Here is a 56,512-nt window from a genome sequence, read left to right on the forward strand (position 1 = left end):
TCAGGTCCGACGCAGGAGGGCGGGTCGGTTCTGGGGGCTTTGCCTGTGAAGGACCTACGCCTCCTCAGGGTTTACTCAGTCTACGCAGACGGTCAATCACTTGAGTGCCTGATCAACGTGGCTTGCGACACACAGCCGAGCGACACGTTCTTACGATCGGGTGCCTACCGCACCACGACACCCTTCCCTTTCGGGATCGGGCGCGACCTCGTCGGCACGGTGGCGTTCGCTCAGTACGCGGTGGTACCGGTTGACCGCCTCTACCACCTGCCCGCCGGAGTCGATCCGGCCCAGGCCGTCGGTCACCGAATCGCGCGGCACCGTCGTCCGACCCCGGAGATCGGGGTCCTGTCCGTGGGGGTCGCTAGGGTGGTGCCATGACCGAGGTGACTGTCACCCGCAATGATGCCGAGGGACGCTACGAGGCCCACGTCGGCGGGGAACTCGCCGCCTACTCGGAGTTCCAACTCGCCACGAACCTGATCGTGTTCTCCCATTCCGAGACACTGCCCGCGTTCGAGGGCAAGGGCGTCGCTTCGGCGCTGGCACGCGCGGCGCTCGACGAGGTGCGGGCCGAGGGTGATCGCGAGGTCCTGGCCATCTGCCCGTTCATCAACGGCTGGATGCACCGCCATCCCGACTACCTCGATCTGCTGTACAAGGGACATCCGCGCCAGGACCAGGAGCAGGTCGAGCAGGACTGATCGCGACGGGGAGGAACGTCATGAACCGCGCGGAACTGCTGGCCCAGCGCCTGGCCACCCAGCGGCTCACCGCGGATCCGGCCGATCCGGTCGAGGTCGTCCGTGAGTCCCTGGCCGTTCAGTCCCAGGACGCTCCGATGGCCCGCTGGTCCATCGGGATGCGCTCGGCGACGGACGGGAGCGCGCTGTCCGGTGCCGTCGACCGGGGCTCCATCGTCCGCACCCACCTGCTGCGCCCGACCTGGCACTACGTCGTGCCGGAGGACCTTCGGTGGCTGCTCGCGCTGAGCGCCGAGCGGATCGAGCGGTCGATGGGAGCTCGGCACCGGCAGCTGTGTATCACCGACGTGATCGTGGACTCGGCCTTCGACGTCCTGCGACAGGCGATCAACGACAGTGGTCCCCTGACCCGTCGCCAGCTCCACCCGCTGCTACCGCCCACCGGCTTCCCGGAGCAGGGTCAGGTGGTGGCGCACCTTCTCATGCTCGCCGAGATCCGGGGGCTGATCATCTCGGGACCGACGGCGAACGGTCAGCACACGTACGTCCTGATGGACGGCCTGGTCCCGCCGGTGCCGCACCGCCCGCGCGAGGACCTGGTCCGTGATCTCGTCGCCCGGTTCTTCGCCGGCCACGGACCGGCGTCACTGCGCGACCTCACCCGGTGGGCCACCGTCACGCTCACCGAGGCCCGCGCCGCGGTCGCCGACCTGGACCTGTCCTCGGCCAAGGTCGACGGCGTGGAGCTGTGGTGGGACCCAGCGGCGGTGCTGCCTGAGACGAGGCCACGGCGCGCCCATCTCCTGCCGACCTTCGACGAGGCGACGCTGTCGTACCTGGCCCCGACCTGGGAACGCAGCCCCGGTCACCCGAAGGGTGACCAGCCGCCCTCGTACGCCCGGGTGGGCGGAGGAGTGGTGATCTGCGACCTGGCCGAGGTCGGGCTGTGGCAGCGCCGTGCCGGCGGGGCGACGACCCGGGTGACGCTGGACCTCAGCCCGCGGGTGTCGTCGGCCCAGCGGGCGGCGATCCTGGCGGAGGCGGAACGGCTGGCCGCGTTCGAGGGACGGCCCTTGGAGCTGGTCGACTGAGGGTCAGGTCAGCGCGGTTCGTCCGGGGTGAGGCCGGGGACCGGGCCCTCACCGAGGGATCGCACCAGCCACGCCACGTCGCGCCAGGCGCCGTGTTTGAACCCGATGGAGGGCAGCAGCCCGACCTGGGTGAACCCGAACGACCGATGCATCGCCATGCTCGTCTCGTTCGGCTGGGTGATCACCGCGACCGCCCTCCGGTAGCCGCGCTCGGTCAGCCGATCGAGGAGGGCGGTGTAGAGGACGCGTCCCAAGCCCTTGCCCCGCGCGTCGGGGGCGAGGTAGATGCTGGTCTCGCTCGACCAGCGGAAGGCGACGCGTTCCTTGAATCGCCCGGCGTACGCGTAACCGAGGACCTCTCCGTCGACCTCGGCGACCAGCCAGGCCCACTGCCGCGCTGCCCGGGCCATCCGCCCTGCCATCTCCTCGACGGACGGCGGCGTCTCCTCGAACGTGATGGTGGTGTCGCGGACGTAGGGGGCGTAGATCGCCGCACAGGCTGCCGCGTCGGCCGGGACGGCGTCGCGCACGATCACCGGGGCGTGCTCCAGCGAGGTGGGAGCGGGGACGGGGGTAGGAACGCCATCACGGACCACGGGAACCATGGGCCCGATGGTAGGCGATGGTCCCACGTGGTCCGTGGTGGGTGTCAGAGGTTGTGGTGTCCGAGGTGCGGTCTCAGATGGTGAAGTCACCGGGCTTCGGCTGATCGGACGGCTCGGTGCCGGCGGGAGGGGTGTCCCCTGGCCCGGCCTCGCCCTCCTGCTTCTGCTCCAGCTTCTCGCTCAGGGTCTCCCGGCCCTTCTCGATCACGTCGTCGATCTGGTCGACGGTCTCCTTGACGACCTGTGCCACCTTGTCCAGGGTCTCGTCCAGACTCTTCTTGGCTTCGTCGAAGTTGAATCCCATGTCAGTGCTCCCGTGCTGGTGCGCCGCCGGGGACCGGCTGCTGTTGCTTCCAGGCTAGCCAGCACCGTGGCGCAGCGGCAGCGTACGTGACGCGGATCCGGGAGATCTGGGTGCTCGGCTTCGGCCGGTTCCGGGTCGGGTGGGTGATCGTCCCCCGGGCACACAGGAACCACACGAGAATCTCTCATCAGTGTCATGTCCAGCGCGGTCACGATGGAGGCGTTCCGTCCACCCCACCCAGTGCGGGAGCGTCCCATGGTCACACTCGTCGTCGCGGTCGTCCTCGGTCTGGCCAGCGTCGCCGTCAGCCGGGACCTCCCCGGCACGCGCCGGCTGCACCACCTGTGGCTACGCCGCGGGCCCGACCTCGTCCAGTACGTCCGGACCGCCCCGGCGACGTTCGTCACCCTGGCCGTCCTCGGCGTCACGACGTGGATCCTGGCCGGCACCGGTGACCGGTTGACCACCGCCCTGCTGCGCGAGATGAGTACGAACCTGCACCAACTCCAGCGCGAGCCGATGACCGTCCTCGTACGCAGCGCCTTCTGGGCCACCCCCACCGAGATGGTGGCCTGGCTCGTCCTGTTCGCCGTCGTCGCCGCCCCCATCGAGCACTGGATCGGCACCCGGTCCTGGCTGGTGGTGTTCTGGACCGGCCACATCGGAGCCACGTTGCTGGTGGCGGTGCTGCTCACTCTCGGGATGAACGCCGGCGTGGTGCCCGCGACGGTCGCGAACTCCATCGACGTAGGCGCCAGTTACGCGTTCTTCTGCCTGGTCGCGGTGGCGACGTACGCGCTGCCGGGACGCTGGCGGTATGGATGGGCCGCGCTGGTGGTCGGCTACGTCGCCCAGGGGATGGTCCTCACCACCGGGTTCACCGCGCTGGGACACCTGCTGTCGGTCGCCATCGGCCTGGCGATCGGACCGATCTTCCTGCGCCGGTCCGCGGCCACCGGATGGCCGGTGGTCCAGCTGGAGCGCGCCGGGCACCGACTCGGCGCTGTTGCGGCAACCCTCCGGACGCGCCGGTCAGGCCGCCCCGTCCCGGTGCCCGCCTTACTGGTGGACGCCTCGCATCAGGACGTCCGCGACGCGAGGACCGAGGAAGCGGCCCCGCGGATCCAGCCGCTCCCGCAGCTCGCGGAACTCCTCGAAGCGGGGGAGCGCCGTGAAGTCGAACAGGTCCGCATCGAAGTACTTGCCCCAGTGCGGTAGTCCGCCGAGCGCGGCCAAGGCCTGCTGGATGTCGCGGAGAAGGGCGAGTGAGCCGTCCGGGACCGAGCCGTCGGGTCGCTGGTAGACGACGAACCCGAACCAGACCACCTCCCGTGCGTACGCCGACGACAACCACGCCTGCGAGCGGCCGGTGGGCCGGAGGATGACCGGATAGTGCAGCCGGAATCGTGAGGCGTCGATCACCTGCGCCAGCGCAGCCATCGCCTCGTCGAACCGGGTCAGCGGCACCCCGACTTCCATGTTGATCTGCGGGGCGGGGATGCCGTTGCGGAAGATCTCGACCAGATCCCCGGTGGTGTCGGTGTAGTCGAAGAACCGCCCGACCGTACGCTGCGGGGCCGCATCGTTGTCGTGATCGCCGGTGTCGTCGCCGAGCCGGGCCTGGGTCGCCTCCAGGATCGGATTGAGATCCGTGTGCGGCGAGGAAGAATGCGCTGAGGCCAGCGGTGTGGAGGCCAGTGCCGGGGAAGTCTGCGGCCGGACCTCCCAGACGTGCGCCCGATCCTCCTCCACCCACCACCAGGCTTTGACGTGGTCGGAGCGTCGGTTCCAGGCGCTGAAGCCGTCGCGGAGCTCGCTGCCCGACGTCGTGTACTTGGCGCACCGGTAACGAGTGTTCGGCTGCACGGCGAGGGTCACCCGGGTCAGGACACCCAGGCAGCCCAGGTGCAGGAGGAACGCCCCGAACCCCTCGTCGTCCGCCGTCACCTCGTGCTCGGCGCCGTCGGCCCCCACGTACGTGACGGCGCGGACGGCGTCCGCCAGCAGGCCCTCGCCGAGCCCTTGGGCGTGGGTGCCGGTGCCGAGTGCCCCGGCGACGGTCTGTTCGGTGATCACCGGGGGACAGACCGGCAGCGTGAGGCCCCAGTCGCGGACGTGTTCCCAGACCTCGGTGAGGGGGCAGTCCGCGGTCACCGTGACCGTCTGCTCGTCGAGGTGCAGGATGCGCGGGCCCCTGCTGCGCAGGTGGAGCGCGATGCCGTCCGTGCCGTCGATCAGGGTGGGGTAGCTGAAGCGGGAGCCGAGGAGCTGCACCCGGCTGTCCGCGTGGGCGGCCAGCAGCCCCGCGACCTGGCCTGCGTCTCCAGCGGCGTACGACCTCTCCGGCAGGGCCAGGGTCGTCGTTTCACACCAGTTGCGGGTCGGCAGAGGGGAGGAGGTCGTCACCGCAGCATCATCCCATCGGGGGAGGCGACGGTCGGGGGTGCTCACGGATGCTCAGCGCGATGGTCAGCGGCCGAACATGCCGCCGCCCTGGCCGACCGGGAGCAGACCGAAGCCACCGGTGCCCTCGCCGATGAGGAGCAATCCGAAGAGCACGAAGAGAGCGGCGGCACCGATCTTGATCACCTTCTCGGGAAGCTTCCGCTTGAGGACGAAGCCGACGAGGATCGCCAGGGCATCGGCCGCGACCATGCCGACGGTCGACCCGATCCAGGTCCAGAACCAGTTCTCCTGGGTGGCGAGCGTGATGGTGGCGAGCATGGTCTTGTCGCCCAGCTCGGCGAGGAAGAAGGCGGTGCCGACGGCGACAAGGGAGAAGCCCTTGGCGTGGCGAGCCTTGTCGGCCTCCGCCTCGGTCAGTTCGTCGCCGCGCAGTGTCCACACGGCAAAGATGAGGAAGGCGATGCCCGCGACGATGGCGATGCCACCCTGCCACTGGCCGAACACGTCACCGATGAAGAAGCCGATGGCCACCGAAGCCAGGTGCACGATGGCGGTGGCGATGCTGATGCCGATCAGGACGTCGCGAGGGCGGTAGCGAGCGGCGAAGGTCATCGCCATCAGCTGGCTCTTGTCGCCGAGTTCGGCGACGAAGATGACAGCGATGCTGAGCAGCAGGGCGTTCACGGGGGGTCCTCTCCGGGCGGCCGTGACAGCCCGGAAGGGATGACTCCGACCGTCCCCGATGGTGGGGCGACATGGTCGAAAGTCTCGTCCGCCACTGAGGATGGCCGGTCGCGCCGGGCCGGAGCCAGTGTGTCGACGCGACTGTTGGGGACTACTCCCTTTCAGGTGGCCATCTTATCCGAGGGCGGTTGGGGCGCGAATCGAGCCCGTCCCCCGTGCCGGACGTCGGCGTCGACGTGTCTGCCGGACGTCGCTGCCGGGCGTAACACCGAGCGTCGGTGCCACGGCACCCGGTGCCCGCCGCACCTCACTCCCGCGGCCGGACCGGATGCTCGCTGAGAATGGAGATGCGGTTGTAGACGTTCATCCTGATCGCGGCCCACTGCAGGGCGGAATACTGTCCATCGGTCAGCGCCTCGCGGGCTGACGCCAGTTCAGCCTTCCGGACCTCGGGGTCGGGCAGCTCGGTCGCCGCCTCGCCGATGGTCAGCGCGGCACGCTCGACCTCGGAGAACAGCTCGTCGGCCTCCCGCCAGCTCGCCAGCACCGCGAGTTGCTGGGGAGTGAGGCCCAGCTGCAGTGCCTTGCGGCCGTGGACATCCAGGCAGTAGGCGCAGCCGTTCATCTGGGAGATACGCAGGCTCATCAACTCGATCACGGCGGGGTGCAGGCCGGCGGCCTTCGTCGACTCGGCGATCCGGGCCGACCAGGCATTGGTGGCCGCCCAGTTCTGCGGGTCGGCCTTGTCCAGGTAGAACCTTCCAGCCATGATCCATCCTCCGTCGGTAGTGGGCTCAGATTATCCGGCCCGTCGGACAGCGGGGACGTCCGCCGAGCCGCCGAGTCCCGATGTGACGGAGCCGATGTCGCGGCACAACGTCCACACAGACTGGCGCAACCCCTGCCCTAACCGGCGTTCCTAACGTCGAGGCACTACTACAGGCTGCGTGAGGAGGACCATGTTCGGTTTGACGGTCCGGCGGGAATTGTTCCGCCGGCGAAAGGAAACGATCATCATCGCCTTGGGGATGGCAGTGGCCACAGCGCTACTGATCGTCCTCAGTGGTGTCTCGGCGGGCATCCGCAACGGCCAGTCGCAGGTGCTGCAGTCGTTGTACGGGGTGGGCACCGACATCACGGTGAGCCAGGTCGCCGCACCGGGCAGTGCGGCGACGCCGGGGCAGCGGTTCGACTTCAACCGTGACCAGGGCTCCACCCAGAACGGCACCACCACCCTCCAGTCCAGCCGGCTGGAGACCTCCCGGGGGAGCGCGACGCTCGATGCGGCCACCGTCGACACCGTCCGCGGCGTCAGCGGCGTGTCCGCCGCGACCGGAGTGCTCACGCTCAATCTGATGAACTTCTCCGGGCAGCTGCCCAGCGGCGCCGCCTCGGCGACTGCCCAGCGTCCGGCGGCGACGCAGCAGGAGGGGGCTGCCGGTGGCTTCGGCGGCGGCAGCTTCGGCTTCCAGCAGACCTCCGTGTCGGGCATCGACCCGGCATCGGCCCAACTCGGCCCGCTGGCCTCGGCCACCATCACCGATGGGCGCGCCCTGGCGGCCTCCGATGGGACCGACCCGGTCGCGGTGATCAGTTCGACGTACGCCAGCACCCAGAGCCTCGGTGTCGGCAGCACCATCACCATCGGCACCACGGCGGTCAAGGTGGTCGGGATCGCCACCTCCGGCTCCACCACCCTGTCGGACATCTACCTTCCGCTGGGCTATGCACAGACCGCGTCCGGCGAGGTCGGCAAGGTCAACGAGGTCTACGTACGCGTTACCTCGGCAGACCAGGTCGACAGCACCGCCACCGCCCTGCGCGCGGCGTTGCCCTCGGCGACCGTCTCCACCCAGGCGGACCTCGCCTCGTCGGTGTCCGGCTCGCTGGCCTCCGCCGCCAAGCTGACCGAGGGACTCGGGCAGTGGGTGTCGGTGGCGACCCTGGTCCTGGCCTTCCTTCTCGCGATGCTCTTCACACTTTCCGGGGTGAACCGGCGTACGCGTGAACTGGGCACGCTCAAGGCGATCGGCTGGTCGAACAAGCGGGTGGTCGGCCAGATCACCGGGGAGGCCGCCGTCAGGGCGGCGATCGGCGGGCTGGTCGGTATCCCGTTGGGGGTCGGCGTCGTCGAGGTCCTCAACGCGGTCGGGATCACGCTGTCGGGCTCCGCCGGCCTCGGGCTGGGGCGCCCTGGCGGCGAGGGCGGCATGGGCGGCGTGCCCAGCGTGGCGGCCGGGGTCGCCGGTGCTGCTGCCTCCGCCGCGGGCCGGATCGGCGGGGCAGTCGGCGACAGCGCTGCCGGTGTCCAGGTGGTGCTGCACAGCCCGTTGCAGGTGAGCGTCCTGGGCCTGGGGTTGGCGGCCGCCGTGGTCGGCGGGCTGTTGGCCGGACTGGTGGGCGGATCCCGCGCGGCTCGGCTCAGCCCCGCAGTGGCCCTTCGAAGCATGGATTGAGGAGCGGACGATGTATCAGTTGTCAGGGGTCAGCAAGACCTACCGGGGCAAGCGGAGCGTGATCGCGCTCAAAGACGTGGACCTGGCCATCCCCGACGGTCAGCTGGTGGCCGTGCAGGGACCCACGGGGGGTGGCAAGTCCACCCTGCTGCAGATGCTCGGCGGCCTGGATCGGCCGAGTGGCGGCCAGGTCGTGATGGCTGGCCGTGACCTGGCCGCCATGCGCGAGGGCACGCTGACCAAGGTCAGGGCCGACGAGATCGGATTCGTCTTCCAGGCGTTCAACCTCATCCCGACGCTGTCGGCACGGGAGAACGTCGAGTCGGCCCTCGTGCCGGGACGCTTGTCGGCCGGCGAGCGGCGGGAACGCGCCCAGGAAGCACTGGAGGCGGTGGGGCTCGGCAGCCGGGCGGACCACCTGCCGGGTGAGCTGTCCGGGGGCCAGCAGCAGCGGGTCGCCATCGCCCGGGCTCTGGTCAAGAAGCCGAAGGTCCTGCTCGCTGACGAGCCGACGGGCAATCTGGACGAGGCGATGCGCGACGAAATCATGGAGCTGCTGGAGTCCTACTGGCGCGACGAGAAGCTGACCATGGTGATCGTCACGCACGACTCCACCGTCGCGGCCCGGGCCCAGCGGCGCCTGCGGATCGTGGCGGGAGAGGTCTCGGACTGTTGATGGAGCTCCTGTTGATAGACGGAGCCTATGATTCGATCCACAACATCGATCGAAACCGGCTATCGAAACCCTGCCAACCGATATACAGTCTGTATTGCATTCGCACGCCACCTACATCGAAGGGGTTCACCCGATGTCGCTCATGAACACGAAGATCCTGCCGTTCACGACGCAGGCCTACCACCAGGGCAAGTTCGTCGAGGTCTCCGAGAAGGACGTCCTCGGCAAGTGGTCGGTCTTCTTCTTCTACCCGGCCGACTTCACCTTCGTCTGCCCGACCGAGCTCGGCGACATGGCCGACCACTACGACGAGCTGCAGAAGCTGGGCGTCGAGGTTTTCTCCGTGTCCACCGACTCGCACTTCGTGCACAAGGCCTGGCACGACTCGTCGGAAGAGGTCGGCAAGATCCAGTACTTCATGCTGGGTGACTCCAACGGCACCATCACCAACAACTTCGACAACATGCGTCCGGGTGCCGGCCAGGCCGACCGCGCGACCTTCCTGGTCGACCCCGAGGGCACCATCCAGTACATCGAGACGACCGCCGAGGGCATCGGCCGTGAGGCCGGCCAGCTGATCCGCAAGATCAAGGCCGCTCAGTACGTCGCCGCCCACCCGGGTGAGGTCTGCCCGGCCAAGTGGGAAGAGGGCGAAGCCACCCTCACCCCCGGCATCGACCTCGTCGGCAAGATCTGATCGGCGCACCAGCCGAGTGAGCGGTGGGTGCCCGGTCCGTCCGGGCGCCCACCGCGTTTGCCTCAGCCCACCCCGCATCCTGGAGGACACCATGCTCGACGCCACCCTCAAGACCCAGCTCAAAGAGCAGTACTTCACCAAGCTCACCGAGCCCGTCGAACTCGTCAGCTCCCTGGACGACCGTCCGAAGTCGCGGGAGATGGCCGAGCTGCTCGACGAGCTCGCCGGCCTCTCGGCCCTGGTCACCCACCGCCGGGCCGACGACGACGAGCGCCGGCCCTCCTTCGCCATCACCCGCCCGGGTAGCGACATCTCCATCCGCTTCGCCGGCATTCCGATGGGGCATGAGTTCAGCTCCCTCGTCCTGGCCCTCCTGCAGGTCGGCGGCGTCCCCGTCAAGGAGGATGCGGAGACCCTCGAAGCGGTCGCCAACCTCGAGGGTGACTTCGAGTTCGTCACCTACATGTCGCTGAGCTGTCAGAACTGCCCGACCGTCGTCCAGGCCCTGAACTCGATGGCCGTCCTCAACCCGCAGATCAAGCACACCGCCGTCGAGGGGTCACTCTTCCAGGACGAGATCGAGGAGCGCCGCATCCTCGCGGTCCCGACGATCTACCTCAACGGCGAGGAGTGGGGCTCCGGGCGTACGGACATGAAGCAGTTCGTCGAACGCCTCGACCACCACGCCGCGTCGCGGACCGCCGAGAAGCTCAACGCCCGCGAACCGTACGACGTCCTCGTCGTCGGTGGCGGCCCGGCCGGCGCCTCCGCCGCGATCTACGCCGCTCGCAAGGGCATCCGCACCGGCATGGTCTGTGATCGGATCGGCGGCCAGGTGCTCGACACCCTGGCCATCGAGAACCATGTCTCGCAGGTCTACACCGAGGGCCCCAAGCTCGGCGCGGCCTACGCCGAACACATGAACGCGTACGACATCGACCAGATCGCCGGAGTGCAGGCCACCCGCCTCATCCCGGGCGAGGACGGCGAGCTGCACACGGTCGAGTTCGAGGGTGGTGGCCGGCTCCAGGCGCAGAGCGTCATCCTGGCCACCGGCGCCCGCTGGCGTACGCTCGGCGTCCCTGGTGAGGCGGACTACCGCAACAAGGGCGTCTCGTTCTGCCCGCACTGTGACGGGCCCCTGTTCAAGGGCAAGCCGATCGCCGTCGTCGGCGGTGGCAACTCCGGTGTCGAGGCGGCGATCGACCTGGCCGGCGTCACCGAGCACGTCACCGTCATCGAGTTCCTCGACCAGCTCAAGGCCGATGAGGTGCTGCTCCGCAAGTTGCACAGCCTGCCCAACACCGAGGTCGTCACGTCAGCGCGCACCACGCAGGTGGACGGCGACGGGCGCGCCATGACCTCCCTGCAGTACGAGGATCGCGAGACCGGCGAGCTGAGGACCCTCGACGTCGCCGGCGTCTTCGTCCAGATCGGTCTGCTGCCCAACACCGAGTGGCTGAAGGGATCGATCCCGCTCAGCCCGCGCGGTGAGGTCATCATCACCGAGAAGGGCGAGACGGCCATCCCGGGCATCTACGCCGCCGGTGACTGCACCACTGTCCCGTTCAAGCAGATCGTGATCGCCGAGGGCTCCGGTGCCACCGCGGCGCTCGCCGCCTTCGAGCACATGATCCGCACCACGGCGCCGGTCCCGGCCGCCGCGCTCTGACACCGGGCCCGCCGGGGCCGCCTGACGTGGCGGCCCCGGCGGTCCGCCGGCCGGCGAGTGGCCGTCGACCCGAGACCCCGCGGGAGGAGAACCGGTGAACCTGCGTGACCTGGAATATCTGGTGGCCCTGCACGAGCACCGCCACTTCGGCCGGGCCGCCGCGGCCTGTTTCGTCAGTCAGCCGACCCTGTCGACCCAGCTGCGCAAGCTGGAATCCGAACTCGGGGTCGAGCTGATCGAGCGCAGCTCCCGCAGCGTCATCTTCACCGCCGTGGGGGAGGCGGTGGTCGTCCGCGCCCGGCGGATGCTCGCGGACGCCGAGGACATCCGAGCCCTCGCCCGGCAGGCCGGCACACCCCACGCCGGCACCGTCCGGCTCGGGCTCTTCCCCACCCTCGGCCCCTACCTGCTCCCGCACGTCGTGCCCGAGTTGCACAACCGCTTCCCGGGCCTGGAGATCCTCCTGATCGAGGAGAAGACCGCCGTCCTGCTGGACGCGCTGCGCAGCGGCGCGCTGGACGCCGCCGCGGTGGCGATGCCGATCGTCGACGAGACGCTGCACATCGAACCGCTCTTCCGTGAGGACTTCGTCTTCGCGGCACCCGTCGGCGACACGATCGCCGAGGGTGACGGCCCGCTGAGCCCCGATGCTCTGGCGGGTGAGGACCTGTTGCTGCTGACCGAGGGGCACTGTCTGCGGGACCAGGCCCTTGAGATCTGCTCCGAGACCGGCGCGGTCGAGCACGTGGGCTTCCGGGCCACCAGTCTGGAGACCCTCCGGCACATGGTCGCCGCAGGGGTCGGCGCGACGCTGCTGCCCGAACTGGCGGTGGCGCCCCCGGTCACGCCCAATCCTGGGATCCTGCTGCGACGCTTCCGCGAGCCGGCTCCCCACCGCGACATCGTGCTGTTGTGGCGGCGCACCAGTGTCTTCCGCGATCTGTTGCCGGAGATCGCAGAGGTGCTGCGCAACGTCCCCGGTGGGCTGGTGCATCCGCTGGCGGCCTGAGCCGACGACAGCCGCGGATCTCGAGGCCTCGGAGCTGGCTGCTCCAGGGTTCGAGATCCGCGGCTGTGTTCGTGCTGGTGTTTCGTGCTGGTGGTCGTCCTGGTGATCCCGGGACGGCCTTCGGAAGTTCGACTACTCCCGTCGTGCCGGGGCTGCGGGTCAGGCGGCGGCCGACTTGCGCAGCGGGCCCCAGCCGAGCACGCCGAGGATGACGGCGACGACGATCAGGGCGATGCCGGCGTACAGAGCGATCGAGCCGATGAGCCACCAGGCGTACGCGGTCAGCAGGGCGGTGCGCAGCATGTCACCCATGAAGAGCGACTGGCGCAGGTCACCGAGCTTCTGGACCTGGGCCTTGTCGGCGTTCGTGTCCTTGGACAGCGTCATGAACTGACCGGAGATCTCGTTGTAGGTCTTGCCACCGCTCGAGGCGTTCATGTGCTCGAGGATGTAGTGGTTGGCGTACGCCTGGGCCTTGGGGCCGTTGTCGAGCGGGGTGCCCGCGTACTTGGTGAGGGCGGCCTTCATGGCGTCGTTGGTGAGGGCTGGCCCGGCAGGCATGGTGATGCGTTCCTGGGACAGCTGATCCTTGACGTAACCATGGGCCCAGCTGCCGCCGATGATGGCCACGGCTCCCACGAGTACAAGGACGATGGCTGCGACGCGGCTGAGGACACCGTATGTGGTGCGTTCCATGATCTGTTCCCTCTTCCTCTCCATTGGTTTGGGGGATACGAGTGAAAAGTACACCACCGGGGGTCGTAGTACGACGTTGCGTAGGAGAGGATCCGGCTGTGTATTGGAAGGTAAGGCTTTCCTGTGAGGCCTACAGGGCGGAACCGCGTCGTTCTGCGGTGTGAGGGCTACCCCTGGAGGGTATTCACAGCTCATACTGAGTGATTCACGTCACGCTCTCAGATTGGAGCGCGCGTGGGATGGGTCACAGGGCGCTGGTATTCCACCGTAAACCGGATCCTGTGGATGCCCGGCCAGCTCGTCGCGGACCGAGGCCACCACGACGCAATGGGGTGCCCAGGGGCTGCTGCGGATGGTGCGCATGGGGGCGGCGTGAGCCCTCGCGGACGGTATGGGGGCGGCGTGAGCCCTCGCGGACGGTATGGGGGCGGCGTGAGCCCTCGCGGACACTCCAGTTTCTCGCTGCCGTTGTGAGGTCCGCGAGTTCCTTGAGTATCCGCGAGGTGGCGGCTGGAGGCTGGATCATCCGCGGGCCTGGGGGTGGGGGCATCGGATCATCCGCGGGGCCGCGGGAGCCCCCGCTCAGCCCCGCAGCCGCGGCCGGGCCGCGTACGACGGCTCGGCGAACTTCTCGACCGGGTCCCCCTGGGTCGCCACCGACATGTACTGCAGCCAGGTCTTGGCCGGATAGCCGGCGCCGAAGAACGTACGATCCCCCGGCATGGCGTAGGGATCCAGGTCGGACTGCCCGTCGCCGCCCGCCACGTACATCACGGCCGTGGAGACCCGCGGTGTCGCCCCGACGAACCAGGCGGCGTAGATCTTGTCCTCCACGCCGGCGGTGCCGGTCTTGCCGGCGACCGGCCGGTTCAGGGCGGACACCGAGGTGCCGGTGCCCTGTGTGGTGACCTGCTGCAGGGCGTACGTCGTGTCACGGGCGATGTCGGGCTCGATCGCCTGCTCACCCTTGGCGTCAGTCTTGTACAACACCTTGCCGCTCATGTCGCGCACCTCGCGCACCACGTGGGAGGAATACCGCATGCCGCCGTTGGTGATGGTGGCGTACGCGCTGGCCATGTTGAGCGGGCTCACCTCGGGCTCGCCCAGCACCATCCGGTCGTAGTTGCCCCAGCCGGTGCCGCTCGGCGCGCCGGCATCGTTGGCGGCCTTCATCACCTTCTTGGGGCCGCCCTGCATCTGGTGCACCAGGTCGACGAACGCGGTGTTGATCGACTCCTGGGTGGCGTACTGCAGCGACACCGCGGGGCCGTAATTGGTGTTGAACTCGTTGCGCACCGGCATCGGCTGGCGGTCGAGCTGGAACGTGTTGCCGTTGAAGGTCGACCGCAGCGTGAATCCGTCGCGCAGCCCCGCGACCAGGCCGAAGGCCTTGAAGGTCGACCCGGTCATCCGGGCCGTGGTCGCCCAGTTGCGGGAGTTCTTGACGAAGTCGTCACCGCCGTAGAGGGCGAGCACCTCACCCGTCCGGCTGTCCACCGAGGCGATCGCGGCGTGCAGGTCACCGGCCGGGGCACCGGGAACGTTGCCGGCGGCCTTGGCCTGGTACTTCTGGGCGGCGTCCTGGGCGGCCTGCTGCGCCTTGGGGTCGAAGGTGGTGGTCACCCGCAGTCCGCCGCCGTTGATCTGGGCCTCGGTGAAGCCGAGCCGCTTCAGCTCCTGCTCGACCATGTTGACCAGGAAGCCCTGCGGCCCCTGGTAGCGCTTCTCCGGGGTCTGCACCGGGGTCGGCGGGAGGTGGTTGTGGAACTGGTCGTACTGGGCCCGGGTGATGCTGCCCATCTCGAGCATCCCCGAGAGCACGTACTCGTAGCGGGCCTGGAGCCGCGGCAGGTTCTCCGGGTCGATCGAGGGGTCGAGGATCGAGGAGTTCTGGATCACCGCGGCGAGCACCGCGCTCTGCCCGATAGTGAGGTCCTTGGCGTCCTTGCCGAACCACGCCTTCGCCGCCGCCTGGACGCCGTACGCGTCGCGGCCGAAGAAGACGGTGTTGAGGTAGTCACCGAGGACCTGGTCCTTCGACCGGGTGTTGGCGACCTTGAGGGCGTACGCGATCTCCTTGACCTTGCGGGTGAGCGTACGGTCCTGCGACAGGTAGACGAGCTTGACGTACTGCTGGGTGATGGTCGAGCCGCCCTGCACCTGCTTGCCGCTGACCATCGCCAGGGTGGCGCGGGCCATGCCCTGCACGGACACGCCGGGGTCGGTCCAGTAGGAGCGGTTCTCCGCCGCCACCGCGGCGTCACGCATCGACGCCGGGATCTGGGCGTACGGGATGGTGGTGCGGTTCTGGACGACGAGGGTGCTCAGCGCGGTCTTCCCGTCGCCGAAGTAGAGCGAGGTGGTGTTGCTGGTGAAGGCCTTGTTGGTGTCGGTGAGGTCGGCCCGCGCGTAGAGCATGCCGGAGCCGGCGGCGGTGCCGAGGACGACCAGGGCGAGCATGCCGACGATGAGGCCGGCCAGTCGGCGCCCCCGCGGGAGGCGATCCCGCAGCCGCGGCTGAGCCGTCCCGTCCTCGGCGCCAGGGTGACCCCACCGGGAGCGGACCGAGGCGACGTCGCCGAGACTCTCGGGGTCCTCGCCGGCCCGTTCGTACGACGGTGAATCCTGGGGGCCGTCGGGTCCGTACCGGTGGCGGGCGACGGGGTCCCCATCGGGGAAGGGAAACCCGGGGGACAGGATCCCGGACGGTGCCTCGGGGGCCGCGCCGGTGGCGGTGCCCTCGGCGCCTCCGCCGAACGATGCGGACGAGGGGGCAGGCAGGCCCGTGTCGAGGCTGGAGCGGATCGGGTCCGGTGCGGGCGTCGGGATGGGGCGCCACCACGCCTCGAGGGGGTCCTCGGTGTCCGCGGCCACGGTGGCGATGGTCCGCCCGTCGCTCACGGCATCCGCAGCGGCATCCTGCGTGGTCGTGCTTGGCGCACCCGCAGCGCTCGCCGCGAGGGCTGCCCGGTGGGCGTGGAGACGAGCACGATAGGTCCCTGGCGCTGCGACCGGCTGTGCCGACCCCGGGAGGGTCGGCTGCGGGACGTCGGGGGACGGATGGTGTTCGTCGGTCATGACCACCTCGAGGACCGGGGGAGGGAACGTACGGTGTGGGGCGGCTCCGGCTCACGGCCCCGGCCCACGGTAACTGACGGCCGACCCCGTCCGGCGACGTCGGCCCACGCGACGACGCCCCCGGCCAGGCCGAGGGCGTCGTCGAACGTCACCGTGGGGGGTGTGACGATCAGGACACGGAGTAGTAACCGCTGACCGGCATCCAGCTCACCGGGTGCAGCTGGGTGCCCTCGCGGGGGTTGAGCGCGGAGATCATCATGCCGTTGCCGACGTAGATGCCGACGTGGCCGCCACCGTTCTGGAGGACCAGGTCGCCGGGCTGCGGGGTGCTGGTGCGCTGCAGGGCGCCGGGCTGCGAGTACGACGTGCGCGGCAGGCTGATGCCGGCCTGGGCGTACGCCCACATGGTGAAGCCGGAGCAGTCCCAGGCGCCGAACGCGGTGCCGCCGTAGACGTAGGACGAACCGATGCCGCGGTAGGCGGCCTTGACGATCGCGGCCCGCTTGGCGGACAGCGAGGAGGTGTCGACCGACGCCGAGGCCTTGGTCGAGGTGGCCGCGCTCGTCCCGCTCGGGGAGCTGCCGGCGTGCGGGACGCCGTCGCTCAGATAGCGGGTGGCCACCCAGCGCTTGGCGCCCTGGTAGTCGATCTGGGTCCAGTCGGTGACCGTGACGCCGGTCGTGGTGACCTTGGTGCCGGACGCGAGCGTGGTCACCCGGGAGAACTGGGTGCCGGCGCCGGTGCGCACGTTGAGGGCGACGGTGGTGGTGCGGGTGCCCGCGGTCGAGCTGGGGCGGGGGGCGGTGTTGACCGGGGCCGAGATGGGCGCCATGGTCGTGGTCGTCGTGGCACCCGCCGGAGCGGAGCCCTCGGCGTGGGCGGCCGGGGTGGCGACACCCAGGGTGACCAGACCGGCGACGGCGGCGACGCCGGCGCGTGCGGCGATCGAGGTGTCGGCGAAGCCGGCGCTGTGAGCGGCGACGGCATTGGCGCGCCAGGTGCGCGATCCGGCGAGGCCGGCGCTACGACGGGGAGTGGTGGTGGACAGGAACTGCGACATGAGGCCTCCGTTACGCCTGCGAAGTGAGCTGTCGGGTTCGGGTGGGAGGCACCCGGCGTCGGGGGATGTGATGGTCCCCGTCGGCTTCACCCCAAGGCCGGCCTGGTTGGTCGGTCACAAGTGGTTCCCCCGCTTCTGCCTGAGCGTGATGACAAAGAACGCGGGTGGCGGCAGAACTCGGCGGACCGCCCGCGGCGCGGTTCCTGGTGTCCCCACGCGGTCGTCACGCTAACCCGAATCCAGGCAAGATCACAAACCGATAACGGCGCCTCCGGGTGTCGAAGGGGTGTCCCAGGGTTCCCACCCAGCAGGTGGTCGGGCCCTCAGGGGTGTGGGCAGGGTTCCGTCCTTGCCACTGAATCGCCTTGTCAGGGCGCCAATTCGCGGCTGGCGTCGAGCTCCGTCGCCGCCGATCAGTCCCTCGGGAAGAGCCTGAAAACTTTGTGAGGCAGTTCACATGAGAGCGTCGAGTCAGGGTTCAAGGTCACGCTGCGATCTCGGTGCGATCACCGTACGATCACGGGTCTCGCGCCTCGGGCAACCCGTCTCAAAGGCGGCGAACGGGCGGTCGCGCGGTGCGAGGACGGTGTCGGGCGGGCAACGACCGGGTGAATTCTTCCGGCGTGCCGCTCAGTGGAACTCTTCGGACTCCTCGGCCGTGTAGAAGAGGCCGAGGTCGTCGTCCCGGAGTGCCTCGACGGGGACGGTGAGCAGTCGTTCCCGGTGGATCCGCCTGGTCACCTCGGCCTCCGCGGCGAAGGCCGCCAGTTGGTCCACCACCCCGGCCTGCGCGAGCACCTCCTTGGCCTGTCCGAAGAGGGCCTCGTCGCCGCAGAGGAAGGCGCTCTCGTTCCACACCTTGCAGGCGACCATGGCGTGGAAGTCGGCCAGGGCTGTTTGGGTGCGCAGCGTCGCCAGGGACTTGACGACGTAGTCGATCTCCTCGCGGAAGCCAGGGCTGCGTAGGTAGAAGTACTTCTTGGCGTAGATCGCCTCGTCGAGCGCCTCGAGGAGCCCCGCCGGGGCGTCGTCACCGATCAGGACGACGATGTCGAGGTCGGAGCCCTGGACGAGGATCCCGGTGGAGCGCTCGGGGCGGAGTACGTCGTGGGCCATCCCGTAGACGATGTCGCCGGCGATGGCAACGCAGAAATGGGGCGCCAGCTCCGGATCGGCCAGGAAGGTCCGGGTGAGGTCGTCCATGATCCGCCGAGCGGTGTAGAGCTTGCGACGGCTCACCTGGGCGATGTGGTCGGCCAACTGCGCCGCCGCCTCGTCCAGCGCTGCCGGCTCGTCCGCCGGCCCGACGACCGTGTAGGTGAGGAACTCGCGCAGGATCGAGGGGGAGAGCCGTACGTACCCCTCGAGCTTGAGGTCGAGACGTACGTAATGCCGGCCGACCACCCGATGGGCGAGCCGCGGGTCGCCCATGCACGCCTTCCACAGCGGGATGCCTCCGGTCCCCAGCACCTCCTGCAGCTGGGAACCGGTCTGCGGCCCGCGCGAGGCGACCGTACGCAGCGCCCGCTCCGCCAGCTCGGTGAGCGCGCGGTCGGGGGACGACATCGGTCAGCCGATGGTGGCGCGAACGACGGCGGCGATCGACTCGGCGTAGCGGTTGGTGACATCGACGGTCGGTCCCTCCACCATGACGCGGCAGAGGTTCTGGGTGCCGGAGTAGCGCACCAGCACCCGGCCCCGGCCGCCCAGCTCGGACTCGGCCGTGGCGATGGCGGTGACGAGCTGGGGGATGGTGTCGATCTCCGGCTTGCTGGTGACGTCGATGTTGAGCAGCACCTGCGGGAAGACGTCCATCGCCGCGGCCAGCTCGGACAGCGGCTTGCCGGTCCGCAGCATCGTGGCCACCAGTTGGAGGGCGGTGAGCTCGCCGTCACCGGTGGTGTGGTGGTCGAGGAAGATGACGTGTCCGGAGTCCTCGCCGCCGAGGTTCGCCCCCAGTCGGCGCATGTCCTCGAGGACGTAGCGGTCGCCGACCTTGGCTGCGTGGTGCTTGTAGCCGTACTTCTCGCAGGCCAGCACCATGCCCAGATTGCTCATTACGGTCGACACCAGGAGGTCGTTCTTCAGCCTGCCCTCGGCGTGCAGCTGGTTGGCGCAGACGATGAGGATCTGGTCGCCGGTGATCTCGTTGCCGAGCTCGTCGACGGCGATCAGCCGGTCGCCGTCGCCGTCGAAGGCCAGACCGACATTGGCGCCGGTGCGCAGCACCTCTGCCCGCAGGTCCTGGGTGTGCTGGGAGCCGCAGTTGTCGTTGATGTTGTAGCCGTTGGGCTCATCGTGGATGACGGTGACGTCGGCGCCCAGCTCACGGAAGATCGCCGGACCCACCTGGTAGGTCGCGCCGTTGCCGGTGTCGAGGACGACCTTGAAGCCCTCCATGGACAGGTCGCGGGGGAAGGTGTTCTTGAGGAAGACGGTGTAGCGACCGACGGCATCGTCGAGGCGGTGGCCGCTGCCCAGGTCGTGCGGGGCGGCGACCAGAGCGTCGAGCCCGTCGCCGAGGATCAGCTCCTCGATTTCCCGCTCGTCCTCGTCGGAGAGCTTGAAGCCGGTCCCCGCGAACACCTTGATGCCGTTGTCCTCGTACGGGTTGTGCGAGGCGGAGACGACGAAGCCGGCATCGGCGCGCATCGACTCGGTCATGTACGCGATGCCCGGGGTGGGCAGCACGCCGACCATCTCGACATTGCCACCCATCGAGGTCACGCCGGCCTCGAGGGCGCCCTCCAGCATGTCGCCGGAGATCCGGGTGTCCTTGCCGATGACGATCCGCACCCGGTGTCCTGCGGGCTTGTCCCGGCTCACCACATGCGTGACGGCCTGCCCCAGCCGGAACGCGGTGATCGCGTCCATCGGATACTTGTTGGCCTCGCCACGGATGCCGTCGGTGCCGAACAACTTGCCCATCTGCTGTGTCTCCTTCTGGTGCCGGGTCATTCACCCGACGGTGTTCCTGCTGGCACCCACCCGACCTGCCTCGCGGGTGCTCATCGGTCGCCTGCCCTGGTCGTGTGCGCGGCCATGTCCTGTCGGGGCCGGGTTGGGGTCCGGGGCCCGACCTGCCGCGGTGATTGTGTCAGTCGGCCTCGAAGAGGCCCATGTCCGGGACGAGTGCGGCCGCCCGGCGGCACGTGTCGTCGATCATCGCCTGGAGCCAGGCCGTGCCCGCCTCCTTCGCCGGGGACTCGAGTGCCTGGACGGCCGCGATGTAGCCGGTGCCGGCCTGCGCCGCGGCGGTGAGCGGGCCGACGAGAGCGGCCGGCGCCTGGCGAAGGTGGCCGGGCACCTGGTCCGGCGCACAGGACGCCAGGAGGTCGGCGTGCCGGTCGACGAGTTGGCGGCGGCCGTCGGTGTCCGGCTCGATCGTCGCGATCAGGGCGGCCAGCCGCTTCGTACGCTCCGCACGGGCTCCGGCCAGCACCTCCAGCGCACCCTCCAGCATGAGGGGGCCGAACTCCTGCTGGGCGAAGAACGGAGTCCGGACCGTGCGGTACCACGCCTCGAGGGCGACCAGGCCGGCGAGGTAGCCGAGGTTCTTCTCCAGCAGTGGCGCGAGGCGCTTGTAGCGCCGGGGGGTGTTGGGCCGGCTCACCCCGTCGGGGGCCGGGGTGAGGACCAGCAGACCGTCCTCGCGGACGTCGTCGCGCAGGATCGATCCGGCGCCGACGACCGTGCCGAAGCCGACCTGGACCGGGCCGACGGTGCCGCCCTGGCCGCCCAGGAAGATCGCGGGCTGGTCGAGCATCACGCCGCGCGCCACGTCGCCGAAGGTCGAGGCGGTCGTCTTGTTGCCGTCCGGGGTGAAGTTGAAGTGGATGTAGGCGGAGCCGACCTCCGAGTGGTCCTTGCGACTGGTGCCGCCGGCCATCAGGACGTCGCAGAAATTGATCAGGCTGCCCAGCGTGACGAACGGGAAGAGGATCGTCTGCTTCAGGCCCACCGTGTGGGCGCCGCTGGCCTGCTCCTCCAGCAGCGTGCCCTCCCGGACGTGGGCACCGAGCCCCATCGAGGAGCCCTCGAGGAACACCGCGTGGTCGAAGTAACCGGCCTTGAGTCGTACGCCCGGGCCGAGCCGGCAGTCCCGCACGGTGGCAGGGCCCTCCTCGCCCAGGTGGACGCCCGCGGAGATGACGGTCGCGGCACCGTGGAGGCGGCAGCCGGGGTGGATCGTCACGCCGTCGGAGGAGATCCGGTCGAGATCGACGTCGTCGCCGATGTCGAGGCTCCAGGGATTGGGGATGTCGACACCACGCTCGATGAGCTGCATGGCCTTGTCGAAGCCGCGGGGCTTCCCCTGCATGGACGATCCTCCCACCGCCGGCGGGCGCCGGCCGGGTCGAGTCTAACTGCGCGGCACCTGCTGCGCCGCATCGTCGCGGTAAGGGCACAGCCGGGCCGCAGCCGGGCCATCGCCACGCAGCGCCTGCGGCCAGGGGGTGGCACGGTGGGAGAAAAGTGTCATAGGGCAGCCCTATGGAACGTTTCTGGCACTGTGCCCCCTGTCGAACGGTGCGAGTGCGGCAGGGCATGCGGTAGGGCATGCGGCAGGGCATGCGGCAGGGCGGTGTGCCGGCGTCAGCGCACCAGCCCGGTCTGGTAGGCGATCACCACCAACTGGGGCCGGTCCCGGGCCCCGAGTTTGGCCATGATGTGGCTGACATGGGTCCGGGCGGTGGCGGTGCTCACCACCAGCCGGTCGCCGATCTCCGCGTTGTTGAGCCCCTCACCGACAAGGGCGAGCACCTCCTGTTCCCGCTCGGTCAGCACGGCGAGGCGCCCGTCGGAGCGTACGGTCGGGGTGGCGCCGGTGAACGAGGCGATGACCGTACGGGTGACGCTGGGGGACAGCAGGGACGAGCCGCCCGCCGCGAGGCGGATGCCGCGCAGGATGTCGTCCGGCTCGGAGTCCTTGACCAGGAAGCCGGCGGCGCCGGCCTGGAGTGCGGCGAAGACGTACTCGTCGAGCTCGAAGGTGGTCAGCACCACCACCCGGGTCGAGGTGCAGGTGGGATCCGCCCCGATCCGGCGCAGGGCGGCGATGCCGTCCAGTTCGGGCATCCGGATGTCCATCAGCACGACGTCGGGATGCAACTCCTGGACCCGTGCCACCGCCTCCACCCCGGTGCCCGCCTCCGCGACCACCGACATGTCGTGTTCGGCGTCGACCAGGGCCCGCAGGCCCATCCGAACCAACGGCTGGTCGTCGGCGATGAGGACCGTGATGGGACTGCTGGGCTGCTCGTCGGTCATGATCTCTCTATACCTGCCAGGGTGCCGCGGAGGTCGGTGTCACGGATCCCGGCGTGGCGGTGCGCCCGAGCGGCAGGTCCGCCCGGATGGCGACGCCACCGGGCCCGGCGTCGTCGATGGTCAGCACGCCGCCGAGCGTGGCGACCCGCTCGCGCATGCCGCGCAGGCCGTTGCCCTCGACGATCCGATGGGCCGGCGCCGGTCCACCGTTGCGCACCTCGATCCGCAGCCGGTCACCGCTGCGGCCGATCGTGATGTCCACCGGTGTGCCCGGGGCGTGGCGGACGGCGTTCGTCAGGCCCTCCTGGATGATGCGGTAGGCGACCTGCTGGACCGGGGTGGGAACGCCGGCCACCAGTCCGGGAGTGCGGTGCAGGGTGATCGCCGCCCCACCGGCGATGAGCGGCGCGACCAGGTCGTCGAGCCGATCCAGCGTCGGGCCGGGTGCGAGCGGTGCCGCCTCCTCGGGATCCCGGAGGATGCCGAGGGTCCGGCGGACATCGGTGAGGGAGTCCTTGGCGCTGGTCCGGATCGCCTCCAGGGAAGCGCGCGCCTGTGCGGGGTCGTCGTCGAGGAATCGCAACGCCACCCCGGCCTGCAGGGAGATCGTCGACAGGCTGTGCCCGACCACGTCGTGCAGGTCCTGGGCGAGCCGGAGCCGCTCCTGGTAGGCGACGCGCTGCATCTCCTCCTCGTGCGCCTGCCGACGGACACTGACCTGGCTGCGCCGCATCTCGCTGATCAGGGTCGGCACGAGGATCGCCGCGAAGCCGAAGATGATCGCCGGGTAGAGCCAGGCACTGGTCAGGCCGAGGTAGGGCTGGCGCCAACCGACGGCCCACAGCATCGGCACCAGCGCCAGCACCCACGCGGTCCACGAGCGGCCGGGACGGCTGCCGGAGAGGGCCACCAGCGCGATCGCGGGGGCCGGTAGGGCGAACGGCAGCGATCCACCGGCCAGCAGATAGGCCGTCACGCCGGCCAGGACCAGCACGTAGGCCAGCCGGGGCCGGACGTAGCGCAGCAGGAGGCCGACGCCCACCGCGACGCAGGCGCCGACGAGCAGCGGCAGCCAGGGGGACTCGACCAGTGCCTGCGCCCAGGGGCCGGTCGGGTCGGGATAGCGGGGGTCGTACGGGTCGTACCGCCCGGGCATCATCGACTGGCCGCGCATGTGGGAGCGCATGCTGCGCTGCGCCGTCGAGGGCAGGGCGGCGACGAGCATCAACCAGGCCACGACGACGGCGCTGACCACGGCGGTGATCGCCCGGTGCCGGGCATGGAAGCGTCCATCGGGGGAGTCCGGCCCCGAGGCGGGCAGGCCGGGGCGCAGTTCCATGCTTCCGATCGTACGGAGGGAACCGAGGGGGCACCATCGCCGCGGCGACGTAGGTTTCGGCGGCGGCGTACGTCACCGCGATGGGTCGGCGTACGTCGAGGGGCGTACGTGAAGTGCCGCCCGCGGGCCGATGTGCGACGTGGAGGTCCGACGCAGACTGGAGTCATGTTCAACTCGCTGCTGCCCTTGGTGATGCCGGGCTACTACGGCGGGCCCGGCGGCCCCATGATGGGTCATGGAGCTTACGGCCACCACATCTTCGGAGGGATTCTGATGTTCATCGGCCCGCTCATTCTCGTCCTGGCGCTGATCTACCTGTACAAGCGGGCGGAGCGTCGTGGGACGCCGCTCTTCGGCTGGAGTGAGGGTCGCCCCGAGGGTGCCCCCGGTCATCCGCACCCGCACCACCATGGGCCGTTCGCCCCGCCGGCCCCCGAGGACGAAGCGCTGCGTACGCTCGCCAATCGCCTCGCCGCCGGCGACATCAGTCCGGAGGACTACCAGGCGCGGGTCAACATCCTGCGCGCCACCAAGGCCCAGGGCGACGACCCCACCGCGGGCATGCCGTACATGGGCCCCGAGGACAAGACCACCCCGGGAGAGGGCGGCCAGTCATAACCCCCTGGGGTCTCCCAGGAGCAGGTCCTGTCATGTGGGAAGGGCGGGACGCCAGAACGATCGGGCTCTCCGGCACGTGCCGGAGAGCCCGATCGTGTGTCGGGGCGGTCGTGGTGGGTCACCCTGAGCCGGACCCGCTGCCGGTCTCTGTCCCGCACTTGCAGGAGCAGCCCGGATTGTTGCTGCGCAGGGTATTGGCGGCTGGGAGTTCCGGCTCCTCGAACCGCTTCGCTGGTGGTTGGTCATTCTTGGCCATGTCAGCCTCTCCTTGGAACGAAATGATGGAGGTCAGTAGCCCCCGATGCCGGTACCGAGGCCTGCGCTGGGGGAGGTGCAGGTGCACCAGCAGTCCTCTCGAGAGCGCAGGTCCGATTCGGGGAGGATCGGCGGCTCGAACTGCCGCGCGACCTTCACGTCGAGCGTGACGGGCTCGCCGTTGACGGTGACCTGTACGCGGATCGGGTCTGTGGGCCGATCGCTCGGGGAGTCACCGGGTGTCGATGTCGTCATGGGTCGTCACCCCCTCAGACCTGTGAGCTTGACACTCGGCGCCTCCAGCTTGTGCCAGAGATCGGTGTCCGTCGGGTCGCGGTCCGGGCGCAACCGGGTGTAGAGGGCGGACAGTTCCACGGTGCTGGTGGAGTCCAGCGTGATGGCTCCGGTCGGACAGACCACCATGCACTGGCTTTCGCCGTGGAAGCCGAAGCATTCCGTGCAGGTGGCACTGTCGACCACCGGTCGCTCGGGGCCGGGGCGGATCGCCTGGGTGGGACATTCCCATTCGCAGGCCCCGCAGCGAATACAGGTCGTGCCGATGCTGGCGGCCATGATTACTCCTTCTTCGTCAATCCGAGCGCGTCATCAACCCCGCCGCGACCAGCTTGGCCACGAACAGATCGCGATGATGGGCGAGATTGCTCGGCGGTTCGTCCGGATAGCTGCGGGACAGTTCCGCCAGGACTTCATCGTCGGACTTGTCGGCATACAGTTGATAGATTTCGGCACCGCTGCCGGCCAAGGTGTAAATGTCCCCCGACACCGGTTCGCAGACCACCAGGGAATCGTCGAGCCATTCATGGAACACCCCCGGGGAATGTTGATACCTCATGGGTTGCTCCGCAGTGTCGGCATTCCGAGCATGACCGCCGGCGTGCTCGAGCCGTCGATGGAGGGATCGGCCCATTCGTTCCGCCGGGCCGCGGGCACCTCCCCGGTCGAACGCCAGGCCTTGACTTCGAACGTGCGGCGAAGGTAGCTGCAGAAGATGGGTGCCGCCTCGTCGTAGTGGCCGGTGAACGAGTAATGAATGCCCCGGCATCCGCCGCCGCAGCCACGTTGGATGATGCAGGTCCGGCAGGTCGGCAGGACGTCGGACGTCGAGGCCTGGGCCTTCTGCAGGATCGGGTCCGTGGCGTACAGGGTCGCGATGGAGGTGTCACGGATGTTGCCCGCCCGGAGTTCCGGGTACTGCAGGAGCTTGCAGGGATAGACCCAGCCCTCCGGATCGACCGACACCTCGCTCAGCCCGGCCCCGCAATGGTCCCGTACGTCTCCCTTGCCGGACGGCGTGGACTCCTCTTCGGTGGCTCCTGGCGTGCCGGGCCGGCTGGCGCCGGAGACCTGCGCCATCTGGTCACTCAGGCCCAGGAGCTGGTTGGCGCTCAGCTCGTCACCGCGGCTGGTGCCGCCACGGCCCATCGGGAACTGCGGCACGATCTTGTGCATCCCGATCCGCTTGGCCCGCCGCAACCCGACCAGTGCGGCCAGGTCCTCGATCCCGTGCCGGGAGAGCACGCTGTTGATGTCGACCGAGACGCCGGCCTCGAGCAGCAGGTCGATCGCCCGGATCGCCTTCTCCCAGGATCGATGGCCGCGAATGCGGTCGTGGTGCTCCGGAATGAGGTGGTCGAGACTCACGGTGACCAGATCGAAGATCGATGCCACCCGGTCGATGTTGTGGACGTTGATGAACGCGCCGTTGGTGATGACATTGGTCCGCAGCCCTTTGGATTTGCTGTAGGCCGCGAGTTCCAGCAGGTCCCGACGGGAGAAGGGCTCACCACCGGTGAACACGAACGTCTGCGCGCCCGCCGCGTGGGCCTGGTCGATGACCGCCTTCCCCTCGTCGGTCGACAGTTCCTCGGCACGTGGTCGGGCAGCGTCCTGATAGCAGTAGGTGCAGCGCAGATTGCACTTCTGGGTGGTGATCCAGTAGACCGTCCCGAGCGGTGCGTCAGGGTGGACCACGGGCTGCAGTGCCGGCTCGTGGTCGAGATACAGCAGGCGGCGCAGCACGAGTTTCTCCGCCGTCCTGATCAGGGGTTCGCCGGTTTCACCCAGAGGGGTGTGGCGCGCCACGTAGTCGCGTAGGCCCTGCCGGTCACGGCCGGCGCGGAGCCATCGCAACATCGCCGCTGCCGCGGGATCGATCCGGTGCCATACGTTGAAAGCTGGGTTGTACCCCAGGACGTTGTCCCCTCGGCAGATCAGTGACAGTCGGGCGGGGACGAGCAGCCGCTCCAGAAACTGCTCGTCCCCGACCTCGGCCGTAGCCACTGCGGGGGGCAGGTCAACCCTTGCCGCCGCCACTTCCGGTTTCCTCTCCACACTTGCACGAGCAGCCCGGATCACTCCGAAGCGCGTTGGGATCCGGCAGTTCCGGTTCCTCGAACTGCTTCGAAGGTGGAGTGTTCTTCTCGGCCACTGTTCCTCCTTTTCGTACGTGACCGGCGGGATTCTCCGGTCGCTGTGACTCAGTTCGCCGAGGTGTCTTTCTCGGCGACACCGGGAACTAGCCGCCGGAGCCGCCGCCGGCCTTGCTTCCGCAATCGCACAGGCAAATGTCGGATCGCATGAGATTCGGCTCGTTCAGAGTCGGTGGCTCGAACTGCTGGCGGGTCACTTTGACGTCGACGCGGATCGGGTCATTCTGCGGATCCGTCGGCGTCTTGCTGGGTTCCGTCACGAGGTATTCACTTCCTCTCCTTGTGAGGTCGATCACATGCCCACGATTAAAGGGGGCCGGATGGGCGGCTGTCAACCAGTTCCGGCTGCCATTGATAAGGGGGATCAAAAGTCGATGAATTCCTGTGGATCAAAAGTCGATACTTTCCTGTGGGCCTTCCGCCGACCGTCTGCCCGTGCTCACCCCTCGAGGCGAGGGCGGCCGCACGACGTCAAGCACCTCGCATCCCGTGCGGCTGGCACTGTCGCTGTCTGCGACGCTCAGGTCGGGACGGTGCGTGAGATCGTCACAGGAACAGGTCCTGCGTCCGAGCGGTGCGCTGAGGCAGCAGGAGCGATGGTCGCGATATCGGCGCGGGTTCTGGATAGCCTGTGGCCATGAGCGATGCCAACGAGGTCATCCGTGCGGGCTACACCTTCGCCAGCGACGCCATCGAACTGGGCGTCCTCGTCGACGAGGGGACCCCATTGCCCGACATCACCATCCGGCTCGCGCTGAGCATGCTGAACCGGCACGGGCTGGTCGCCGGTGCGACGGGCACCGGCAAGACGAAGACGCTGCAGCTCATGGCGGAGCAGATCTCCGCCGCCGGCGTCCCCGTGTTCGCCGCGGATCTCAAGGGCGACCTGTCCGGCGTGGCGGCCCCCGGCGTGGCGAATGAGAAGCTGCTCGCCCGGACGGCGGCGATTGGGCAGAAGTTCGTCCCTGCCGCGTGCCCGGTGGAGTTCTACGCCCTGGGCGGTCAGGGCAAGGGCGTGCCGCTGCGCGCCACCGTCACGTCGTTCGGGCCGCTGCTGTTGTCGAAGGTGCTCGGGCTCAACGCCACCCAGGAGTCGTCCCTCACCCTCGTCTTCCATTACGCCGACACCAAGGGCCTGCTGCTGCTCGACCTCAAGGACCTCAACGAACTGCTGAAGTTCCTCGTCTCCGATGAGGGCAAGCCGGAGCTCGCCGACCTCGGTGGCCTCTCGAAGGCGACCGTCGGCGTCATCCAGCGCCAGCTCTCGGCGCTGTCCGCGCAGGGCGGCGAGGAGTTCTTCGGTGAGCCGGAGTTCGAGACCGAGGACCTGCTGCGCCTCGCGCCGGACGGGCGCGGCCTCATCTCGCTGCTCGAACTGCCGGACCTGGCGCAACGGCCCGCCCTGTTTTCCACCTTCCTGATGTGGTTGCTCGCGGACCTCTACCAGCACCTGCCGGAGGCCGGCGACCTGGACAAGCCCAAGCTCGTGTTCTTCTTCGACGAGGCGCACCTGCTGTTCGAGGGCGCCTCGAAGGCGTTCCAGGACGCCATCGAGCAGACCGTACGACTCATCCGGTCCAAGGGCGTGGGCGTCTTCTTCGTCACCCAGTCGCCGAAGGACGTGCCCGAGGACGTCCTGGCCCAGCTCGGGTCGCGCGTCCAGCACCAGTTGCGCGCCCACACCCCGAACGACGCGAAGGCGCTGAAGGCGGCGGTGGCGACGTACCCGAAGACCGACTACGACCTGGCCGAACGGCTCCAGCAGCTCGGCATCGGTGAGGCGATCGTCACCGTCCTCAACCCCGACGGCGCCCCCACGCCGGTGGCCTGGACCCGGATGCGGGCGCCGCAGGCGTCGATGCAGCCGCTCGACGCTCCGGCGATGGATACTGCGGTGGCCAACTCCCCCAGCAGGCGCGCTACGGCAGCGCCATCGACCGCGAATCGGCGTACGAGGTGCTCCGCGCCAAGCTCGAAGCAGGAGCGGCGGCCGCCGCCGCGGAACAGTCCGCTGCGGAGCAGGCGAAGGCGGATGCCGAACGGGCCAAGGCTGAGGCGGCGCAGGAGAAGGCGGACGCCGCCGCCCAGCGGGAGGCCGAGCGAGGCTCCCGCGCGGAGCCGGAACGTACGCCACCGGCCCGCTCGACCCGGCGGGAGAAGTCCCTGATCGAGGAGATCAGCCAGAACACGCTGGTGCGTCAGGTCGCCCGGTCGGCGGCTCGGGAGATCGCCCGGTCACTGTTCGGGACGGGCCGGCGACGCTGAGGGCTCGGCGAAAGTCCGTCGGGCCCTCTCTCGCCCGATAGGATTCTTTTGTGCTGACAAACGAACAACCGGTCGCCTCGTCGTCACGCGGTGCGCGGATCTGGGGTCTGGTCCCGGTCGTTGCCCTGCTGCTGATGGCGCTGGTGCTGCGGGCACCCGTCGCGGTCGTGCCGCCGCTGCTGCCGCAGTTCCAGTCAGCGCTGCACCTGGACACGATCCAGGCGGCCCTGCTCACCAGCATCCCGGTGCTGTGCTTCGGTCTGCTCACCCCGCTGGTCTCCCAACTGGTGCACCGGATCGGCATCAACCATGCCGTGAGCTGGGGACTCGTCGCGGTGATCATCGGTTCCCTGGTCCGGGTCGAGGGCACAATCGTCGGACTGTACGCGGGGACCCTGCTGATCGGGCTCGGGCTGACCATCGGCAATCTGGGCATGCCGATGCTGATCAGCCGCCAGTACCGGCACCGCGCCGCGCTGCTCACCGGCGCGTCCTCGGCGACGATCAACATCGCGGTGACTTTGGCCACGGCGACGGCCGTCCCGGTGGCGATGGTCGTCGGCTGGCAGCGCTCCTCGGCCCTCTGGGGCACGATCATCGGCGGCGCCGCGCTGGTCGTCTGGCTGATCGTCTACCCGCCCGGTCTCCGCGGCGCGCGAGGAGTCTTCCGCCGTCATGCCGGGCAGGAGGCGCCGGCGCAGACCGTCCGTCAGGGCCGGGCCCAGCTGCGCACGGCCGGCCCCGGGGCCCCGCTGCTGCGCTCGCCTCTGGCCTGGCTGCTCGCCGCGGCCTTCTCCGGCCACACCTTGGCCTATTACGCCGTGACGTCCTGGCTGCCGCGGGCCTTGGTCGACCTCCGTGGCCTGAGCGCGAGCTCGGCGGGTGTCGGGGCCTCGATCTTCCAGGCGGCCGGCATCGTGGGACCGTTCGTGACGTCCTGGCTGGTCGACGGGCGCCACTGGTCGCTGACCCGCACCGCCCTACTGGTGGGAGCCAGCTGGGCGGTGCTCCCGCTGGGCATCGTGCTCGCTCCCGCAGGCTGGATGGCCTGGAGCTTGCTCGGCGGTCTGGCGCAGGGTGCCTTCTTCACCCTGGTCTTCGTCATCGTCGTACGCCGCACGCGCACAGTCGACGACAACCGGCGCCTCACCGCAATGGTGCAGACCATCGGCTACTCGGCCGCAGCGACCGGACCGGTGGTGATGGGGTGGGTCCACGACCACCTGCACGCATGGGGTCCCTCGTTCCTGGTGGTGCTGGTGGCGGTCGTCGTGATGGTGGTGACCGTGATCGGGGCGGCGAGGGATCGGGGCCGTCTCTGGCTGGCTGAGCCTTTGCGGGAGCACGTCGACCATGAGTCGTAGGGGTCGGGGTCGCCCGGGATTATGCGGCGTTGATGGGGTTCGACGGGTCGGACGGTAAGGCGGCGTGTCGGTGGGCGGCGTTTCATCATGGCCTGTCGTCGGGCGACAACGATCACATTCACATCGTGGTCGGGTTGGTGCGTGAGGACGGTACGTGGGCGTCGAATTTCCGCTCGGTGCAGCGGTCGCAGGACGCGCGTCGGGCGTTGGAGAAGGCGTACGGGTTCGCGCCGGTGGGGGTGGTGGCGGCGCAGCGGGATTTCCAGGCGTATTCGATGGTCGATGTGCAGCGGGCGGCCACGGTCGGCCAGGACGGGTCGCGGGTGGTGGGCGAGACCGATGTGGAGGCGTTGCGTCGGTTGATGTTGGGCGCGGCGACGCAGGCGACCTCGGAGGCGGGGTATGTGCGGGCGTTGTGGCGGGCGGGGGTGTTGTCCCGGCCCCGTTACGCGGCCGGGACCACGGATGTGGTGGTGGGGTATTCGGTGGCGCTGCGGCCGCAGGGCGACCAGGCGCCGTTCTGGTATGCGGCGGGCAAGGTCCACAAGAGTCTGACGTTGCCGAACGTGCGGTCGCGGTATGTCGATTCGCCGGAGGCGGCGGTGGAGGCGGCAGCGACGTGGGCCACGTATAACGGGGTCACGCCGGCCCCGACTCGCATGTCCGTGACTCACGGAATCCAGGGCCTCAATCGCCGCTGGTCCACTGAGTTACCGGCTTTATTGGATTAAGAGAGCGGATATGTCGTCGACGGAAGTCTGACTTAATCCTATCAGCGCTTCTAGACATCACACTCAGTCGACGCGCCTCATCGTAGTTCTCAGCCTCCTTCAGTTCGTCAAGTATCTGGCGAACTACTGTCGAATTCATGCGCCGAGAGAGCTCAAGTCCCAGCGTTGATGGGAAGAGATGCTGGTAGGTCCGGCGAACCTGAGCCATACTTGGTGCCAAGGTGAAGAAGTTCAGAAGAAAGTCGGGTCGCATCATGTAGCGCGCACCGGCGTGGTCAGCGACAACTTCACGTGTGTGACTTAACACTCGAGTCTCTGTTGTGAGCCACCATGTATGATGGCCAAAGACCGTTGCACCTGAATCCTCGCCGTTGGCAGAGCGTTTTCCGTAGACAGCGTGAACCATCATCGCGTCGTTTTCAGCCAATTCAAACTTGGTCTTCTCTGCGAGCAGTGCCTCAGTCAGCATTTGAACCTGACTGGCATCGGTGATCTTCTCCAAGGTGGTCCGGGATTCATACTCCATGCCGAACTTTGCCAGCAGATACAAGCGTATATCTTCTTCTGCAGTCGGCTTATGAAGGGTTCTGTAGTCACAGAATTGATCGATAAAGGCTGGCCACGAGTTGGGTCAATGATCGGCAGTACGGTTGTAGAAGTAGCTGCGGATCATTATCTTGGGGATCTCGCCGTAAAGTTCGGTCGGCAGATGCCCTTCAACCCCTGAATAGTAGTGCTCGAATTCTCTATCCGCTGCTCTCAGGTGTGTAACAACTTCCTCCAGTACAGGTTCGGTAAGAATCAACCTAGCACCTGCCGACTGAGCCATGCCCAACAGGTTGGTGGCGGATTGATTCTCGCGATCCAGATAGCGTTCACTCATTGCTAGAACGAGAAGGTCAGTCCCAACATACAATGTGAAATTGGATGTCATATCTTCCAGGTATTCGACGACTTTAGGATCCTGACGTAGTACGAACAGCATCGAATAGGTCTTCGCAAGTCGGCGCAGGTATTCGCGCTCATCATCTCCGCCGTTATAGAGGCAATCCCTAACGGTGGCCAGTGTTGCGATGAAGAAGTTCTCCCGGAGGGCTGGGCCTGGAGAGGCTTCATCGACAGCCGACCGCACAGGTTCGTCGAGATCTGGCAGCGTAGGACTTGTTTCGCCACTCGATAGGAAGGCAGAGAATTGGAGTCCTCGACTTTCAAAGGTTTTCTGTAGGGCCACGAGTGCCGCCGAACCAACCCCCTTGGGGTTCACGCCTCCCTCGCAGTATTTTTCGGCCCTGGTGGTCAAATAGTCCACGACGCGGATCTGTAGCGCCTCGTCATCTGCGTTCCGGGCCGACAGCTGCTGGCGTGTCTCGAACGGTAAAGCAAATTCGTTGGACGCTTTATACCATCGAACCTGGCGACCTTGCTTGCCAGACTTGGCCGATAGTAATTTGAGCCGCGAGAGGATACGGTCGGTTGTGAGCAGTCCTTCAATCGAAGGCAGGACTTCGAGCACCCTGTTGAGGACATCCTGTGCCGACATTAGTTGGCCGTTGTCCGGATCGGTATCGTGGAGTGCCCATAGGGACAAGGCGTCAGTAACCGAATCCATGAAGGGCTCGTCTTCCTCGCGATCTGACTGCTGGCGCAAGAAGACGAAAACGGTCGGGTCTCGCATGTAGGCAGACTGGGTTGGGAGGGGCGCGCTCCCCAAGCTACGTAGATGCTCGAGGTAGTGGCCAAAATCCTCACGAAAAATGGCCTGGTGTCGGGAAGAGTCGTTCAAGTGAGCGATAATGTACTCGCGGTCCCTGATTCTGACGCCTACTGAGATTTCGTCTGATATTTCTTGCTCGATCAGATCGAGTTTCGGAACTTGCTGCGACGTTATGTACGTCAGTTGATGAACTGTTCGGCCATTCTTCTGAAGTGCGGCGATAGTCTTCTTTATCTTCGACTTTGCATCCTTTTCGATACTCGCCTGCAAGAAATGGGTGGGGCGATTTTCGATCTGAGAAGTGTTTCGGAGGATGATTCCATCTGCTCCGCCATCGTGCATGCCCCCCAGTGGCACGTAAGTGTGACCGAGGGTGGTCGCAATGAACGACTGGGCGAAAGCTTCGAAAGTCTGACCGTCCGTCTTTGCGAGGGCTACCTCGGCTTCGTTTCGAGTGATATGCATCCCGTCCTGTCCTCTCGTTGGTCCTTCTTGCCTGCGGGAGCGTTCGATGCGGATGATGGAATCGAGGAACTCTTGATGATCAGTAGTGTTCCGCGATGTAGTCGTAGGCGCGTTCGAAGAGTCCGTTGACGGTGTGGAGTTCGTATTTGCGTAGGACGACGCGGACGCCGCGGCGGACGGCGCGGTCGGCTTTCTGGGCGTTGAGCCAGTCGCGGTCGCCGGCGGTGATCTGGCTGACCAGGGCGTCGATGTCGGTCACGACCCGTTCGATCATGGTCGGGGTCTCGGGTGGGGCATACTCGCGGAAGATCTGGGTGAGGGCACCGATGTTCGGGTTGGGGAGCAGGTCCAGGCCGGTACGGCCCTGCTCGTCCTCGGCCTTCTCGGCGGCGGTGAGGTCTTTGGCGACGGTGAACAGTTCACGCAGCCATTCGATCGAGTTCTCCGCGGCGGTCAGGGTCCGTTCCCGCAGGCTGTCGAGGCGTTCGGCCAGGGACCGGTAGATGACGTGGTCGCCGTTGGGCCCGGCGATCCGCTTCTTGAGGCGGTTCGCGATGGTGTCGATGACCTCATCGGCGCTCTTGTGCTCCACGTCGGTGATGTCGGGCAGCAGGCCCTCCTCGGACAGGCGGCGGATGGTGTCGGCGTCGGCGATGACCACGGTGGGGTGGTCGGCGTCGATCGTGACCTCGCCCATGTGGGCGTGGACCAGCTCGAGGGTTTTCGCGCCGACCCGGGTCCAGACCACGTCGTCGTTGACGGTTGAGGGCTGCAGGGAGGCGTAGACCTTGGCGAGGAACCGGTAGGGGTCCTTGTGCGCCAGCAGGCGGGGGTGGGGGGCGACGGCCTCCCAGATGCCTTCCAGCATGTTGAACTCGGCAGCGAAGTCGTCCAGGTCTTCGGCGGGGACGCGTTGCTGGGCATCGATGAGGGTGGTCGCGCCGACGTGGGTGATGTCGAGGCCGGCGAAGCGGCGCATCGCCAGCTTCAGCCCGCCCTCGAAGGCGTCGATCAGCCCGTCGATGTCGATGCTGCGCTGTTCCTGGTCCGGGTTCGCGGGGGCCATCGCGCGGGCGAACCCATCGCCCAGGCCGACGTAGTCCACGACCAGGCCGTAGCGCTTCTCCTGGCCTGTCTGGGGGTTCTTCCAGGTCCGGTTGGTGCGGGTGATGGTCTGGAACAGGGTGTGCTTCTTCAGTGGCTTGTCCAGGTACATGACGCCCTCGATGGGGGCGTTGAAGCCGGTGCCCAGCTTGGCGGTGACGATCAGGAACTTCAGCGGGTCCCCGAAGGTCCGGAACCGCTTCAGCAGGTCCTCCTCCTGGGACTCGGTCAGCCCGTAGTCGTCCCAGTCCTTGTCGTCGTCCTTGCCCCCGACCCGGGTCATGTCGACCGCGGCCTCATCCAGCGCCTCCCCGGCGGTGTAGCGGGCCTGGAGGAGGCGGGTGAGTTCGCGGTGGTAGTCCACGCACGCTGCCCGGTCGTAGACGACGATCTGGGCCTTCATGCCCAGCGGGTCGACGGTGGAGTAGAAGTGCTCCACGATGTCGGCACACACCGCCTCGATGCGGGCCGGGTTGGAGAAGAACGTGCCGACCCGCGAGGCGCGCCGGCTGACGATGTCGGCTTCCTCCTCGGACAGGTTCTCCTCGGCGGCAAGCTCCTGGAACGCCTCGTCGAGCTTGTCCTTGTCGAGTTGGAAGCGCACCAGGCGGGGGGAGACGTGGATCGGGACGACGACGCCGTCGGCGATCGCCTGGTCGGAGGTGTAGGTGTGCAGGGCCTTGCCCGGGTCGTCGGGGTCGCCGAACGTGGCGAAGGTGTTGCGGTCCAGTTCGGCCAGCGGGGTGCCGGAGAACGCGAAGAACAGCGTGTTGGGCAGCGCGGCGCGCATCGTCAGGCCCAGCCCGCCTTCCTGGGTGCGGTGGGCCTCATCGACCAACACGACGATGTTGCGCCGGGTGTTCAGGTCGGCGGGGGCGCCGGCGAACTTGTGGACGGTGGAGAAGATCAGGCCCCGCTGGTCGGTGCCGCCGTGCTCCTTGTCGCCCAGCCTTGAGCGCAGATCGGTCGCGGTCGCCGGGGTCAGGAGGCGCGGCATGCCGGTGGTGCGGAACTGGTCCCACATCTGGTTGACCAGCTGCACCCGGTCGGCGATCAGCACGATCGTCGGATTCTCCAGCACCGGGTCGCGGAGGATCTTCGCGGCGGCGAACACCATCGCCAGCGTCTTGCCTGTGCCCTGAGTGTGGTAGATCAGGCCGCGGCGCTTGAGGCCGTCGTGGGCACGGGCGGCCATCAGCTGGACCGCGTCGTACTGCATGTAGCGGGCGATCAGCTTCTTCAACCCGCCACCCAGGTTGTCCTGCGGCTCCTCATACAGCGTGAAGTCATCCAGCAACGACAACACCGTGGCCGGCGCCAGCAGGCTGGAGACCGACTCCAGGACGTCGGCGAGCTTCGGGCCGGTGCGGGCCGGCCCCCACAGCTCCCAGAAGTCCAGCGGCGCCCCGGTCGCGCCGTAGGCGAGCTCCTTGCCCTCGGTGGCCGCGTTGAACACGTTCGGGACGAAGAACGCCGGCCATCCGGGCTGGTAGTGGTCGGCGACCTCACGGGCGCCCTTGAGCCAGGAGATCTTGCGGTCCACGGCGGTCTTGCACTCGATCACGACCAGCGGGATCCCGTTGACGTACAGCACGATGTCGAAGCGCGCCTTGCGCCCGACCGTTCCGTAGGTGACCTCATCGGCCACGACCAGCCGGTTGTTGCCCGGATGCTCCAGGTCGATCAGCCGGACCGGGACGTGGCGGGGCAGGCCAGCGAACTTGTGCGTCCGCAGCCCCCGCAACCACTGCGCCATCGCCCGGTTCGTCTCGACCAGCCCGTCGTCCTCGACCGCCAACGTCAGGGCCCGCAGCTCCTTCATGACCTCACCCGCCCGGCCCGGCTCCTGATCGATCAGCGGGTTCAGCCGTTCCAGCCCGGCCACGAGATCAGCCTCGAGGAACACCTGCTCGATCTCCCGGCCCAGCCGGTCGCCTGGGACGTGGGTCCAGCCAAGCTCGACCAGCCGGTCCACGATCGGCTGCTGCACCGAGTTCCGTTCGTCCAGGCCGGCCATGTCAGTTCTCTTCGTCGTCGAGGACCCAGGCCATGCGCAGCGGGACCGAGGCCTTGGTCGTGGCGGGCAGCTTGTCGTAGGTCGCGAACAGGCGTTCCAGCAGTTCCTCGCCGTCCCAGATCCGCAACCGGGTGCGCATCTGAGCGAATTCCCGGCTGGCCGGGGTCGTGACTCCGCCCCAGGCGACCAGCAGCGCCTGATCTGCCTGGTATTGGGTCATGGCGCTGTGCAGGCCACGGACCACCTGGGCGCCCACCTGGCCCGGTTCGGACTTCACCTCGACGATCAGGGTCGGGGAGTCCAGTCCCAGGGGACCGGTTCCGGCGAGGATGTCCACCCCGCCGTCGGGGCCCGAGGGGGAGACGATGCACACGAAGCCCAGAGCTTCGAGGATGTCGGCGACCAGGCCGGTCAGCTTGTGGCCGGAGAAGTTCTCCACCAAGTGAGTACGGATCCGGTCCCGGATCGCCTCCAGAGTCGGAACCGTCTCCGGGTCCGTCACGTCCTCGACGCCCTCATCAACGGGGGCAGCGGGTGCGGTAGGGGGCTTCTTGATCGCTGTGGCGCCGGGATCGACGGCGGTCAAGAAGACCTGCTCCAGCCGGGCGACCGCCTCGTTGCGGGTCGGGTTGAATACCGTCATGGCGCCGTTCAGCGAGTTCAGCAGGTCGTCCTTGATCGCCGACCTCGAGACCGGGTCGGGCTTCCACTCCACCGGCAGCTGCTTGCGGCGTGACGGGTCCGGCTCCTGCCCGGCGTAACGGAACGGGCCCGTACACCGACCCAGATACAGGTAGCCCGGCCGCAGCTTCGAGGGCATCACCACCAGATCCCCCGGCTTGATCGAAGACCGGAACGCCCACACCTGCCCCGTGGTGTTTGCCCGCCGGGCACCCGAGTCCTGCGGGTAGGCCGCATCGACCATCGCCCGAACATCCTCCCGCGACTGGCAGGCAGTGACGTCACCAACCGCCTGGAAGCTGATCGTGGTCACCTGGTTCTCAAGGTTGAACTGCTCGTGCTCACCCTGACTGCCAGCCCGCACCACCCACGCATTCGTCACGATGCCTCCCCCAACAACTCGTCGTACGACTCCGGAATCTCGTGCTCACCCGACAACAAGACCGTCAGCAGGTTCGAGCGGAGAGTGCGGAGGTGGGCGACAAGTTCTGCTCGCGCACGAGCCGCTTCTCTCATGTCGCCAAGCAGGCGAGCCGCGGCGGTTGCCTTGGCCGGTTCGACCCAAGGCACTCGCGTGGCTCGGATGAGCCCCATGTTCAGTGACGGGACAGCTCCCGTCTGCACGAGGGACGACAGGCTGAAGTTCTCCATAACTGCCAACAAGACTTCGCTGGGTGTCCCGGATCGGGGAGTTAGAACAAGGTGGTTCTCGTCGACCGCGCCGTCAACAAGCATCAGGCGCTTCTTCTCGGTCTGTACTGCGGCGCCGACTCTTGGGAAAACCACCGCCCCCGCTGGCACAATGTGTCCCCCAAGGCCAATGATCTCTTGCAATCCCATCTGGGTCTCTGCCTGTCGGTAACCGAACATGTTATGTGGCTGTGCCATGTCAGCGATCTTGAACCAGGGCAGGTTCCCCGACTTTGTACCCTGTACCTTCTTGGGGAGACTTCTACCTTGAGACACAACCGCGACCGATTCGATTGTTACTTGGTCTCCCTCGGTGGAGATGGCTCGGACATACGCACGCCTAGCTTCCTGCGCCGCAGTAGCGCAGCACTCCGCCTTGGCGATCGTGTCGTCCAAGGCACTGATCAGGTCCACGATGCGCCGCTGATCGGGAAGCGGAGGGAGGTTGATGGTCGCGCTTGACAGGGCCTTCTGCGAAAGGGAAACGTTGGCCGTCCCCTTCATCAGTGGAACGATGATCTCGTCCTTCCCATGATCGAGGAGCAGCCACAAGAATTTCATGTCGACCGGCGCATCTGCCTTACGTTGGAGCGCCGTGATGATGTTGGCAACAGCGAACTTGCCTCTGACGTAGTGGACGCGCTTTAGGGATGCATGACCATGTCCAGTCGAAGAGACCATGGGGACGCAGACTGCTTCGCCCTCGAACTGATAGTTCTCTGAGGTTAAGAAGTCCGCGGCAGTGACCACCAGCGGATACCGCCCCGGCACTGCCTTCAGGGTCGGCGTCGTGCCCTTCGTCAGGTTGCAGATTTCCCCCAGCGTCCTCGCCTTCCATCCGTCACGCATTGAAGCCAGCCGCCTTCAGCTTCTCGTCCAAGACGCGCTCTGCCGTCCGAAGAGTCTCGCGCGAATCCATGTAGGCAGCGAGGGCGGCTTCAACGTCGACCTCAGCAGCGGCCTCGGTCTGGAGGTAGCGGCCGATGTTGAGGTCGTAGCCATTGGCCTCGACCTCGGCCATGTCGACCAGGCGCAGGTTCAGGCCGCCTTCGCCGTCGATGTCCTCGCCGTTGGCATAGGCGGTGTGGATGACCTCGATGTCGGCATCGTCCATGATGTTCTGGTTCTTGCCCGGCTTGGACCGTGCCGACGCGTCGACGAACAGGACCTTGCCCTGACGTTCGGCGGGCTTGGTCTTGCGCCAGATCAGTAGACAGACGGGGATGGAGGTTGAGTAGAACAGGTTGGTCGGCAGTCCAATAACGGCCTCCAGCAGGTCCTTCTCCAGCAGACACTGCCGGATCGCACCTTCTTTGCCGCCGCGGAACAAGACGCCGTGGGGCATAACGACCCCGACTCGGCCGGTGTCGTCCTTGGCGGAGGCGACCATGTGCTGGATCCAGGCGTAGTCGGCGTTCTTGGCGGGCGGGACCGCGCAGAGGACGCGCCCGTACGGGTCGTGGATCCAGGCTGCGGCTCCCCAGTTCTGTAGGGAGAACGGCGGATTTGCGATGACGACGTCGAACTTCTGCAGCTTGCCGCGGTCGAGGAACTTCGGTTCGCGGAAGGTGTCGCCGCGCTTGATGTCGAAGTCCTCCAATCCGTGGAGGTAGAGGTTCATCTTCGCGATGGCTGAGGTGGTCAGGTTCACCTCCTGGCCGTGCAGGCGCAGGCTGTCCGGGTTGCCGCCGGCGGCCCGTACCTCGTTCACCGTCTCGACCAGCATGCCGCCCGACCCGCACGCAGGGTCGACAACCGACTCACCCGGGCGGGGGTCGAGGATCTTCACCAGCAGATGCACGACGTGGCGGGGCGTGAAGAACTCACCGGCCTTCTTGCCCGATGCCTCGGCGAACTCCCGCAGCAGATACTCGTATGCGGCACCCAGAAGGTCGCCGTTCACGTGATTGGGGTCCAGGGTCAGACCGTGGAACGCGTCGAGCAGGGCGGCGAGGGCGCTCTCGGGAAGTCGTTCGGGGTTGGCCCAGTTCACGTCGCCGAACACCCCGACCAGGTCGCGGTTCGACTCCTCGATGCGGCCCAAGGCAAGGGCGACTTTGTTGCCCAAGTTGAAGGTGGTGCCGTGGACATCGGCCCAGTGGCAGCCCTTGGGGACGACGAACGGCTGGTAGTCGCTGTACTCGATGTCGTCGGTCAGTTCGTCGCCCCACTCGGCCAGCGCCTGGGCGTGCCGGTAGTCCCAGTTGTCGCTGATCCACTTGAAGAACATGATCGGGAAGACGTAGGCCTTGAAGTCGCCCGGGTCGACCGGCCCTCGCAACGCGTTCGCGGCGGCCCATAGGGTCGATTCCAACTCGCGCTGGGTGAGGCGAGCGGGGACTTGCAATGTCATGTTCTTCTCTCTCGGATCCGGCGGGCCGGGCTCAGAGCCCACACGCCAACTTATCTGTGCGGATCGGACTATCAGGGCAGGCAGCCCTGAAGCCCCCGCAACCTTCCCCTTGCCGCGGTACCGCTGAAGGCTCTTCCTCACCGTGCATGCTGTGAGGGCTCGGGGAGCTGCTGTTTAAGTTGCCTTAGCTTTACTAGCTTGTCATGCTGGTTTAGCTCGTCCCGTGGTGATCGACGACCTCAGCCTTCCTGGATCTTCAAGACAGTGGCCATGGGTGTGGCTGGTTCCAGTCGCCTGCTCGTCCCACGTTTCGCAGGTTGTGACGGGTGCGGTACGTCCACTGTCCGCCGGATCTCACGGTGATCGTGATCAAGCCGAGGTCGTGCAGGCGCCGCATTGCCAGGCCTGCGGGGTCGGCGGTCTCCTCTGCGAGCTTTCTCACCGAACCGGAGGGCTCGATGGTGCTGAGGTAGAGGGCGACCCAGGCCGGATCCACCAGGTCGGGGCGCAGTTGTTCGACCCACCGGCCGTCGATCTGGCTGGTCCACCATTCATAGGACGCTGCATGGAGCACCAAGGCGGTCCACCACGTCCCCTCGGGCGTGACGGGCCGCCCTGTCCGGGCTGTCCAGTCCTGGAGGTCGCGGGGTGTCAGGACGGTCGGGCGAGGTCCTGGCAGTGGGGTGGCCGGCAACGGCGGGGCCGGGGCGGCCGTCTTCCGTACGCAGGCGAACTGGTGCCACGCGTTCAGGTTGACGACCTTTCCGGTTGTAGACATCCGTGGCATGTCTTCGCGGGCCAACGCGGCGAGGGTGCGTCGCCGGAGCTCGTCCACGGGAACCCTGGGCTCATTCTCACGGCGGGCAGCCTGGTCGTTGGCCCACTGGCGGTCCTGCTCTTCGGCGGCCTTTCGTCGTAGCGCATCCAGCAGACGTTCCCTCTGGGCGAGCTCGGCCTGCTTACGCGCCTTCTCCTCGGCGGCCGCGCGGCGGTTGTTCATCACCTCCTGCTTGGCCTGCAGAAGGCCGGGGGCCATCAGTCCGTGTGCTAGGTCGAAGGTGCACGCGGTCAGCGGGAACCAGCTGTCCTTGGGAAGCTGGCCGGCGGGTGATTCGGCCCGGAGCCCGATCTCGATCGGCCACGTGGCGGCGGTCTCCAACCTGGACCACTCCTGCCCGGTGGGCCGAGCCGCCAGCCGGACGAGTTGGGTCACTCCGTGCTCGCTCATCTCGTGGTCACGGCTCGCAATGAAGCGGTCAGCGCCGAACAGCCAGGTCACGTTGCCGCCGTACCGTTCGGTACGGTCCAACTTGGAAACCGCGGTCTCGTTCGACAGTTGCACCTCGATTACCCACTCCATGCCGCCGCCGACGGACACGTCGACCCTGGAGCGCTTTTCCCTCCCGACGTAGCGTTCTGCCTCGGCTGTGAAGCCTTGACCGGTCAGCCACCGCACAAGCTCACGCTGGATCTGGCGGTGGGTGAAGATGTCGCGGTCCTCCCCTCGGAATCCGCACGAGGACCCGGGGAAGTGGCGGAAGTAGGGGCGGCGGATGTCGCCGGCCGCCGCGACGAGTTCCTCTCCGCACCCGTCCAACGAGGGTGGGCAGTAGAAGTTCTTACCAGCCTTCCGCGCGGCCTGCTGCAGCCTGATCATGTCGTCTCGGGCGTCGGGTGCCATGACGAGGTCACCGTCAGGCCCGCCCATCGCAGCCATGGGGAAGAACCCCTCGTCGTCATTCCGGCGCGTCGATTCGTGCCGGATCTGATTGGTGGTCGCCATTCTTCTTCCCCCGTGTCACCCCGTCGTTGAGGGGACCATAGGGGCACCCGCTGACATTTCTTACGCCCGAATGGCATTGCCGATTGGAGGAGCTCCGAGGTCGGACGCCCGTCGCGCCCCTTGACGCGGCCCGCAGGGGTGGGACTGTGACACCGACAGGAGTTGCCACCCAGCGTCGGCCATGAGCGCAGCATTGCACGGGACGGCTGAAACTTCGAGGATCCTGCTCGTTAGGGGCTCCAGTTCAAACGTGGCCTGACTGAATCATGAGTGAAACTGAAGTCACGTGCTAGGCTCTTTCTCGTCAACCGAGAGGGGTCCTGATGGGCGTGCAGTACGAGTGCAGCGACTGGCGGAGCGAGTTCAAGGCAGACGAGCTTGACGCGATCCGCAGCCGGATTCCGCAAGCGATCCAGCAGAGCCAGGAACGCGCGGCCCGCGCCCAAACGGAGTACGCCGACCCCGATGGTGACCAGGATGTCTACGGTGCTGGCATGGCGCGCGGTGTGCAGAAGGAAGTACGCGCGCTGCTTGCACCGCTGCCCTCGTACCGCGAGGTGCCGGTGTCCGGGACTCGTCGAATGTTGACCTTCCTCGGTGACGCGCTGATCTTTCCTCATCGGGTCGGCAAGCAGATGCGGCGCAACCACCACCGCCTCAGGCTCAACTACCTCTCTGACGCTCGCCGTGAGCTGCTGCAGAAGACCAGCAACGTCAAGTACGCCGCTCCTGGGCTCTTCGACCTTGAGGACGAATCAGGCAGTGATCAGACTGCACAGCTGGACGACGCCCTGGCCCTGATTGCTGAAGACGGTCCGCGTACGACGCTGTTCGTCCCCTACTACAGCAGCACACCTCAAGGCGTCGGCACGATGTACTTCGCTCCCGCACGGCTGAACGGCCAGTACCTGGAGTTCACCGACCCGGAGCGTCTCACCTACCAGCAGGTCCCCGCCGCGGTCGAGCAGGTGCGCACCGTGCTGAAGCCCGTGGCCGGCTTCGCCGAGGGGGAGCGTCCGCGTACCTCGGTGAAGCTGCGGTCGCACTCGACCCAGGAGGAGGGCAGCTGACGATGACCGCTTCTCCTCACCAGAACCCCGACCTGGCCGACATCGCCAGGATGTTCGACCCGGCCAGACTCACCCAGGCGCGGCGCATCAACAAGATGTCGAAGACCGACCTCCACAGGAAGGTCGGGGTTTCCGTTGCTGCTATTGGCCAGTACGAACGTGGTGAGGTTCGCCCACGCGCCGACACCGTGCGCGCCCTGGCCGAGGCGCTGAGCGTGCCCCCTGGCTTCTTCGCGCTGGGTCGTCCGCGGGTACAGGTTGAGATTGCTGAAGCATCCTTCCGGCGCCTTCGCTCAACGACGGTCGCCCAGCAGCAGCAGGCAACCGCCTATGTCGAACAAGCCTGGGAACTCAGCTGCTTCCTCGAAGAGCACGTCGAGTTCCCCGAAGTCGATCTTCCGCAATGGGCCCAGCCCGACTGCGAGGATGTCCCCGACCCCGTAACGGCGGCTCGGGCGATGCGACAGCACTGGAGCCTAGGAACCGAGCCGATCCAGCACCTCGTCTACCAGCTCGAGCAACACGGCATCCTGACCGTCTTCTTCTCCATGAAGCAAGACGGGGACCCCGATGACAAGAGCCGCATCGACGCCTTCTCCACGATCGCTCTGCCGCGACCGATGATCGTGCTCACCCCAGACAAGGCAAATGACGTCATGAGGCACCGCTTCTCGGCAGCCCACGAACTAGGACACATCGTTCTGCACCACGGACGTCAAGGCACCGACAGCCAGCTGGAGCGCCAGGCGGACATGTTCGCAGCCGAGTTCCTGACACCCCGCGACATGATCAGCGGTGAGCTACCCAGGCGCGTGAACTTCAATCGCTACGAAGAGCTCAGCCAGCGCTGGGGCGTCTCCGTCCACTCACTCCTCTACCGGTCTCGAGAACTTGACCTGATCTCCGAGTCAACCGCTCGACGCGCATACATCACGCTGAACAGTCTTCCGCGACGACCCATGCCGATCCGCGATTACCCGGGCGAGCGCCCAGAGCTCTTGAAGTCTGCCATCGAACTGCTCGATGGAGCGGGAATGCCCCTGATCCAGATCGCGAACGACCTCCAGATGACCCCCGTCAAGTAAGGCGTCTGGCAGACATTGACGCACAACAGCCAAAACTCACACTGGTCTCGAAATACTCCAATGCTACGGGGCGAGCGGAACAGTGAAGCGTCATATTACACACGAGGAATTCCGGGCCTTACTTCTGGAACACAATGATCGAGACTTGAAAGGGCTCCTGTTGCCTAGGGATATCTAAAGACGTCTTGCCTGTTCTGTTTGGTTTAGCTGGTTTATCTTGACAGCGTGTCTGGCGGGCTAGCCTTCAGTGTGCGGTCGAGATGATGAGAATCGTCGATTCACTGCCGTTGCTGCCTGATCAGCAACTGAGAGGGGGTAACGTGCCGCAATCATCAAGACCGTCGGATCATGGTGCTTCATCTCATTTTCCTCGATTGACCGGTCGCCCCTGATTCCATGGGCGCTTGGCGTCCAGTGCCTGCTGCATCTTCATCTTGATGATGCTCTGGCGAACTGATTCCGGGATGTCGCGCTTCGTCTTCCCAGTCATGATTGCCTCGCAGAAGGCAGGCCCACAGGTCGCGCACCAAGGCGATTCGAGCTTCACAGCAGCTTGGTCGTCGGCCGGTAGACGGTCGACTGTCATGTCAGACCAGAGGTTCGCGGTTGGTCCGTCGTTGCAATCACAACTGAATGCAATGTAGTCGTTGTTTTTGAACCTGTCCCAGACGTCGCCAGTGATCACGACCTCGTGGCGGTCCGCAGACTGAGCGCACTTCGCCGCGTAGTTAACTGGTTTACCGGCCCACACCGCCTCCTGTTCGGAGATCACACGCCTGGTCCCAATCCGCTTTACCAACGTCCGCCCCGCGTGGATGCCAACCTTGTATCCGGTGCTGGGCGCGTCTGGCCAGCGGGTCTCAAGTCGCTTCACGAAGTGCTTCTCGCTGAATGTACGAATCGTGACGGCAGCACACAGCGCCCGTTCGTAAGCGCGGTCCCCCCAGAAGAGTCCAAAACCACCATCCCCCTGAATGTCGATGAAGTCGGCCTCGAACTCGTGGAAGATGCGGACCGCCCCCTCCACCCCAGCCTTATAGATGCGGGTGGTCGACTTGTCATGCTTCCCAGTTCCCAGATGCGTGGAACCCTTCAGATCACAGACGACGGCCACCACGTTGCTCAACTTGATCCAGGTATCCGAAGATGACGACGGGACGTCCTTGACATCGAACCCGTCATCCCTCTCCACCACCGTGACTTGGGCGTTGTTCAGCGCCTCATTCACCTCATGGTCAAGAGAATCAAGAAGGTTGTTCAGAAACTGCTCCGCTTCACTCATGAGGCCAATATATAGGAACCCTCCGACAGTCCCGACGTCATCGGGTCATCACAACCCCGGCACCGAGGGCGAGCGTGAATCCTAGTGCGACCATTCCGCTCCAAATGGCGCGATTTGCCCAGAAGTACTTGCGTGTCGCAACGCTGGAGTTCGCAAACGCCTGTCGGGCGAGCTGTTTGACCAAGGCGTCGGAGTCCGCAAGCGTGGAGCTCAGGTTCTCAACGTACTCAGACTCCCGGCCTGCGAAATGGTGGGCAATGTCGCTGTAGTAGAGAGGGTTTGCCTGCGAGAGGTCGGCCTGATGTTGGTAGCGAGGAAGCACCCCCAGTGCCGCACAGGTCGAGGCGGCCAGCACGGACAGGCCAGCTACTCCCTCGAGACCGAGTATAAGGCATGAGGGATCTTCTGCTTCGATGGCTAACGCGATGAGTGCCGCGGCAAGCACACCAATGAAGGCCAAGACGACAGCGAGCTTGGCTTCTGCATGCTTCACCCATTCGTTCACCAAGGTCAGCAGATTCCACGCGTCCTCGGGCTTGATTTCCCTGCTATTAGGTTCCGTAGAGGGTGGGGTGGGCGGCGGCGCTGTCGATCCTGGCCTCATCCAGAGTCTCCGAAGCAAAGTGAACATCTCATCCCTCTTTCCGTCCGGCATGACAGGGTCAAAACATTAGACCTGTGGGCCTGGTAACTATGCATCTCAGCCGGCGGCGCTATCTCGCGCCAGGCAGCCGCGCGTTCGATCTGCGAGTACGCGGTTGAGCGCCCGGAGCTCTTGAAGTCCGCCGTCGAGCTGCTTGATGGAACGGGAGTGCTCTTGGTGCAGATCGCGAATGACCTCCCGAGACCCCCGCGTCAGTTGAGGCATCCGTTGACATCGACGAACTGCCCACCAACAGCGGTTCCGAAGGGGGTCCCGCCACCACTGACGTGGGCCAGTCCGCAGTCCCGGCCGACTGTCCCTGGCCGGTCTAACTTGTTGGTGTCTCTAGCGTGCTTAGCTTGTCTGTGGTTCTCAGGGAGACGATTCCCGCTTCGTTGAGCGCTTTGTAGATGGTCGCCCTGGAGACGTGGTAGGCGCCGGCGATCTGGGCGACTGTCCAGTGGTTGTTCTCTTGGTAGCGCTGGATGATCTCGCGTTTCTGGGTGGGGGTGAGTGCTGGCTTGCGGCCACCCTGCCGGCCGCGGGCCCGGGTGGTGGCCAGCGCGGCGCGGGTGCGTTCGGAGACCAGCGAGGCCTCGAACTCGGCGGCGGCTCCCATGATCGAGATGAACAGCCTCCCCGACGAAGTCGCGGTGTCGACGTTGGAGTCCAGCAGGACCAGCGAGGCACCCTTGCCGCGGATCTCGGCGTCCAACTCCAGCAAATCCTTCAACGATCTGGCGAGGCGGTCCAGCTTGGCGACAACGAGCTGGTCACCCTCGCGCAGGGTGCGCAGCGCGTTGCGCAGCTCGGGCCGGTTGGCCTTGGTCCCCGTGATGTGTTCGGAGTAGATGTCGCTCCGATTCACCCCGGCCCGGGTGAGTTGGTCGATCTGCCAGTCCAGTCCGATCTCCTGGCCCCCGGTCGAGACCCGGGCGTAGCCGATCTTTCGGCCCACGTCAACGGTCCACGCCGGGAGAGGGGGAAACCGGCAGGCTGAGGGCCTGGAAGGTGTGGCCAAGTGTCCATCTATTCATACGTTGACCATACATAGATTGACAGACACAAAACGACGCCCCGTAGGGCGTGTTTCAACGATTTCTACAGATGTCTGTCAAACGAACGTGATTGTCAGACTGAGGCCTATCGGGCGGGGATGACTACCCGTCGGGATTCAGATCCCTGAGGGCCCTCACCCGAAGTCGTCAGGCAGGTGCAGGTGACCGATGACGACTCCGGGCGGCTGGCCGTCGTCACCCACATCATGGTGCCGCGCTGAGCTCTTCTCGGAAGCATGGTGAGGCCCCGCGACCGGTCCGGTGGCGGGGCCTCAGGCTCGTCACTCGTGCAGGAACAGTTCGGCCAGGGCCCGGAACCGGTCGACCTGCTCGATCTGCACCCAGTGGCCGGCGTGCGGCAGCACGTGCAGCTGGGCGTTGGGCAGGTGCTCCTCGAAGTACCACGAGGCCTCACGGGGGATCATCCGGTCCTCGCGGCCGTGGACCAGGAGGACCTCCTGCGTGATGGTCGCCAGTTCCTCGGGGGAGTAGACCAGCGGGGCCTCGCCGGGCGCGAAGGTCGTCTGGTGGGATCCGCGGACGTCGGGGCGGATGGCAACGGCCGTACGGTCCTCGCTGATCTCCTGCAGCCGGTCGCCGAGCATGGCCGTGTCATACACGAACCGCCCGATCAGGTCCTGCATGGTCCCGGGCGTCGGGTCGTTGTAGAACGTGATCATCCGGATCAGGTCCTCGGTCGGGGAGACCGGCGCTCCTCCGCTACCCATCAGGATCGCCCGGTCGAAGCGCTCCGGTGCTTCCAGCAGAAGTCGCAGCGTGATCATGCCGCCCATCGAGTTGCCGACCACGTGGACCTTCTCCAGGCCCAGCTCGTCGAGCAGATCGAGGACAGAGGCGGCTCTGGCCGCAACCGTCGCAGGGATCCCCGGCGGCAGGTCGGGATGCTCGGAGTCGGCGAAGCCCAGCAGGTCCGGGGCGACATGGCGCCAGGCGGGCATCGACTGCAGCAGACTGAGCCAGTTGGACAACGCGCCGGCGCCCGGGCCCGAGCCGTGCAGCCACAGGATGGTCGGCGCGGTCGGATCGCCTGCCTCGTAGACGCGCAACCGGTGGCCGCCCGCGACCACATCACGCGAGAGGATGCCGCTCATGCGCCCACGACCTCCGGCTGCTCGACCGGGTGGATGATCGCCGGCGGCGGGAGCTCTCCCGACTCGTTGTGGTGGCCCCAGACGCTGATCGCCTCGAAGCGGTGCGGCCGCGCGTGCTCGTGGTCCACCAGCAGGCCGCCCCAGCCGTACTCGATGTCGAAGGCGGCCGGCGTACGGACGTAGAACGAGGTCATGTGGTCGTTGGTGTGGGTTCCCATGTCCATCTGGATGGTGTGGCCATCGACCTTGAGCAGGTCGAGTGCGGTGCCGACGTCGTCGAGGGAACGGGTCTCCAGCATCAGGTGCTGCACACCGGTGATCCCGGGGACTTCGGCCATCGCCAGTGAGTGGTGGCGCGGGTTGCAGTGGTAGAAGTGGATCCGCGGGCCACCGGTGGGCTGGATCTCGTCGGTCAGGGCGAAGCCCAGCAGGTCGCAATAGAAGGCCTCGGACTGTTCCAGGCTCGGGGTGATCAGCACGATGTGGCCCAGGCCGCCGTCGCCGGTGACGAAGCCGGACATCGGGCGCCCGGGCCGGAAGGTGCTCGGGTAGGTCGTGATGCCCCAGGCGGCCTCGTTGCGCAGGCCGAAGGGATCGTGGAAGGAGATCAGCTCCACCACGCCACGTTCGGCGGCGAGGTCGGTCTCGCGGACCACCTCGACGCCGGCCGTGCGTAGCCGCTGCTCGAGCGCGGCGAGGGCGCGGGAGCTCTCGACCGTCCAGCCGATGTAGGCCAGGTCGTCGCGCTCCCCGGGGTGGATGGCGAGGCGGTAGGCGGTGTCGTCCATGCGGAGGCGTACGGCACCGTCGGTGCCGCGGGTCGACGCGACCTCGAGGCCCAGGTACGTCGGGCCCCACTCGAGCCATTCCTCGTGGCGTGGGGAGGTGAAGCCGGCGTAGCCGAGGGACTGGATCATGGTTGTTCTCCTGGAGGTTCGGGGTCGAATGGGTCAGAAACGGGGGATCAGACCGGCGCGTTCGCGCGCAGCGAGCGGGCGAACTCACGCAGGTTCTGCGGGAAGGCGGACGTGGGCTCGGCCGCGTATTCGAGGTTGCCCCGGGCCGGCGGGACGTCGAGCCCGGTCGGGTCGGCGGCGGCCACGAACCGGTCGGGGCGCAGCACGATGACCTTGGCGCCGTACTTCGTCATCCAGCGGCGCAGCGTGCCGGTGTGGTCGACGATGGTGTCCGCGTCGCTGCGCGAGTCGCCCGAAGCGACGACGGTGACCATCCGGGCGCCGAGGCGCTCCCAGCCCGACACCTGGTCGGGCGTCATCGCCTCTCGCGGGTCGGTGTCCAGGCCGAGGACGACGAAGCCCTGCCCGAGCAGGTCGTCCAGCCGGTGGATGATGCCGCTGGTGGCGTACACCTCCGGCTGCGGGATCATCCGGCCCAGCGCGTTGTTCTTCTGCGGCAGGCCGGTGACCCAGCCGACCTCGAAGCGGTTGGTCGCGGTGGTCGGCAGCATCTTCTTCGACAGCCCCGGCAGGTGCATCACGTAGGGGCCGAGCGTGTTGCGCAGCTTGATCAGTATGGGGTCGTCGCCCTCGATCAGGAAGCCAAGCTGCTTGGCCATCTCGGTCATCATCTCCACGTGCGGCGAGCGCTCGGACTGGATCGTGTCGAGGATGTCCTCACCGACCAGTCCCTTGGCGACCAGCGCGTACTTCCAGGCCGCGTTCTGGGCGTCGCGGATGGCCGACTGCATGCCCTGCCCGGCCCACGGCGGCATCAGGTGCGCGGCGTCACCGACCAGGGTGACGTGGCGGCCGCGCCACGCCTCGAGGTGGCGCAGGTGGTGGCTGTAGAACGCCCAGCCCTTCAGCCGGGCATTCGACTCGTCGATGCCCAGCATCTTCAGCCGAGCCCACACCTTCTCCTCGCTGTCGAAGTCGGAGTCCTTCTCGCCCTCCTGCAGCGGGATCTCCCAGCGGTGGTTGCCCTTGGCCAGCGGGATGTCGACGACCGGGCGCTCCGGATCGGACCAGAACACCAGTTCGTTGCACTCCGGCCACCACTTGGTCACCTCGCCGTCGATCACCAGCCAGCGCCGCGGCCGGGTCTGGCCGATCATGTTGAAGCCCAGTTCCTTGCGCACCTTCGAGCCGCCGCCGTCGGTGCCCAGCACGTTGCGGACCCGGAACCGGTAGTCCGCGCCATCGGCGTCCTGGGCAGTGATCGTCACGCCGTCGGCGTCCTGGGTCATTCCGGTGAAGGAGTGGCCGAGGCGCAGGTCGATGCTGTCGAAGCGTTCGGCGTTGCGGCGGATCTCCCGCTCCATGTCGGGCTGGTAGATCATGTACGACGGTGCGTGGCCCAGCCCGCCGTCGGTGAACCCGAGGCGGAAGATGACCTTCTTGTCGTACGTCTTCCAGGTCAGGGCGCGGGCGATGTCCATGTCGCGCTTGACGACGTCGTCGATGCCGAAGTCCTGGAAGATCCGCATCGTCCAGTCGTTGACCGTCACGGCGCGAGCGCGGCTGTAGAGGTCCGCGTCCTTCTCCAGCACGATCACGGACACGCCCTGCATGCCCAGGTAGGTCGCGGCCGTCACGCCGGCCGGCCCGTAGCCGATGATCGCAACGTCTGCATCGAAGGCGGTGGAGCCGTAGGAGGTGGTGGGTTCCTGCGTCATCGAAGGAGTCCTGTTCTGTCCGGGGACTGGATGGATCATTCCAGTACGATGAATGTAAGGTGCGTCACATGGGTCGTCAAGAGGGAATGCCGCAGGCCGCCGCGCCGAGACAGGGGACCCGTAGGATGCGGGCCATGCCCCCTACGCCTCACCAACCCGTCGACCGAGGGCAGCCCTCCCGCGACACGGTCCTCGACACGGCTGAGCGGCTGATGTCCACCAAGGGTTTCAGTGCCACGAGCATGGCCGAACTGATCAAGGAGTCGGGCGTGCCGTCCAGCTCGATCTACTGGCACTTCTCGTCCAAGGTGGGCGTGCTGGCCGCGGTGATGGAACGCGGCGAGCAGGCCTTCCTGGACGACGTGGCGGCGGCCGCTGCCCGGCCCGGCCAGGATGATCCCCGCGAGCGGCTGCACGCGGTCATCGACGGCAGCACCCGCGCCGTTTTCGCGCACCCGGCGTTCCTGAAGCTCTACTTCGCCTTCCTGGTCGGGGCCGAGGAGGAGGCGAGCATCCGGGAGCGCGTGCGCGCGGTCCGCGAGAAGGGCGTCGCGGGGCTGCGGGCCAATCTCATCGACGCCTACCGGTCCTGGGGGAAGGAGCGCGCCGAACGGGTGGCCGACCGGCTGCTGCCGGTCGCCCTCGCCTTTTTCGATGGCATCTTCCTGGCGAGGGAGGCGGGCGAGGTGCCCGACTGGACCGGGGTCGTCGCCGACGTGGTCAGCAGCCTGCACGCCTTGGCGCTCACGGTCGAGTGACGTCCAACACCAGAGCCTGCTGAGGGCACAAGCTGCTCAGTCAAGGGCGAACCGCGGATCGAGACCCCGACCGCGGGGCCACTGCCCGAATGGCGCCGATCTCGAAGCGTGATGGGCAGGGTCGAGCCGACCCGTGGCGTCCGGTTCCGCCTGTCACACGAACAGATGGACAGACGCGCGCGATGTCTCATCCGCCTGCAGAAGTGTCGATCTATTCAACGAGATAATCGGACTGCGTCGTTGCGGTGGTTCGAGTTCCGCTGAGACCACCGGAGTGGCGGTCGGAAGGTTCGCTACAGGACGTCTCTCGAGTGGCAGTGCGAGGCGGGCTCTCGTGACGTACACCGGCTAGGTGGCGCTGTCGCACCCGCCCGTGTCACCTCCGCCCGGCGGGCATCCACTGGATGACGCTATTCGGCTGAAACCGTACGACTCAGATAGCGCCACGCCGCGACGGCGCTCACCAGGACCACGATCCCGACCATGATGACCGGGGGCAGGACCGCCGCGGCGCTGGTGGCCGTGATGGCCATCACCGCGAGGATGCTGACGCCCATCAGCACCGAGAAGACCAACCAGGGCGCTACCCAGAACAGGCCGTGCGCCCTGCCGCGCAGTGCGGCGATGCCGCTGATGACGAAGCCGGGGAGCACGGTCGAGAGGTCGATCACGTGCACCGGGTTCACCCACAGGCCCGTCTCGACGAGGCTCTGGGGACGTACGCCGGTGATCACGGCCGGCACCACCTCGCGCAGCCACAGCAGGGCGAAGAGGGACCCGGCGACGATGAGCGTGATGGCTGCGAGCCTCCGTGCGCCACCAATCGGGAAGTGAGTCCCTGCACGGCGCAGTGGCCCGATATGGAAGATCACCGCCCACACGCACAGACCGAGCACCGCGACATAGACGAGGAACAGTTCGTTCAGGTGCACCGCCATCGCGTAAAGGATGTACGCGTAGATCAGGTACAGCAGGCTACCGAGCCTGACCAGGCCCGCGCGGAGCGATCCGTGTCGCCAGAGCATGGCCGACGCGACCAGGAAGACCACCGCGAGCAGATTGCCTACGTCCTGGCCCTTGCCCTGGAGCGCCCAGTTCGGCGTCTCCTGGGCATAGACCCGCGGGTCGAGCAGTCCCGCGATGCTGGCCAGGAGCACGAGCAGGGCGATGGCACCGGACCAGATCAGAACGGACCGCGACGATTCTGTGCTCATGCCAGCACCGTACGACTGGGGCGCTTCGACGAGCCGGCGCTGTGACGGACGACTCGAAGGCGAGGTTCAGCTCCCGGACTTGCGCCGGAACTGACGCTTCCCGCCGGCCTTGCCGTGCGGTCCGCCCAGAGAGTTGGGCTGCGGGTCATGCGGTGTGCCGGCGTGCGCGCCTGCTCGCTTCGCTTCGAGAGCCTGACGCATCTGCTCCTTGGGGTCGAGCGGGGCCGAGCTGTCGCCCTTAGGCGCTTCGGGTGTGGTCATGGGTCCACTCTGGCACATGACGCCGACAGCCTCCGCCCGCGCCGGTGACCCGGCCCGCCCGGCCTCTACTCGGCGAGCCGGTAGCCGCCGGCCTCCTCCAGTGCGGCGGCGACCTCAGTCGTCGCCACGGGACCGCGGGAACGTACGGTCACCCTTGATGCCCCAGCGGTGACGAGCTGGACCGAGACGTCGACCACGCCCTCGAGCCGCCCGACCTCGGCCGAGACGGCGCTGACGCAGTGGCCGCAGGTCATCCCCGTCACCTCGAAGGTCCGGCTTGTCGCCGCGGTCGTGGTCGTGGTCGTGCCGGTCGTCGGCTCGGCCACGTGGCTGTGACCGGCCTCGCCGGCCCGGTGGCCCTCGCCGTGACCGCCGCAGCCACACCCTCCACCACCGCAGCCACAGCCACCACCGCCACTCCCGAGCAGGGGCAGGCTGAGGGCCGAGCTGGGCATGTCCAGCCAGTTGGGGGCGTCCTGGGGCATGAGAGTCTTCCTTCCGTGGCCGACGGTCCGGCGGTACGAGCTTAAGGGCGGTCGAGAGGGCCTCTCGCCTGGGGGCCGCATCGAGCGCGACCATGGCCGCCGCCGCCCCGGAGCGTCGGCGGCTCTCGTCCGGGGATGGCTGTGTCCGCGCGGGGTGGCGGGTACCCGAGGGGCAATCGCCGGCCCGGCGAGGCGCCCTACAGCACCGGTCCCTCGCCCCGGTTCACCTTCCCCTCGGACTCGGTGACGTCAGCTGTGCCCTTGAGGTCCTTGGCCCCGTTGGCCTCCAGTTCGTCGATCTCCTCCTGCGTACGCCGCTCGTCGCGCTCGGCGTCACGGGGTTCCTCGGGCCGCTGCTGATCCTGCGGCTGGTGCTGGTCGCTCATCGGACCTCCTTCATCGCGGGGATACCGCCAGCGTAGTCAGCGGGTCGTCGCCCCGGCAGCTGCGGCGGGAGCGGTGCGCGGGACCAGCGCCCTTGCCGTGGCCCCAGGATCGCCTCGGTCTCCTCCGCCCCCAGGCCGGCCGACCGTACGAACCCCACCGGATCCTTCTCGGCCAGGTCGAACGGGTGGTCGGTGCCCAGCAGCACGTGCTCTGCCCCGACCGTGGCGACGAGATGGCGCAGGGCGGCGGGCTCGAACACGGCGGTGTCGTAGTACAGCTGGTCGAACAGCTGCGACGGCGGTACCGAGGTCGTGTGTGCGACGGGCTTGCGTTCCCAGCCCATGTCGAGGCGGCTGCGCAGGTCGCCGAGGCAACCGCCGCCGTGGGCCAGGCAGAGCACCAGCGGCGTACGTTCCAGCACTCCGCCGAACGCCAGGCGTGCCGCCGCGATCGCCGTCTCCATCGGGTAGCCGAGGAGCTGCGGGAACCAGAAGTCGCCCATCCGCGTCGGATCCGGCACACCGGAGGGGTGCAGGAAGACGAACGTACGCCGCCCGCTCAGCAGCCCCACAAGGGTTCGTTCACGGCGTCGTCCAGGTCCCGCCCCGCGCCCTGCGAGCCGATCGCGATCCCGGCGAAGCCGAGCTCGTCCAGGCACCGGCGTGCCTCGTCGACTGCCCCCGACCAACCCAGCGGTACCGAGCCGAGGGGCCGCAGTCGCTCCGGTGCCGCCGCGCAATAGTCGGCCAAGGCGTCGTTGCCGCGGCGGATCACCTCGGCGACCAGGTCTTCGTCTTCAGCCGTGGTGGCGAAGAGGAAGGGTGGCAGCGAGACCAGTTCGATGTCGACGCCGGTGGCGTCCATCTCGCGGAGCCGCTCGGTCGGGTCGTGCATGGAGGGGGCCAGCGGCAGCGGGGCGTTGCGCCCGACGCCGGAGATCCGCGGATCGAGGACGACGATCCTCTCCTCGACCCGGGACAGGTCCGCCAGGCCCTCCTCGGCCAGCCAGCGCAGCACCGGCAGCGGCATGGCGTGGGCGTGGACGTCGATCACGGGCCGCGTGGTCGCCGGGCTGGCGTTCACGGGGTGTGGCATGGGTTCTCCTCCAGGGACCTGGCTCAGGGGACGAAGATGCTGGCGGGCGCCTCGGCGGCTTCCCGGTCGTGCGGCTCGTGCAGGACGACGCCCATGCCGTTGATCCATTCGGCGATCGGCTCGTAGTTCAGCGCGGTCGTCCGTGTCCCCTGCATCGCGGCGGCGCAGGCGACCCAGGCGCGGACCTCGCCGGTGCCGTTGCCGGCCAGCATCAGCTCGTCGTTGGCGATGTCGAGCAGTTCCGGCGGGCAGCCGAGTTCCAACTGGCGCAGGAACCACAGGTCGAAGTCCTCGTCGATGTCACCGACCCGCGGTTCGCCGACGAAGTGCGACAGGCCGCCGGCGCCGACCAGGGCGACCCGGTCCGGGCCGTCGAAGTCGCGGATCGCCGCGCCGACCGCCGCCCCGAAGTCCCACGCTTGGCGCAGCGTCATCAGCGGGGGAGTGGTGCAGTTCATCACGATCGGCACCAGCGGCAGGTCCATCGTCGGGGACAACTGGTGGTAGACGGTCATGAAGCCGTGGTCCACGGTCAGTCGGCTCGACACGGAGGGCTGGAACCCGCGCTGCATCGTCCCGGAGAGGATGGCCGTCGCCAGGTCGGGGTGTCCGGGGACAATGGTCCGCGGGATGCCCAGCCACTTCTCGACCGGCCCCAGGTGCGTCTCGCCGATGCCGACGCTGAGCTGGGGCAGGTTGTCGAGGAAGAAGTTGGTGAAGTGTTCCCCCGACATCAGCACGACCGCTTGGGCGCCGGATTCCTGCACGCGCTCGCGGACGTAGTCGAGGGCACCGAAGAACCTGTCACGCATGGCCTCGGGTGCCGACTCGGGGTTCGCGGACATCATCGGCGCGTGGGATGCCGAGTAGCCCAGCACGATCTCAGCCATCAGGCCTCCTGGAAGTCGTGGCCGGTGGCTCGGCCCGGAACGGATCTGGGAGTGGCGGCAGCGGTGCCGAGGTGGCAGCGGCCGTCGGCGTCGAGGCGCCCGTCGGCCCGGGAGCCGAAGCCGCGCCAGCGCGCCGGCCCGGTGACCGCGTCGGAGCCGGCCGGGAACAGCACCCGGTAGTCGGCACGCTTCCAGCCGTTGGCCCGGCAGTAGGCGTTGATCAGGACCGGGTGCACTCCGTGGGTGTGGAAGGCGCCGACGTCGCCGGTCGTCAGCGCCGTACGCTCCTTGTCGGTCAG

At 67.4% G+C, this 56,512-nt stretch carries 50 protein-coding genes, 3 pseudogenes and 1 riboswitch (1 of these 54 running past the window's edge); of the genes and pseudogenes, 15 read left to right on the forward strand and 38 right to left on the reverse strand.

Annotated elements, in window-relative coordinates:
- Nucleotides 1-377 precede the first annotated feature (377 nt).
- Entirely contained in the window at nucleotides 378-704 is a 327-nt protein-coding gene (locus Rai3103_RS08780; protein ID WP_153572279.1) for a GNAT family N-acetyltransferase, read from the forward strand.
- Nucleotides 705-724: 20 nt separating this feature from the next.
- Nucleotides 725-1,795 carry a winged helix DNA-binding domain-containing protein gene (locus tag Rai3103_RS08785; protein WP_153572280.1) on the forward strand — a complete coding sequence of 357 codons (1,071 nt, stop codon included), beginning with the start codon at nucleotides 725-727 and terminating at the stop codon, nucleotides 1,793-1,795.
- A gap of 8 nt (nucleotides 1,796-1,803) precedes the next feature.
- On the opposite strand, the gene Rai3103_RS08790 is transcribed toward Rai3103_RS08785, so the two are convergent.
- Nucleotides 1,804-2,400 (reverse strand): GNAT family N-acetyltransferase, encoded by a 597-nt coding sequence (locus Rai3103_RS08790; protein ID WP_153572281.1) that lies wholly within the window; start codon nucleotides 2,398-2,400, stop codon nucleotides 1,804-1,806.
- A 73-nt stretch (nucleotides 2,401-2,473) separates the two neighbouring features.
- Nucleotides 2,474-2,704, reverse strand: a complete 231-nt coding sequence (locus Rai3103_RS08795) for a hypothetical protein (protein WP_153572282.1) — start codon at nucleotides 2,702-2,704, stop codon at nucleotides 2,474-2,476.
- A gap of 255 nt (nucleotides 2,705-2,959) precedes the next feature.
- Here Rai3103_RS08795 and Rai3103_RS18740 point away from each other — a divergent pair.
- Nucleotides 2,960-3,637 (forward strand): annotated as a pseudogene (locus Rai3103_RS18740) (rhomboid-like protein); the annotation flags it as partial.
- A gap of 126 nt (nucleotides 3,638-3,763) precedes the next feature.
- Here the strand turns inward: Rai3103_RS18740 and Rai3103_RS08800 are convergent.
- The 3 genes from Rai3103_RS08800 to Rai3103_RS08810 form a co-directional block, all read right to left on the reverse strand.
- Entirely contained in the window at nucleotides 3,764-5,110 is a 1,347-nt protein-coding gene (locus Rai3103_RS08800; protein ID WP_194793064.1) for a D-arabinono-1,4-lactone oxidase, read from the reverse strand.
- A gap of 63 nt (nucleotides 5,111-5,173) precedes the next feature.
- Nucleotides 5,174-5,794, reverse strand: coding sequence for a TMEM165/GDT1 family protein (locus Rai3103_RS08805; protein WP_153572284.1), 621 nt, complete (start codon nucleotides 5,792-5,794; stop codon nucleotides 5,174-5,176).
- A 307-nt stretch (nucleotides 5,795-6,101) separates the two neighbouring features.
- Nucleotides 6,102-6,563, reverse strand: a complete 462-nt coding sequence (locus Rai3103_RS08810; protein ID WP_153572285.1) for a carboxymuconolactone decarboxylase family protein — start codon at nucleotides 6,561-6,563, stop codon at nucleotides 6,102-6,104.
- A gap of 190 nt (nucleotides 6,564-6,753) precedes the next feature.
- Between Rai3103_RS08810 and Rai3103_RS08815 the strand changes: the two genes are divergently transcribed.
- The 5 genes from Rai3103_RS08815 (at nucleotide 6,754) to Rai3103_RS08835 (ending at nucleotide 12,304) form a co-directional block, all read left to right on the forward strand.
- On the forward strand, nucleotides 6,754-8,250 hold the full coding sequence (locus tag Rai3103_RS08815; RefSeq protein WP_153572286.1) for an ABC transporter permease: 1,497 nt from the start codon (nucleotides 6,754-6,756) through the stop codon (nucleotides 8,248-8,250).
- Nucleotides 8,251-8,260: 10 nt separating this feature from the next.
- Complete coding sequence (locus tag Rai3103_RS08820; protein ID WP_153572287.1) at nucleotides 8,261-8,926, forward strand: ABC transporter ATP-binding protein; 666 nt, start codon at nucleotides 8,261-8,263, stop codon at nucleotides 8,924-8,926.
- A 133-nt stretch (nucleotides 8,927-9,059) separates the two neighbouring features.
- Complete coding sequence (ahpC, locus tag Rai3103_RS08825; RefSeq protein ID WP_153572288.1) at nucleotides 9,060-9,623, forward strand: alkyl hydroperoxide reductase subunit C; 564 nt, start codon at nucleotides 9,060-9,062, stop codon at nucleotides 9,621-9,623.
- Nucleotides 9,624-9,714: 91 nt separating this feature from the next.
- Nucleotides 9,715-11,295 carry an alkyl hydroperoxide reductase subunit F gene (gene ahpF, locus Rai3103_RS08830; protein ID WP_153572289.1) on the forward strand — a complete coding sequence of 527 codons (1,581 nt, stop codon included), beginning with the start codon at nucleotides 9,715-9,717 and terminating at the stop codon, nucleotides 11,293-11,295.
- 94 nt (nucleotides 11,296-11,389) lie between these two features.
- A complete protein-coding gene (locus tag Rai3103_RS08835) occupies nucleotides 11,390-12,304 on the forward strand; it encodes a LysR substrate-binding domain-containing protein (RefSeq protein WP_153572290.1) in 915 nt (304 codons plus the stop codon).
- Between the two features lie 159 nt (nucleotides 12,305-12,463).
- On the opposite strand, the gene Rai3103_RS08840 is transcribed toward Rai3103_RS08835, so the two are convergent.
- The 8 genes from Rai3103_RS08840 to Rai3103_RS08875 all read right to left on the reverse strand — a co-directional run bounded on the left by Rai3103_RS08840 (nucleotide 12,464) and on the right by Rai3103_RS08875 (nucleotide 23,748).
- Nucleotides 12,464-13,000 (reverse strand): hypothetical protein, encoded by a 537-nt coding sequence (locus tag Rai3103_RS08840; protein ID WP_153572291.1) that lies wholly within the window; start codon nucleotides 12,998-13,000, stop codon nucleotides 12,464-12,466.
- Between the two features lie 582 nt (nucleotides 13,001-13,582).
- The gene (locus Rai3103_RS08845; RefSeq protein WP_153572292.1) at nucleotides 13,583-16,078 is read right to left on the reverse strand and encodes a transglycosylase domain-containing protein; all 2,496 of its coding nucleotides are present in this window, start codon (nucleotides 16,076-16,078) and stop codon (nucleotides 13,583-13,585) included.
- 169 nt (nucleotides 16,079-16,247) lie between these two features.
- Nucleotides 16,248-17,138, reverse strand: coding sequence for a C40 family peptidase (locus tag Rai3103_RS08850; RefSeq protein WP_153572293.1), 891 nt, complete (start codon nucleotides 17,136-17,138; stop codon nucleotides 16,248-16,250).
- Nucleotides 17,137-17,294: riboswitch (cyclic di-AMP (ydaO/yuaA leader) on the reverse strand. (Overlaps the previous gene by 2 nt.)
- A 474-nt stretch (nucleotides 17,295-17,768) precedes the next feature.
- A complete protein-coding gene (locus tag Rai3103_RS08855; RefSeq protein WP_153572294.1) occupies nucleotides 17,769-18,704 on the reverse strand; it encodes a hypothetical protein in 936 nt (311 codons plus the stop codon).
- A gap of 3 nt (nucleotides 18,705-18,707) precedes the next feature.
- Nucleotides 18,708-20,096, reverse strand: a complete 1,389-nt coding sequence (gene glmM, locus Rai3103_RS08860) for a phosphoglucosamine mutase (protein WP_228488811.1) — start codon at nucleotides 20,094-20,096, stop codon at nucleotides 18,708-18,710.
- Between the two features lie 139 nt (nucleotides 20,097-20,235).
- Nucleotides 20,236-21,459: a UDP-N-acetylglucosamine pyrophosphorylase gene (locus tag Rai3103_RS08865; protein WP_153572295.1), complete on the reverse strand. Its 1,224-nt coding sequence runs from the start codon at nucleotides 21,457-21,459 to the stop codon at nucleotides 20,236-20,238.
- Nucleotides 21,460-21,734: 275 nt separating this feature from the next.
- On the reverse strand, nucleotides 21,735-22,409 hold the full coding sequence (locus Rai3103_RS08870) for a response regulator (RefSeq protein ID WP_153572296.1): 675 nt from the start codon (nucleotides 22,407-22,409) through the stop codon (nucleotides 21,735-21,737).
- Nucleotides 22,410-22,416: 7 nt separating this feature from the next.
- Nucleotides 22,417-23,748 (reverse strand): sensor histidine kinase, encoded by a 1,332-nt coding sequence (locus Rai3103_RS08875; RefSeq protein WP_153572297.1) that lies wholly within the window; start codon nucleotides 23,746-23,748, stop codon nucleotides 22,417-22,419.
- A gap of 165 nt (nucleotides 23,749-23,913) precedes the next feature.
- Here Rai3103_RS08875 and Rai3103_RS08880 point away from each other — a divergent pair, with 165 nt between their 5' ends.
- Complete coding sequence (locus Rai3103_RS08880) at nucleotides 23,914-24,366, forward strand: SHOCT domain-containing protein (RefSeq protein ID WP_153572298.1); 453 nt, start codon at nucleotides 23,914-23,916, stop codon at nucleotides 24,364-24,366.
- 288 nt (nucleotides 24,367-24,654) lie between these two features.
- Here Rai3103_RS08880 and Rai3103_RS08885 read toward each other — a convergent pair whose 3' ends face one another.
- The 5 genes from Rai3103_RS08885 to Rai3103_RS08905 form a co-directional block, all read right to left on the reverse strand.
- A complete protein-coding gene (locus Rai3103_RS08885; protein ID WP_153572299.1) occupies nucleotides 24,655-24,876 on the reverse strand; it encodes a hypothetical protein in 222 nt (73 codons plus the stop codon).
- 6 nt (nucleotides 24,877-24,882) lie between these two features.
- The gene (locus Rai3103_RS08890; protein ID WP_153572300.1) at nucleotides 24,883-25,194 is read right to left on the reverse strand and encodes a 4Fe-4S binding protein; all 312 of its coding nucleotides are present in this window, start codon (nucleotides 25,192-25,194) and stop codon (nucleotides 24,883-24,885) included.
- 16 nt (nucleotides 25,195-25,210) lie between these two features.
- Nucleotides 25,211-25,450, reverse strand: a complete 240-nt coding sequence (locus Rai3103_RS08895; RefSeq protein WP_153572301.1) for a PqqD family peptide modification chaperone — start codon at nucleotides 25,448-25,450, stop codon at nucleotides 25,211-25,213.
- A gap of 20 nt (nucleotides 25,451-25,470) precedes the next feature.
- Complete coding sequence (locus Rai3103_RS08900) at nucleotides 25,471-26,922, reverse strand: radical SAM/SPASM domain-containing protein (RefSeq protein WP_153572302.1); 1,452 nt, start codon at nucleotides 26,920-26,922, stop codon at nucleotides 25,471-25,473.
- Between the two features lie 235 nt (nucleotides 26,923-27,157).
- Nucleotides 27,158-27,367 carry a hypothetical protein gene (locus Rai3103_RS08905; protein ID WP_153572303.1) on the reverse strand — a complete coding sequence of 70 codons (210 nt, stop codon included), beginning with the start codon at nucleotides 27,365-27,367 and terminating at the stop codon, nucleotides 27,158-27,160.
- 341 nt (nucleotides 27,368-27,708) lie between these two features.
- Between Rai3103_RS08905 and Rai3103_RS08910 the strand changes: the two are divergent.
- The 3 genes and pseudogenes from Rai3103_RS08910 to Rai3103_RS08920 all read left to right on the forward strand — a co-directional run bounded on the left by Rai3103_RS08910 (nucleotide 27,709) and on the right by Rai3103_RS08920 (nucleotide 31,431).
- A pseudogene (locus tag Rai3103_RS08910) lies at nucleotides 27,709-29,336 on the forward strand (helicase HerA-like domain-containing protein).
- 50 nt (nucleotides 29,337-29,386) lie between these two features.
- Nucleotides 29,387-30,700: an MFS transporter gene (locus Rai3103_RS08915; protein WP_153572304.1), complete on the forward strand. Its 1,314-nt coding sequence runs from the start codon at nucleotides 29,387-29,389 to the stop codon at nucleotides 30,698-30,700.
- 29 nt (nucleotides 30,701-30,729) lie between these two features.
- Entirely contained in the window at nucleotides 30,730-31,431 is a 702-nt protein-coding gene (locus tag Rai3103_RS08920; RefSeq protein WP_153572305.1) for a hypothetical protein, read from the forward strand.
- On the opposite strand, the gene Rai3103_RS08925 is transcribed toward Rai3103_RS08920, so the two are convergent.
- From Rai3103_RS08925 to Rai3103_RS08955, 7 genes are all read right to left on the reverse strand, one after another.
- Nucleotides 31,388-31,981 carry a hypothetical protein gene (locus Rai3103_RS08925; RefSeq protein WP_153572306.1) on the reverse strand — a complete coding sequence of 198 codons (594 nt, stop codon included), beginning with the start codon at nucleotides 31,979-31,981 and terminating at the stop codon, nucleotides 31,388-31,390. The genes Rai3103_RS08920 and Rai3103_RS08925 overlap by 44 nt on opposite strands.
- Nucleotides 31,982-32,062: 81 nt before the next feature.
- A complete protein-coding gene (locus tag Rai3103_RS08930) occupies nucleotides 32,063-33,610 on the reverse strand; it encodes a hypothetical protein (RefSeq protein ID WP_194793065.1) in 1,548 nt (515 codons plus the stop codon).
- A 79-nt stretch (nucleotides 33,611-33,689) separates the two neighbouring features.
- Nucleotides 33,690-36,731, reverse strand: a complete 3,042-nt coding sequence (locus tag Rai3103_RS08935) for a type I restriction endonuclease subunit R (protein WP_153572308.1) — start codon at nucleotides 36,729-36,731, stop codon at nucleotides 33,690-33,692.
- 1 nt (nucleotide 36,732) lies between these two features.
- A complete protein-coding gene (locus Rai3103_RS08940) occupies nucleotides 36,733-37,794 on the reverse strand; it encodes a restriction endonuclease (RefSeq protein WP_228488812.1) in 1,062 nt (353 codons plus the stop codon).
- A complete protein-coding gene (locus tag Rai3103_RS08945) occupies nucleotides 37,791-38,951 on the reverse strand; it encodes a restriction endonuclease subunit S (protein WP_153572309.1) in 1,161 nt (386 codons plus the stop codon). Before Rai3103_RS08945 ends, Rai3103_RS08940 begins: the two co-directional genes overlap by 4 nt.
- Complete coding sequence (locus tag Rai3103_RS08950) at nucleotides 38,944-40,455, reverse strand: type I restriction-modification system subunit M (protein WP_153572310.1); 1,512 nt, start codon at nucleotides 40,453-40,455, stop codon at nucleotides 38,944-38,946. Before Rai3103_RS08950 ends, Rai3103_RS08945 begins: the two co-directional genes overlap by 8 nt.
- A gap of 256 nt (nucleotides 40,456-40,711) precedes the next feature.
- Nucleotides 40,712-42,238, reverse strand: coding sequence for a competence protein CoiA family protein (locus tag Rai3103_RS08955; protein WP_153572311.1), 1,527 nt, complete (start codon nucleotides 42,236-42,238; stop codon nucleotides 40,712-40,714).
- Nucleotides 42,239-42,561: 323 nt separating this feature from the next.
- Between Rai3103_RS08955 and Rai3103_RS08960 the strand changes: the two genes are divergently transcribed.
- Nucleotides 42,562-43,308, forward strand: coding sequence for a hypothetical protein (locus Rai3103_RS08960; protein ID WP_153572312.1), 747 nt, complete (start codon nucleotides 42,562-42,564; stop codon nucleotides 43,306-43,308).
- A 2-nt stretch (nucleotides 43,309-43,310) separates the two neighbouring features.
- The gene (locus Rai3103_RS08965; protein ID WP_194793066.1) at nucleotides 43,311-44,393 is read left to right on the forward strand and encodes an XRE family transcriptional regulator; all 1,083 of its coding nucleotides are present in this window, start codon (nucleotides 43,311-43,313) and stop codon (nucleotides 44,391-44,393) included.
- A gap of 361 nt (nucleotides 44,394-44,754) precedes the next feature.
- Here Rai3103_RS08965 and Rai3103_RS08970 read toward each other — a convergent pair whose 3' ends face one another.
- The 6 genes from Rai3103_RS08970 to Rai3103_RS08995 all read right to left on the reverse strand — a co-directional run bounded on the left by Rai3103_RS08970 (nucleotide 44,755) and on the right by Rai3103_RS08995 (nucleotide 51,162).
- The gene (locus Rai3103_RS08970; protein WP_153572313.1) at nucleotides 44,755-45,675 is read right to left on the reverse strand and encodes a hypothetical protein; all 921 of its coding nucleotides are present in this window, start codon (nucleotides 45,673-45,675) and stop codon (nucleotides 44,755-44,757) included.
- A gap of 37 nt (nucleotides 45,676-45,712) precedes the next feature.
- On the reverse strand, nucleotides 45,713-46,330 hold the full coding sequence (locus Rai3103_RS08975; protein WP_479685341.1) for a Pycsar system effector family protein: 618 nt from the start codon (nucleotides 46,328-46,330) through the stop codon (nucleotides 45,713-45,715).
- Nucleotides 46,331-46,646: 316 nt separating this feature from the next.
- Entirely contained in the window at nucleotides 46,647-47,276 is a 630-nt protein-coding gene (locus tag Rai3103_RS08980) for a recombinase family protein (protein WP_153572315.1), read from the reverse strand.
- Nucleotides 47,277-47,657: 381 nt separating this feature from the next.
- Nucleotides 47,658-48,488 carry an alpha/beta fold hydrolase gene (locus Rai3103_RS08985; protein WP_153572316.1) on the reverse strand — a complete coding sequence of 277 codons (831 nt, stop codon included), beginning with the start codon at nucleotides 48,486-48,488 and terminating at the stop codon, nucleotides 47,658-47,660.
- Entirely contained in the window at nucleotides 48,485-49,405 is a 921-nt protein-coding gene (locus Rai3103_RS08990; protein WP_153572317.1) for a VOC family protein, read from the reverse strand. Before Rai3103_RS08990 ends, Rai3103_RS08985 begins: the two co-directional genes overlap by 4 nt.
- 47 nt (nucleotides 49,406-49,452) lie before the next feature.
- On the reverse strand, nucleotides 49,453-51,162 hold the full coding sequence (locus tag Rai3103_RS08995) for a bifunctional 3-(3-hydroxy-phenyl)propionate/3-hydroxycinnamic acid hydroxylase (RefSeq protein ID WP_153572318.1): 1,710 nt from the start codon (nucleotides 51,160-51,162) through the stop codon (nucleotides 49,453-49,455).
- A gap of 95 nt (nucleotides 51,163-51,257) precedes the next feature.
- Between Rai3103_RS08995 and Rai3103_RS09000 the strand changes: the two genes are divergently transcribed.
- Nucleotides 51,258-51,881: a TetR/AcrR family transcriptional regulator gene (locus tag Rai3103_RS09000; protein WP_194793068.1), complete on the forward strand. Its 624-nt coding sequence runs from the start codon at nucleotides 51,258-51,260 to the stop codon at nucleotides 51,879-51,881.
- 410 nt (nucleotides 51,882-52,291) lie between these two features.
- On the opposite strand, the gene Rai3103_RS09005 is transcribed toward Rai3103_RS09000, so the two are convergent.
- The 7 genes and pseudogenes from Rai3103_RS09005 to Rai3103_RS16980 all read right to left on the reverse strand — a co-directional run.
- Nucleotides 52,292-53,095: a hypothetical protein gene (locus tag Rai3103_RS09005; RefSeq protein ID WP_153572320.1), complete on the reverse strand. Its 804-nt coding sequence runs from the start codon at nucleotides 53,093-53,095 to the stop codon at nucleotides 52,292-52,294.
- Nucleotides 53,096-53,161: 66 nt separating this feature from the next.
- Nucleotides 53,162-53,356, reverse strand: coding sequence for a DUF5302 domain-containing protein (locus Rai3103_RS09010; protein ID WP_153572321.1), 195 nt, complete (start codon nucleotides 53,354-53,356; stop codon nucleotides 53,162-53,164).
- A 65-nt stretch (nucleotides 53,357-53,421) separates the two neighbouring features.
- Entirely contained in the window at nucleotides 53,422-53,841 is a 420-nt protein-coding gene (locus Rai3103_RS09015; protein WP_228488813.1) for a heavy-metal-associated domain-containing protein, read from the reverse strand.
- 197 nt (nucleotides 53,842-54,038) lie between these two features.
- Nucleotides 54,039-54,227: a hypothetical protein gene (locus Rai3103_RS09020; protein WP_153572322.1), complete on the reverse strand. Its 189-nt coding sequence runs from the start codon at nucleotides 54,225-54,227 to the stop codon at nucleotides 54,039-54,041.
- A pseudogene (locus Rai3103_RS19045) lies at nucleotides 54,224-55,431 on the reverse strand (amidohydrolase family protein). Before Rai3103_RS19045 ends, Rai3103_RS09020 begins: the two are co-directional and overlap by 4 nt.
- The gene (locus tag Rai3103_RS09030) at nucleotides 55,347-56,213 is read right to left on the reverse strand and encodes a DODA-type extradiol aromatic ring-opening family dioxygenase (RefSeq protein WP_194793069.1); all 867 of its coding nucleotides are present in this window, start codon (nucleotides 56,211-56,213) and stop codon (nucleotides 55,347-55,349) included. The pseudogene Rai3103_RS19045 and the gene Rai3103_RS09030 overlap by 85 nt, the downstream one beginning before the upstream one ends.
- Nucleotides 56,213-56,512, reverse strand: partial view of a hypothetical protein gene (locus tag Rai3103_RS16980; RefSeq protein WP_194793070.1) — the 3' portion only. 105 nt of this gene lie beyond the right edge of the window; 300 of the gene's 405 nt are visible here — the last part of the coding sequence; its start codon lies beyond the right edge, outside the window; its stop codon occupies nucleotides 56,213-56,215. The genes Rai3103_RS09030 and Rai3103_RS16980 overlap by 1 nt, the downstream gene beginning before the upstream one ends.

The sequence above is a fragment of the Raineyella fluvialis genome (assembly GCF_009646095.1).
Lineage (GTDB): Bacteria > Actinomycetota > Actinomycetes > Propionibacteriales > Propionibacteriaceae > Raineyella > Raineyella fluvialis.

Coding starts and splice junctions, on each gene's coding strand:
- Rai3103_RS08850 (WP_153572293.1), bottom strand. CDS start 17,138: ATGTCGCAGTTCCTGTCCACCACCACTCCCCGTCGTAGCGCCGGCCTC.
- Rai3103_RS08810 (WP_153572285.1), bottom strand. CDS start 6,563: ATGGCTGGAAGGTTCTACCTGGACAAGGCCGACCCGCAGAACTGGGCG.
- Rai3103_RS08935 (WP_153572308.1), bottom strand. CDS start 36,731: ATGGCCGGCCTGGACGAACGGAACTCGGTGCAGCAGCCGATCGTGGAC.
- Rai3103_RS08985 (WP_153572316.1), bottom strand. CDS start 48,488: ATGAGCGGCATCCTCTCGCGTGATGTGGTCGCGGGCGGCCACCGGTTG.
- Rai3103_RS08840 (WP_153572291.1), bottom strand. CDS start 13,000: ATGGAACGCACCACATACGGTGTCCTCAGCCGCGTCGCAGCCATCGTC.
- Rai3103_RS08965 (WP_194793066.1), top strand. CDS start 43,311: ATGACCGCTTCTCCTCACCAGAACCCCGACCTGGCCGACATCGCCAGG.
- ahpF (WP_153572289.1), top strand. CDS start 9,715: ATGCTCGACGCCACCCTCAAGACCCAGCTCAAAGAGCAGTACTTCACC.
- Rai3103_RS08890 (WP_153572300.1), bottom strand. CDS start 25,194: ATGGCCGCCAGCATCGGCACGACCTGTATTCGCTGCGGGGCCTGCGAA.
- Rai3103_RS09010 (WP_153572321.1), bottom strand. CDS start 53,356: ATGACCACACCCGAAGCGCCTAAGGGCGACAGCTCGGCCCCGCTCGAC.
- Rai3103_RS08855 (WP_153572294.1), bottom strand. CDS start 18,704: ATGTCGTCCCCCGACCGCGCGCTCACCGAGCTGGCGGAGCGGGCGCTG.
- Rai3103_RS09020 (WP_153572322.1), bottom strand. CDS start 54,227: ATGAGCGACCAGCACCAGCCGCAGGATCAGCAGCGGCCCGAGGAACCC.
- Rai3103_RS09000 (WP_194793068.1), top strand. CDS start 51,258: ATGCCCCCTACGCCTCACCAACCCGTCGACCGAGGGCAGCCCTCCCGC.
- Rai3103_RS08960 (WP_153572312.1), top strand. CDS start 42,562: ATGGGCGTGCAGTACGAGTGCAGCGACTGGCGGAGCGAGTTCAAGGCA.
- Rai3103_RS08875 (WP_153572297.1), bottom strand. CDS start 23,748: ATGGAACTGCGCCCCGGCCTGCCCGCCTCGGGGCCGGACTCCCCCGAT.
- Rai3103_RS08790 (WP_153572281.1), bottom strand. CDS start 2,400: ATGGTTCCCGTGGTCCGTGATGGCGTTCCTACCCCCGTCCCCGCTCCC.
- Rai3103_RS08780 (WP_153572279.1), top strand. CDS start 378: ATGACCGAGGTGACTGTCACCCGCAATGATGCCGAGGGACGCTACGAG.
- Rai3103_RS09030 (WP_194793069.1), bottom strand. CDS start 56,213: ATGGCTGAGATCGTGCTGGGCTACTCGGCATCCCACGCGCCGATGATG.
- Rai3103_RS08995 (WP_153572318.1), bottom strand. CDS start 51,162: ATGATCCATCCAGTCCCCGGACAGAACAGGACTCCTTCGATGACGCAG.
- Rai3103_RS08990 (WP_153572317.1), bottom strand. CDS start 49,405: ATGATCCAGTCCCTCGGCTACGCCGGCTTCACCTCCCCACGCCACGAG.
- Rai3103_RS09015 (WP_228488813.1), bottom strand. CDS start 53,841: ATGCCCCAGGACGCCCCCAACTGGCTGGACATGCCCAGCTCGGCCCTC.
- glmM (WP_228488811.1), bottom strand. CDS start 20,096: ATGACCCGGCACCAGAAGGAGACACAGCAGATGGGCAAGTTGTTCGGC.
- Rai3103_RS08870 (WP_153572296.1), bottom strand. CDS start 22,409: ATGACCGACGAGCAGCCCAGCAGTCCCATCACGGTCCTCATCGCCGAC.
- Rai3103_RS08970 (WP_153572313.1), bottom strand. CDS start 45,675: ATGAGTGAAGCGGAGCAGTTTCTGAACAACCTTCTTGATTCTCTTGAC.
- Rai3103_RS08845 (WP_153572292.1), bottom strand. CDS start 16,078: ATGACCGACGAACACCATCCGTCCCCCGACGTCCCGCAGCCGACCCTC.
- Rai3103_RS08950 (WP_153572310.1), bottom strand. CDS start 40,455: ATGACATTGCAAGTCCCCGCTCGCCTCACCCAGCGCGAGTTGGAATCG.
- Rai3103_RS08865 (WP_153572295.1), bottom strand. CDS start 21,459: ATGCAGGGGAAGCCCCGCGGCTTCGACAAGGCCATGCAGCTCATCGAG.
- Rai3103_RS08930 (WP_194793065.1), bottom strand. CDS start 33,610: ATGCATATCACTCGAAACGAAGCCGAGGTAGCCCTCGCAAAGACGGAC.
- Rai3103_RS08785 (WP_153572280.1), top strand. CDS start 725: ATGAACCGCGCGGAACTGCTGGCCCAGCGCCTGGCCACCCAGCGGCTC.
- Rai3103_RS08975 (WP_479685341.1), bottom strand. CDS start 46,330: ATGCCGGACGGAAAGAGGGATGAGATGTTCACTTTGCTTCGGAGACTC.
- ahpC (WP_153572288.1), top strand. CDS start 9,060: ATGTCGCTCATGAACACGAAGATCCTGCCGTTCACGACGCAGGCCTAC.
- Rai3103_RS08795 (WP_153572282.1), bottom strand. CDS start 2,704: ATGGGATTCAACTTCGACGAAGCCAAGAAGAGTCTGGACGAGACCCTG.
- Rai3103_RS09005 (WP_153572320.1), bottom strand. CDS start 53,095: ATGAGCACAGAATCGTCGCGGTCCGTTCTGATCTGGTCCGGTGCCATC.
- Rai3103_RS08885 (WP_153572299.1), bottom strand. CDS start 24,876: ATGACGACATCGACACCCGGTGACTCCCCGAGCGATCGGCCCACAGAC.
- Rai3103_RS08820 (WP_153572287.1), top strand. CDS start 8,261: ATGTATCAGTTGTCAGGGGTCAGCAAGACCTACCGGGGCAAGCGGAGC.
- Rai3103_RS08945 (WP_153572309.1), bottom strand. CDS start 38,951: ATGCGTGACGGATGGAAGGCGAGGACGCTGGGGGAAATCTGCAACCTG.
- Rai3103_RS08880 (WP_153572298.1), top strand. CDS start 23,914: ATGTTCAACTCGCTGCTGCCCTTGGTGATGCCGGGCTACTACGGCGGG.
- Rai3103_RS08955 (WP_153572311.1), bottom strand. CDS start 42,238: ATGGCGACCACCAATCAGATCCGGCACGAATCGACGCGCCGGAATGAC.
- Rai3103_RS08815 (WP_153572286.1), top strand. CDS start 6,754: ATGTTCGGTTTGACGGTCCGGCGGGAATTGTTCCGCCGGCGAAAGGAA.